This window comes from Bacteroidota bacterium, assembly GCA_018692315.1.
In the GTDB taxonomy this organism is placed as follows: domain Bacteria; phylum Bacteroidota; class Bacteroidia; order Bacteroidales; family JABHKC01; genus JABHKC01.
Genome location: JABHKC010000048.1, coordinates 1 through 57,671 on the forward strand (window position 1 = coordinate 1; position 57,671 = coordinate 57,671).

The following is a 57,671-nucleotide window of genomic DNA, read 5'->3' on the forward strand; positions in this document are numbered from 1 at the left end:
ATCCTACAAAGATAAAAAGAATATACCAACAAAAAAGTCGATTCGAGGACTACGGAGACTTTTTTAAACGCATATGTGGTATGTTAAGCTATTATGATTGCAAAAAGTTAAAATAGAGTTAATATTTATGACTTTTAGAGGCTAAAGAATCGTATTGCTTGGTTTCCAGAAATGTATTCATGTTTTCAATGAATTCTGGAATTTGAGATTTAAAAATATCTACCATTTCTACAATTATATCTTTACTACCATCCGACATACTTTCCAAATATGTAAGATCAACGTAATTATATTTAGCCATTTTTAATAAAATTTAATTATTGAAACGAAAATCGTATTAAATATTTAAGTTTATATACTCTAATTAAATGCAATATTATAAAAATATTTTTATAATATTAATTATTAATAGAAATATAAATTGTTAAAAGAAAATCTTATTTGTTTTTCAAATAGGATTTTATTTTAATCTAAAGAATGAATGACCAAACCACTACGAAGTTTTGGTTCGAACCATGTAGTTTTTGGTGGCATAATGTTTCCTGTATCTGCAATATCAATAAGTTGCTTCATCGAAACCGGATACAAAGCAAATGCTACTGCCATTTCTCCACAATCAACTCTTTCTTTCAATTCTCCCAAACCTCTTATTCCTCCAACAAAATCTATTCTTTTAGATGTTCGTAGATTTTTAATATCTAAAATGTTATCTAAAACTAATTTTGATAATATAGTAACATCTAAAACTCCGATAGGATCATTATCGTCATAGGTGCCGACTTTCGCTGTAAGCGAATACCATTTTCCGTTCAGATACATGCTGAAATTATGAAGTTCATTTGGTTTATATATTTCCGAACCTTTTTCCTTAATATCAAAAACTGAATTGAGTTTTTCAAATAATTCGTTTTCCGTTAAACCATTCAAATCTTTTACAACTCGATTATAATCAATTATTGACAGTTGATTGTCGGGAAAATGAACAGCTAAAAAATAATTATATTCTTCTTCGCCGGTATGATTCGGATTGTTAAGTTTCTTCTCATTTCCAACTAAAGCGGCGGCGGCAGTTCTGTGGTGTCCATCAGCCACATATGTTGAAGGAACTTTTGTAAATAAATCGGTAATTCTCTTTATTATGTTTTTGTCATCTATCGCCCAAAAATGATGTCCAAAACCATCATCGGCAGTGAAATCGTAATCTGTTATATTGTTTTGCGTAAATTTTTCAACAATCTCATCAATTTCTGCAACAGCGGGATAGGTAAAGAAAACGGGCTCAATATTCGCATTATTTATACGAACATGTTTCATTCGGTCTTCTTCCTTATCGTTTCTTGTAAGCTCGTGTTTTTTTATTACATTGTTCAAATAATCTTCAACTGCTGCACAGCCTACAATTCCGTATTGTGTTCTTCCATCCATTGTTTGAGCATAGATATACAAACAATCTTTTTTGTCCTGAACTAAAAATCCTTTCTCTTGAAACTTCGTGAAATTTTCAAAGGCTTTGTTATAGACCGGTTCTGAATGCACATCAATTTTAGACTCAAAGTCAATTTCAGGTTTGATAATATGTAGTAAAGAATGCTCGTTTCCTTTTGCTTCAATTCGTGCTTCTTCTGAGTTTAATACATCGTATGGTCGTGATGCTACTAATTTTGCTAATTCTTTGGGAGGTCGTATTCCTTTAAATGCTTTTAGTATTGCCATTTTATTTAATTTTATTAACTGGTTTTAGTTTAATAGTTTCTAAAGGCTTAGTTAACTTTGAAAGTGGTATCACCGTTTGCGAAGAAATTGATTATTTGATTTGCAGCCGCTAATCCAGCATTTATATTGGCTTCGGCAGTTTGAGCTCCCATTTTTTTTGGTGTGAAGAAAAATTGGTTAGGAAATTTTTCTGCAATCTCGTCTTTACAATCTGGTGCTATATCTGATATGTAACTAAAATCAGTTCTTTCGGCAAGCAACTTCATTAGAGATTCTTCACAAACTACTTCTTTTCTTGCTGTATTAACAATAAAGGCATTTTTTGGCATCATCGACATTAAATCATAGTTTATAGATTTTTTTGTCTTTTCATTTGCCGGAATATTTAATGATACATAATTGCAAGTTTTGTAAAGCTCTTCTACTGAATTTAATGGAATAACATCGTCTTTACTAATATCTTCGTCGCTGATGAATGGATCAAAAGCATAAACTTTCATTCCAAATCCTTTAGCTATTTTTCCTATCAACCGACCGACATTTCCATAGGCATGTATTCCTAATGTTTTATCTTTTAGTTCTGTTCCTGATTTACCATTAAAGCCATTTCTTGCATTAAAGACCATCATTCCGAGAGCAAGTTCAGCAACTGCATTAGAGTTTTGCCCAGGTGTATTCATTGCAACAATATTTTTTTCCGTTGCTGCCTGAAGGTCAATATTGTCGTATCCTGCACCTGCACGAATAATTATTTTTAAGTTTTTCCCAGCTTCGATTACTTCTCTTGTAGCTTTGTCACTTCTAATTATCAAAGCATCGGCATCTTCCACTGCTTTTACAAAATCATCTTGTTTTTCGTATTTTTCGAGAAGTTGAATTTCGTAATCAGATACTTTTTCAAAAACTGATTTTATGCTTGAAACTGCTGCCGCAGCAAATGGTTTAATGGTTGCAATTAAAACTTTTTTCATGTTAATTGATTTTAAAATTAAATTTTCTCTTCGTATTCTCTCATTACATCAACAAGGGCTTGAACGCTGTCAATCGGTAAGGCATTGTAGGTAGAAGCTCTAAATCCACCAACTGATCTATGGCCTTTTATTCCTATCATTCCCATGCTTGTTGCATAATTGAAAAATTCTTTTTCCAAATCTTTGTATTCATCGTTCATCACAAAGCAAATATTCATAATAGAACGGTCTTCTTCGTCTGCAACTGCAGCTTTAAAAAGAGGATTTCTATCTATTTCGTCGTATAACAAATTTGCTTTTTTGAGGTTGTTTGCATGAACAGCTTCAAGTCCGCCTTGTGCTTTCAACCATTTCAATGTTTGAAGAGCAGCAAAAATTGGGACACATGGTGGTGTGTTGAACATAGATTCTTTATCGATATGTGTTCGATAATCTAACATGGTTGGAATTGTTCTATCAACTTTACCCAAGGCAGATTCTTTAACAATAACGAAAGTTACACCAGAAGGAGCAAGATTTTTTTGTGCACCACCATAGATTAATGTGTATTTTGAAACATCCATTGGACGACTAAAAATATCTGAGGACATGTCTGCAATTAATGGAATATTGATGTCCATGTCGTATTTAATCTCCGTTCCGTAAATTGTGTTATTGGTCGTGATATGGAAATAATCTGCATCGGCAGGTATTTCATAATTTTTAGGAATATAGTTGTATGTTGCTTCTTTCGATGATGCAACTTCTACCATTTCGCCAAAGTTTTTTGCTTCTTTCTGAGCTTTCGCTGCCCATGAACCTGTATTTAGATACGCAGCTTTTTTGTTCATTAAATTAAAAGGTATCATCGCAAATTGTGTGCTTGCACCTCCTCCGAGAAATATGACCTTATATCCTTCCGGAATATTTAATAGTTCTTTGAATAATGCTACTGCTTCGTCAACTACCGCTACAAATTCTTTACTGCGGTGTGAAATTTCCATGATGGACAAACCTGTTCCTGCAAAATTTTGCAAAGCTTTGGCTGTTTCATCTATCGTAAACTGTGGCAAAATTGATGGACCAGCGTAAAAATTATGTTTTTTCATAGGATAATTTATTAAATATTAAAAAATTCAAAATTTTCTGCAATATGCAAATTATTTCTTTTATTATAAATGATTTATTAAATGTTTTAACTTTTTTCAAACGGTCATTGAGAAATTATTTTGTACCAAATTACTGAATGTTCTCGCTAAGCGGCAAACCGTATTCTTCAATCATTTTTATATTTAGTTCTTCAAGCGAATCAAGAATTGGATGGTATATTTCTGGAATGACAGGTATATGTACTCCAGTAGCTTTTATTTTTCCTTCGAGCAACATTTTCACTGCTACTGCTGCTGGGAGTGCAACGGTTCTTGCTACAGAAGTATCTGTTTGCAATGTGCCAAAATCGATTAACCGAGATTTTATAACTTCTTTTTTATTGTTTTCATAACTTGCTACAAATGTGTGCTGCATTACTACCATATCTCTCTCTTCTTTGCCAATCATCATTTTATCTATCATCAAATCGGAAGTGATCTCAAAAGCAGAGTTTTCTTCGCATCCTATCAGTTTATCTTCAAATAATCCTAACCACTCTATTGCAATTATTGGATTTGAGTTTATTGAAACTTCTAAGTAATCGGCTACTTTTTGTTTTAAGTTTTGGGAGTTGTCGGTTCCAATCATTTTGGCCATGAATTCAGCATATGTTTTACCATTTAAATTTATTTTATCGTTGTTGAGTAAATTCAAAGCTTTTATTGCATCAATAACTTCGCACCATTTTTGATATCTGAAAGTTCCGCGATAGATTGTTTTTGTTTCTGGAATTCCGTACAAATCTATATATGATAGTGAGTCTCTGTTGGGATATACTTCTAATTCGCCTATTTCAGGGAAGTCAATTTTGATTGGATTTTTGAAAAGGTTTTCAGTATCAACATAAACTTCTTTACCTTTTAACAAATACTTCCCATCATTGTTTCCGGCCATTACTACTCCTTTTGGAGCCCAAGTAAACTTATAATTAAATGGGTTTTTTTCTACTTCTGGAGCTACTAAGGCTCCACAAATTGAGTAGAATTCTTCTATTTGCCCTCCTTTTTCATGAACATTTTCAATTATCCGCATGGCAGACATATGGTCGATTCCCGGATCTACACCTAATTCATTAAGAATTATTACACCGGCTTTTTTTGCTTCGTCGTGAAGTTCTTTCATTTCTTTTTTCACATACGAAGTGGTAACCATATTTTTTTTGTGTTCTATACAAAGTTTAGCCACCATAAGATGAAATCCATAGGGTAGCAAACTTACGGTAATATCATTATCTGCAACTAATTTGCTGAGCGTGGATTCATCGTCTGCTGTCCAGGCTATTGAGGTTCCGTTTTTATGACCTGCTATTAATTTCTCTGCATCGGTTTTGAATTGGGTGGCAACTGTTACTTTTATATCAGAGTTTAATAAATACTGAATGATTGGATTTGCAACCATTCCTGCACCCAAAATGAGGACTTTTTTCATATTGATTTCAACTATTAATTTTTGAACAATTTAAATGGCAAAATTAAAATTATTTCAAATGAAAAAATAAAATATTTGAAATAATTTATTGTGTAAAAAAAATAATAACTTGTTTACTTAGTGGTAATTATGAAACAAACAAAAAGCCTAAAAATAAAAAAAGCTACCTTAAATAAATAGGTAGCTTCAAATTCTTCTTAAAATGATTAGTACTCATCTTCGTTGAAGAAGAAATCATCTTTGCTAGGATAGTCGGGCCAGATATCTTCAATGCTGTCGTAAACATCTCCTTCGTCCTCAATTTCCTGCAAATTTTCTATTACCTCAAGAGGCGCACCGCTTCTAATACCAAAATCAATTAATTCGTCTTTGGTTGCAGGCCATGGTGCATCTTCTAATTTTGAAGCTAATTCAAGTGTCCAATACATAGCTACAATATTTTTTGGTTAATAATTCCTTTTTTAAAAGGCGGCAAATATAAAAATTATAAATTACAAAACAATCTATTGAAAAAAAAAATATAAATTTACTTATATTGCTGAAATACAGTATGATAAAATAATTATTTCTCCCATGTAATTTCTTCAAGCTTAAAATATTTGCTTAATTTTCGAGATAAAACAAATAAAAAGTCTGATAATCGATTAATATACATTGGTATTTGATCTTCAACAGATTCGTTTTGCATAAGTTCTACGATTTTTCTTTCGGCTCTACGACAAATGCTTCTGGCTACATGGCAAATCCCAACAACTGAGTTTCCTCCTGGTAAAATAAACTTTGTCATTGTTGGCAAATTTTTTTCAAAAAGGTCTATTTGTTTTTCTAAATAATCAATATCTTTTTCAGAAACTTTTGGAAGATTTTCCGAAACATCAGGATTGTCGCTTGCAAGATTCGAACCTATTGTAAATAAAATATTCTGTATTTTTTTTAGGTCTTCCTTTATCGAAAATTCAATAGATTGTGAGCCGAGCAAGCCTATATATGAATTTAATTCATCGATTGTTCCATAAGCTTCAAATCTGATATGATTTTTCGGAAGTCTTTTTCCTCCTATCAAAGAAGATGATCCATGGTCTCCTGTTTTTGTATAAATTTTCACCTTATATATAATGTATGTTTTTTTTATTTTTAGTTGATTATTTTTAATTTATAATCTAAAATTGAATGATGAGTGTTGACAATTGGTTGAAATATATTATAAATTATTATTTATGCCAATTAACTACTAAATTAGTCTTTAGTAGTTAACTCTGTTAATTTATCAGAAGCAATCTGTCCATCAATAAGTCTAATGATTCTTTTGGCATATTGAGCAATATCTTCTTCATGAGTAACAATAATTATTGTATTTCCTTTTTCATGAATTTCTTTAAAAAGTTTCATCATTTCTATCGATGTTTTTGAATCTAAATTTCCTGTAGGTTCGTCTGCAAGAATTATTGATGGATGATTGACGAGTGCTCTTGCCATTGCAACTCGCTGGCGCTGACCTCCGGAAAGTTCATTTGGTTTATGTAAAACTCTGTCAGAAAGTCCTACACTTTCTAAAACTTCATTTGCTCTTTCAATTCTTTGTTGTTTCGATTTTCCTGCATAAATAAGAGGTAGCATAACATTTTCTAAAGAATTGTATCGTGGCAAAAGATTAAATGTCTGAAAGACAAATCCAATTTCATTATTTCTTATTTCTGCAAGATTGTCGTCATTCAAATGACTTACATCTGTTCCATTCAGAACATAGTTACCATTTGTTGGAGTATCGAGGCAACCTATAATATTCATCATTGTTGATTTTCCTGAACCAGATGGTCCCATGATAGCAACATATTCACCTTTTTTTATTTCAATAGAAACACCTCTCAGTGCTTTTACTACTTCTGTTCCTACCTTATAATACTTCTTTATTTCCTTAAATGTGATTACAGATTTATTGTCCATTTTCTTGAATTTTTCAGCTAAACTATTACAGTATTTTCTAATCAACAAAAATATTATTATTTTATTGTAATGATTTAATCATTGCAAAAAAGTTTAGTATTTTAAGAAATTTCTACAAATTGAACGGACTTTTAAAAATACCTCAAGAAATGTGAAAATGTCGGGATGACTGTATTAAACTCATTTTCAATACTATTATTGATAATTTATTAATATGCAATATTTATATGACAAATGATTTTTCATATTTAATATTAAAATTTTACGATTTAAATCTTTCAGTTTTGAATAGAATTTTTCACTTTTTTGCCTTCGAAACTTTGTGTTTTAAGAAGATATTACAAATTTGTAAAAAAAAAGATATTAACAATATGTTTTATACGTCTAAATATCAGGTATATAATTAAGACTTATCATTAATGAAATTTTATTTATATTATTCTTGTTTTTAAAAAATATAATCTATCTTTGCAAGCCAAATTTGGAAAAAAGTTTTTAATTAATATTGTATTATGCCTACTATTCAACAATTAGTTAGAAAAGGAAGGAAAGAGATTATCGTAAAAAATAAGTCAAGAGCTTTAGATGCTTGTCCTCAACGAAGAGGTGTTTGTCTGAGAGTTTATACAACCACACCCAAAAAACCTAATTCTGCAATGCGAAAAGTTGCTAGAGTAAGATTAACAAATGGAAATGAAGTGAATGCTTATATTCCAGGTGAAGGTCATAATCTTCAGGAACACTCAATAGTATTAATCAGAGGTGGAAGAGTAAAAGACCTTCCTGGAGTTCGGTACCATATAATAAGAGGTGCACTTGATACTACCGGAGTTGAAGGAAGAACTCAAAGGCGTTCGAAGTACGGAACAAAAAGACCAAAGGTTAAAAAATAAGAATCATTGAAATTATTATAATATGAGAAAGTCAAAACCAAAAAAGGCACGAAGGCTACCAGATCCTAAATTCAATGATCTTCTAGTAGCAAGATTTGTGAATGATTTAATGGTAGATGGAAAGAAAAGTATTTCATTGAAAATATTCTATGATGCTCTTGATATTGTAGATAAAAAGATGGAAAAAAACGAGATGTCGCCTATAGATATTTGGAAGAAATCTTTAGAAAACATTACTCCGGCTGTTGAAGTAAAAAGCCGACGAGTTGGTGGTGCAACGTTTCAAGTTCCAATGGAAATCAGACCAGATAGAAAAGTTTCTATAAGCATCAAAAACATGATTATGTATGCCAGAAAAAGGAGCGGAAGATCAATGGGTGAAAAATTGGCTAACGAAATCATTTCTGCATACAACGAAGAGGGTGGTGCTTTTAAGAAGAAAGAAGATACACACAGAATGGCAGAAGCAAACAAAGCTTTCGCACATTTCAGGTTTTAATCTGTTTCTATTTTAAAATGAATATTGACCTGAAACATAATAGAAACATTGGCATTGCTGCTCACATTGATGCTGGTAAAACAACAACTACCGAAAGGATTTTGTTTTATACCGGTTTGACTCATCGAATTGGTGAGGTAGATGACGGAGCTGCAACAATGGATTGGATGATTCAGGAACAAGAAAGAGGAATTACGATTACCTCAGCTGCAATTACAACATATTGGCACTATCTTAAACAAAAACACAAAATTAACATCATTGATACTCCCGGACATGTCGATTTTACTGTTGAAGTTGAAAGATCTTTGAGAGTCTTGGACGGAGCTATTGCTATTTTTTGTGCAGTAGGTGGTGTCGAACCACAGTCTGAAACAATTTGGCGACAAGCAAATAAGTATAATGTACCAAGAATTGCATTTGTTAATAAAATGGATCGCTCAGGTGCCGATTTTATTGGTGTTGTCAGTCAAATAGAAAAAAAATTATCTGCAAAAGCAATTCCACTGCAAATACCGATTGGAGCTGAAGAAGATTTCATTGGTGTAATTGATTTAATTGAAAACAAAGCAATAGTTTGGGATAGTGAAGATACTTCAGGTCTCAAATTTGAATATGAAGAAATACCAGAAGAATATAAAGCCGAAGCTTTAGAATGGAGAACAAAACTGGTAGAAGGTGTTGCAGAACATAGAGACTATTTGCTCGAAAAATATCTTGATAATCCCAATTCAATCACCAAAGAAGAAATGATTGAAGTAATTAGGGAAGCAACTGTAGATTTAACAATTGTACCGGTTTTATGTGGTTCTGCTGCAAAAAATATTGGTATCCAACCTTTAATTGATAGCATAGTTTGTTTTTTGCCAAATCCTTTAGATAGAGGTGCAACAATTGGAATAAATCCCAGAACAAATTCTGAAGTTTTCCTAAAACCTGAAGAAGAAGAACAACTATCAGGTTTAGTTTTTAAAATTGCCACAGACCCATACTTTGGAAAATTAGCATTCCTTCGAGTTTATTCAGGAAATTTAAATGCAGGAAGTGTTATTTATAATACCAGAACAAAAAGACGTGAGAGAGTTTCTCGAATATTTCAAATGCACGCAAACAAACAAAATTCTATTAATAAGATAAGTGCTGGAGATATTGGAGCAATTGTTGGATTAAAGAATATACGAACCGGAGACACGCTAAGCAACGATAAATTCCCGCTACTATTAGAATCAATTACTTTTCCTCAACCAGTTCTTGGAGTTGCAATTGAAGCAAAAACACAAGACGATGTAGAAAAACTTTCGATGGCTCTCAGCAAACTATCTGAAGAAGATCCAACTTTTCAAGTGAGTACAGATCCTGATTCTGGCCAGACAATAATTAGCGGCATGGGCGAGCTTCATCTCGAAATTATAATTGACAGAATGCAACGCGAATATAATATCGAATGTAGTCAAGGGATTCCACAAGTTGCATATAGAGAGGCAATTACCTCTAATCATAAATTACGAAAAGTATATAAAAAGCAATCAGGCGGAAAAGGTAAATTTGCCGATTTTACATTTGAAATGTCTCCATGTAAAAATGGAGAAATAGGCTTAGAGTTTATTGATAAAACCAAAGGGAACATAATTCCAAAAGACTTTGTGTCAGCAATTGAAAAAGGCTTTAAAGAATCAATGTCGAACGGACCAATAGGAGGATTTCCTATAAATAGCGTAAAGATTGAATTAATTGATGGTGCATATCACGATGTAGATTCAGATGCCCTCTCTTTCGAAATTGCTGCCAAAATTTCATTTAAAGAAGCATTTGCAAGAGCAAATCCTGTGTTGTTAGAACCCATAATGAGTGCAGAAGTTAGTACACCGGAGATTTGTCTCGGAGATATTATTGCTGATTTTAATAAACGTCGAGGAAAAATCGAAGGAATGGAAGATAAAAAGGACTTTAAAACTATAAAAGCTAAAGTTCCTTTGTCAAAGACTTTTGGATATGTAACTGATCTAAGAACATTAACCTCAGGGCGAGGAAACTCAAGCATGGAATTTTCGCATTTCGAAAAAGTACCCGATGCTATTGAGAAAGATTTGATAAATAAGATAAAAGGAATATATAATTACGAATAATTAATTAATATAAAATGAGTCAGAAGATTAGAATAAAATTAAAATCTTACGATCATAACTTGGTAGATAAATCTGCTGAGAAGATTGTTAAAACTGTAAAAACAACGGGTGCGGTCATTAGCGGCCCAATTCCATTGCCAACTCACAAAAGAATTTTTACTGTTTTGCGCTCACCGTTTGTAAACAAAAAATCAAGAGAACAATTTCAATTATCTTCATATAAGAGATTATTAGATATTTACAGTTCTACTGCAAAAACTATTGATGCTCTTATGAAATTGGAATTACCAAGCGGAGTTGAAGTAGAAATAAAAGTATAATAATAATTGGCAACAATTAAAAAAGTATCAATTAAAATTAAATAATAAAAAATGCCAGGATTAATAGGAAAAAAAATCGGAATGACTTCGATTTTCAGTGCCGAGGGTAAAAATATACCATGCACTGTTATAGAGGCTGGTCCTTGTTTTGTTACACAAATCAAGACTAAAGCCAAAGATGGTTACGATGCAGTCCAGATAGCATTTGGTGAAAAAAAACCGAAACATAGCAATAAAGCTATGATTGGTCATTTCAATAAAGCAAATACAGGACCTAAGAGTAAACTTCACGAATTTAGAGGAGTTTTTGATCATCTTAAATTGGGTGATGTTTTGAAATTAGAAGAAGTTTTGAAACATGACCGCTGGATAGATGTTACAGGAATTTCTAAAGGAAAAGGATTTCAGGGAGTTGTAAAAAGATATAATTTTAAAGGAGTAGGAGATGCTACGCACGGACAACACAATCGCTTAAGAGCACCAGGTTCTTTGGGTGCTTCTTCATATCCTTCAAGAGTTTTCAAAGGCATGAGAATGGGTGGTAGAATGGGTGGAGATCAAGTGATGATGATTAATCTTAGCATCGTTGAAAAAATGCCTGAGAAAAATTTGTTAGTTGTAAAAGGCTCTGTCCCAGGTCCAAATGGTTCATTTTTAATTATCAATAAGTAATGGAAACAGCAATATATAACATAGCAGGCGAAGATACCGGAAAAAAGATAGAGTTAAACGAATCTATTTTTGGTATTGAACCAAACGACCATGCCATTTATTTGGATGTGAAACAATACATGGCAAATAATCGTCAAGGTACACATAAATCGAAAGAACGAGCTGAAATAATTGGTAGTACCAGAAAAATAAAGCGACAAAAAGGAACAGGAACAGCCAGAGCTGGTAGTATCAAGTCGCCCCTTTTTCGTGGAGGTGGACGAGCATTCGGTCCTCGACCAAGAAATTATTATTTCAAACTGAATAAAAAAGTTAAACAGCTTGCAAGAAAATCTGCATTAAGCTATAAAGCTAAAAACGAGGGACTTATCATATTGGAAAACTTTAGTTTTGAGAAACCATCAACTAAAGAATTTGTAAATTTTGAAACAAATTTAAAAATAAATGACAAAAAATGTCTTTTAGTGTTATCCGAACAAAATAAAAACATATATTTGTCCTCCAGAAATTTAAAGGGCTCAAAAGTCGTAATGATTTCTGAACTAACAACATATGATATATTGGATGCTTCAGTTTTATTAGTTGTTGATAGTGCAATTGACGTTTTGGAGAGTTTTTTTAAGAAATAAGAAAGAAAATGGATATTATTATAAAGCCAGTAATTAGCGAAAAGATGACCACTTTGGGTGAAAAACTCAACAGATATGGTTTCATAGTTGATAAAAAAGCCAATAAAATTCAAATTAAAAAGGCTGTTGAAGATATGTATGGTGTGTCAGTAGAAGCTGTCAATACCATGATATACGGTGGAAAACCAAAATCAAGATTTACCAAAACCGGTGTAATCTCCGGAAAAACAAAAGCATACAAAAAAGCCATTGTAACTTTACTTGAAGGCGATAACATTGATTTTTATAGTAGTATTTAAGTGAAAAAATTGATTGATGCATAATTTAGCAAAAATCTTAAAATATTAAAAATGGGTTTACGAAAACTAAAACCAACAACACCAGGTCAAAGACATAAAATTGTAGGGACTTTTGATGAAATCACAGCATCGAAACCCGAAAAGTCTCTTATTGCGCCAATAAAAAAGAGCGGTGGAAGAAACAATGAAGGTAAAATGACTATGAGATATCTTGGTGGAGGCCATAAAAAAAGATATCGACTAATCGACTTTCTTAGAGAAAAAGAAGGAATAGCCAAAGTGAAAACAATAGAATATGATCCTAACAGAACAGCTAGAATTGCTTTAGTCGTTTATGGCGATGGAGAAAAAAGATATATTGTTGCTCCCAATGGATTACAAATTGACCAAGAAATAGTTTCCGGGAAAGGAGTTGCTCCTGAGGTTGGAAATTGCCTATTATTATCAGAAATTCCACTCGGAACAATTATTCACAACATTGAGCTTTATCCCAGTCAAGGTGCTGTTATTGCTCGTAGTGCTGGATCATATGCACAATTAATTTCTCGTGAAGGAAAATATGCTTTAATAAAAATGCCTTCCGGCGAAATTCGTAAAATTCTTATCACTTGTAAAGCCACAATTGGAGCTGTTTCTAATGCCGATCATCAATTAGAAAGGTCTGGAAAAGCTGGTAGATCTAGATGGTTAGGTAGAAGACCACGTGTGAGAGGAGTTGTAATGAATCCTGTAGATCACCCAATGGGTGGTGGAGAAGGTAGAGCATCAGGAGGATTGCCACGTTCAAGAAATGGTATCCCTGCAAAAGGTTTCAAAACTCGTGAAAAAAAGAAAGCTTCGAACAAATATATAATTGAGCGAAGAAAGAAATAGTATAAGTTGAAAAGATTAAATACTGACAAAAAATAATTAATATGAGCCGTTCATTAAAAAAAGGTCCATTCATTGATTTCAAATTAGAAAGAAAAATTGTTGCTCTAAATGAGACAAGCAAAAAAACTGTTGTTAAAACATGGGCAAGAAGTTCAATGATTTCTCCAGACTTTGTAGGGCATACTATAGCCGTTCATAATGGCAATAAATTTATTCCTGTTTATGTAACAGAAAATATGGTAGGACACAAATTAGGTGAATTTTCGCCTACAAGAACATATAGAGGACATACCAGTAAGAAAAAATAATAATTCGATAAAAGAAAACTGTAAAAATGGGTGCAAGAAAAAGACTCTCAGCAGAAATGCGTAACGAAGAAAAGGAAAAGTTGTTTTTCGCAAGTTTGCGAAATTGCCCTACTTCACCTCGTAAGATGCGATTAGTTGCCGATATGATTAGAGGACTTGAAGTAAATAAAGCTTTAGATATATTAAAATTTAGCTCTAAAGAAGCCTCAAAAAAAGTTGAAAAACTTTTATTATCAGCAATTTCAAACTGGCAAACAAAAAACGAAACAGAAAAAATTGAAGATCACGATTTATTTGTAAGTGAAGTATTTGTTGATTCAGCTCGAATGTTGAAAAGAATTCAACCAGCTCCACAAGGACGTGCTCATAGGATTAGAAAAAGATCTAACCATGTAACAATTTTTATAGATAGTAAAGTAACTAATGAAATTGAAAATTAAAAGAAATTAAATGGGACAAAAAGTTAATCCGATAAGTAATAGACTTGGAATCATCAAGGGATGGGATTCTAATTGGTTTGGCGGAAAAAACTATGCCGATAAATTATTCGAAGACGACAAAATTCGAAAATATTTAATGGCTCGTTTAGCAAAAGCAAGTATCTCAAGGATTATTATTGAACGAACATTAAAATTAGTTACTGTTACAGTCAATACGGCACGACCTGGAATTATTATTGGTAAAGGCGGACAAGAAGTAGATAAGCTGAAGGAAGAGTTAAAAAAAATTACCAAGAAGGAAGTACAAATAAATATATATGAAATAAAAAGACCTGAATTTGATGCAATAATTGTTGCGAATAATATTGCAAGACAAATTGAAGGAAAAATTGCATATAGAAGAGCAATAAAAATGGCAATTGCATCAACTATGCGAATTGGAGCAGAAGGAATAAAAGTTTTAATCTCAGGGCGATTGAATGGAGCAGAGATGGCACGTTCCGAGATGTATAAAGAAGGAAGAACTCCCCTACATACACTTCGAGCCGATATTGATTATGCTTTAGCAGAAGCACACACAAAAGTTGGATTAGTAGGAGTGAAAGTATGGATTTGCAAAGGTGAAATTTTTGGCAAACGAGATCTGTCGCCAAACATTGGCGTAACCGAACAAAAGAAAAAAGCACCTTCTTTTAAGAAAAGAAGATAAGCTTAAGGTATGCAATAATTACGATTTTAAATGTAATTTTTAGAAAGAAATGTTACAACCAAGAAAAACAAAGTTTAGAAAGCAGCAAAAAGGCAGAATGAAAGGAAACGCCAATCGGGGCAATCAATTAGCTTTCGGCTCATTCGGAATCAAAGCATTAGAGCAAACATGGATAACCGGAAGACAAATCGAAGCTGCTCGACAAGCTGTTACACGTCATATGAAACGTGAAGGACAAATTTGGATTAGAATTTTTCCGGATAAACCAATAACAAAAAAACCTGCTGAGGTTAGAATGGGAAAAGGTAAAGGAGCACCAGAACTTTTTGTTGCAAGAGTATCTCCCGGACGGATATTGTTTGAAGCAGAAGGAGTCCCTTTTGACATTGCAAAAGAAGCACTTCGACTGGCTGCACAAAAACTGCCCATAACAACCAAGTTTGTAGTAAGAAACGATTACGTAGAAAATTCAATATAATAAGCAATGAAAAATTCTGAAATTAGAGAATTAACAACAAAAGAGGTAATTGAACGAATAGATGAAGAAAAAAGCATCCTATCTCGTCAGAAATTGAACCACGCTGTTTCACCTTTAGATAATCCGATGAAAATAAAGGAAACAAGGAAAAACATTGCCAAACTGAAAACCGAATTACAAAAAAGAACTTTATCCGAAACTAACAAGTAAATTTAATTAAAATGGAAAAGAGAAATTTGAGAAAAGAATTTGTTGGTGTTGTTGTTAGCAACAAAATGGATAAATCTATTGTAATTGCAGTAAATAGAAAAATGAAACATCCCATCTATGGGAAGTACATAAAAAAGACAACAAAATTAGTTGCTCACGACGAAAAAAATGATTGCAATATTGGAGACACTGTGAAAATTATGGAAACACGTCCGTTGAGTAAAAATAAATGTTGGAGATTAGTAGAAATTGTTGAAAGAGTTAAATAATTATGATACAACAAGAAAGTCGATTATCGGTAGCCGACAATAGCGGTGCGAAAGAGGTTCTTTGCATAAATGTTCTTGGAGGAACCGGCAAAAAGTATGCTTCAATCGGAGATAAAATTGTAGTAACTGTAAAAGGTGCTATGCCCGGTGGCGAAGTGAAAAAGGGAATGGTTACAAGAGCTGTCGTTGTTAGAACCAAAAAAGAAGTAAGAAGACCAGATGGTTCGTACATTAGATTTGATGATAATGCTTGCGTATTGCTAAATCAGGCTGACGAAATTAGAGGAACTCGTATATTCGGCCCCGTAGCTCGCGAACTTAGAGACAAACAATATATGAAAATTATTTCATTAGCTCCTGAGGTATTATAATCTGAAAATATTTTGAAAATGCGAAAGAAACTACACATAAAAAAAGGAGATACTGTTATAGTTATTAGTGGTGAAGCTAAAGGACAAAAAGGAAAAGTACTTGAAGTAATAGCTAAAACCAATAAAGCTATTGTAGAACAAGTAAATTTGGTTTCGAGACATACAAAACCAAATGCAGAAAGTCCTAATGGTGGAATAATTAAAAAAGAAGCACCAATACATGTTTCAAATATTCTACTTGTTGATCCATCAACAGGCGAACCAACAAGAATTGGAAGAAGAATTAGTCCAAAAACAAATAAATTAGTTCGATACGCCAAAAAATCAGGAGAGGAGATAAAATAATGAAATATATACCAAACCTAAAGAAAAAGTATGACGAAGAAATAATTCCTTCATTGAAAAAGGAATTTGGTTATACATCAGTTATGCAAGTACCTAAATTAGAAAAAATTGTTCTTAATCAAGGTATTGGTAAAGCTGTCGCAGACAAAAAACTGTTAGATAATGCTACAAAAGAATTATCAGAAATATCAGGACAAAAAGCCGTTCAAACGGTTTCGAAAAGAGATATTTCAAATTTCAAACTAAGACGAAAAATGCCAATCGGAGCAAAAGTTACTCTTAGAAAAGAAAAAATGTATGAATTTCTTGACAGACTTATTTCTGCCTCCCTTCCACGAATTCGCGATTTTAGAGGTATAAATTTTAAATTCGACGGAAAAGGAAACTATTCATTAGGAATAAAAGAGCAAATAATCTTTCCTGAAATTGAAATTGACAAAATAAACAACATATTAGGTTTAGATATTACGTTTGTAACCACTGCAAGTACCGACGAAGAAGCCTACGCATTGTTAAAAGAATTTGGATTACCATTCAAAAATATTAAAAAGTAATAGAAATGGCAAAAGAATCAATGAAAGCACGCGAAGTAAAGCGTAAAAAATTAGTTGAAAAATATGCTGCAAAAAGAGCAAAATTGAAAGCTGAAGGAGATTATATTGGTTTAAGTAAACTTCCAAAAAACTCTTCTGCAATCAGAATGCACAACCGCTGCACACTTACCGGACGACCAAAAGGATATATGCGACAATTTGGATTGAGCCGTATTACTTTTAGAGAAATGGCTTCAGCCGGACTAATCCCGGGAATAAAAAAAGCTAGTTGGTAATATTCAATTTTTTAAGAAAACATAAATAAAACTTAATATAAAATGACCGACCCTATTTCAGATTTTCTGACTCGAATCAGAAATGCCATGATGGCAAAGCACAAGGTTGTCGATATTCCTTCAGCAAATATTAAAAAGGAAATTACAAAAATTTTGTACGAGAAAGGATATATTAGTAGCTATAAATTTGAGGACAATGAAGTTCAGGGAACTATAAAAATTGCTCTTAAATACGATCAAAAAACAAAAACTCCTGCTATAAAAAAACTTACAAGAATTAGTAAACCAGGTTTGAGAAAATATGTTGGAGTTGATTCAATTCCGAGAGTACTAAACGGACTTGGGATTGCTATTTTATCTACTTCGCACGGAGTCATTTCAGACAAAGAGGCAAAAGCCAAAAAAGTTGGTGGCGAAGTATTATGTTATGTATATTAATAATAGAAGAATATAGAAATGTCAAGAATAGGGAAATTACCAATAAATATACCCGAAAAGGTTGTTGTTAAAATTGATAAGAACAATCTTGTTACAATAAAGGGACCTATCGGAGAACTTTCTCAGGAAGTAAATCCGAAAATGAAGATAGAAATTGAAGACAATATCTTAACAATTATCAGACCTTCAGACGAAAAAGAAGATAAGGCATTACATGGTTTGTATCGTGCTCTTATTAATAATATGATTATTGGAGTCTCAAAAGGTTACGAATTGAAACAAGAAATAGTTGGAGTTGGATACAGAGCCGAATTTAAAAATGGAATTTTAGATTTAACGCTTGGATACTCACATCATATTTATTTCCAATTGCCAAAAGAGATTCAATGTGAAGCAACCACCGAAAGACGAAGCAATACGATCATCACCTTAAAAAGTCATGATAAGCAATTAATTGGTCATGTTGCTGCGAAAATCAGGTCGTTCAGAAAACCCGAACCATACAAAGGAAAAGGAATTAAGTTTGTTGGAGAAGAATTAAGAAAGAAAGCTGGTAAGGCTGCTAAAGTTTAATATTAGATTGAAAAATAAAGATGGCTTTAAATAAATTAGAAAGTAGAAAGAGAATAAAAATGAGAATCAGAAAAGTAGTTTCTGGTACTCAGGAAAAACCACGGATGTCTGTATTCAGAAGCAATAAGCAAATTTCTGTTCAAATTATTAATGATATCGATGGCAAAACAGTATTATCGGCATCATCATTGAATAAAACAATTGCAACACAAGAAGGAGTCAATAAAATTGCACAAGCTTCACTTGTCGGAAAACTTATTGCTGAAAAAGCTATAAACGCTGGAATTGCGACAGTAGTTTTTGACAGAAATGGCTATTTGTATCATGGGAGAGTAAAGAAATTGGCAGAAGCAGCAAGAAAAGCCGGACTTAAAATATAATTATCATGGAAGAAAAGAGAATAAGAACTAGTGATATAGATTTAATCGACAGATTAGTACACATTAATAGAGTTACAAAAGTTACTAAAGGTGGTAGGACTTTTAGCTTTGCAGCAGTGGTTGTTGTTGGAAACGAAAACGGAATTGTTGGCTGGGGAAAAGGAAAAGCAAGCGAGGTAACAACAGCAATTGCAAAAGGAGTTGAATCTGCCAAGAAAAATCTTGTTACAATACCTGTATTGAAAGGAACAATTCCTCACGAGCAGTATTCAAGTTTTGGAGGAGCTAAAGTTTTTATTAAACCTGCTTCAAACGGAACCGGAGTAAAAGCTGGTGGTGCAATGCGCGCAGTATTAGAGAGTGTTGGTATAAAAGACGTTTTGGCAAAATCTAAGGGCTCTTCAAATCCTCATAATTTGGTGAAAGCTACCTTAAAAGCACTTTTAGAACTTAGAGATGCACATACGGTAGCACAAACAAGGGGTATTACCTTAGATCAAGTATTTAATGGTTAATATTTTATAACAATTTTATTTTTGATACAGACAAACAATTATTAGAATGGCAAAATTAAAAATAACACAAAAAAAGAGTAGGATTGGTAGTACTCTCAGGCAGAAAAGAACACTCGATGCTCTTGGCTTAAGAAAAACCAATTCTGTTGTTGAAAAAGAGATAACTCCTCAAATTGAAGGAATGGTCAACAAAGTGAGACATCTTGTTGAAATTGAAGAAATTTAAAAATAATTAATTGTTATATAGAAATGGATTTAAGCAATCTAAAACCAGCAAAAGGTTCAGTTAAAAAAGGCAAACGAATTGGTAGAGGTCAAGGTTCAGGACGAGGCGGAACCTCAACTAGAGGACACAAAGGAGCCAAATCAAGATCAGGTTATTCCAAAAAAATTGGTTTTGAAGGTGGACAAATGCCATTGCAAAGACGAGTACCAAAATTTGGATTCAAAAATATAAATAGAAAAGAATTTAAAGGTATTAATATTGAAGCAATTCAAAAATTAGTTGATAAAGATGGCATTACTGTTTTTACAGATAAAGTTTTAGTTGATGCCGGTTTAGCCTCGAAAAATGATTTGATTAAGATATTAGGTGATGGCGAACTAAAGTCGAAAATAGAAATTAGTGCACATGCATTCTCAAAATCCGCACTTGCAGCTATTGAAAAATTAGAAGGAACAGCAATAAAACTTTAGATGAATGAAAGATTTTATAGAAACTATAAAAAACATTTTTAAGATTGAAGATCTTAGGGCTAGAATAATTACTACCTTAGGATTTATTCTTATCTACAGATTGGGTTCGTTTATTGTGATACCTGGAGTTGATCCATCTAAATTAGCAAGCCTACAAAATCAAACTGCCGACGGACTACTTGGACTATTAAATATGTTTTCTGGTGGAGCGTTTGGAAATGCTTCTATTTTTGCATTAGGAATTATGCCTTATATTTCTGCTTCCATTGTGATTCAGTTGTTAGGAATGGCAGTTCCATATTTTCAACGATTGCAGCGCGAAGGCGAAAGCGGAAGAAAGAAAATTAATCAAATAACAAGATATTTGACCGTTCTTATAACTGGTTTTCAAGCACCTACTTATATTGCAAACCTCAAGAGTCAATTACCTCCTGAAGCATTTACAATTTCAAGTACCTTTTTCTGGGTTACAGCAATTGTGATTCTTATAGCAGGTACTATGTTCATTATGTGGCTAGGCGAGAAAATTACTGATAAAGGGATTGGAAATGGAATTTCACTTATCATTATGATTGGTATTATTGCAAGATTACCATTTGCAATATTTGCAGAATTTGGTTCAAGACTCGAACAATCTGGCGGTGGATTAATTATGTTCCTTCTGGAAATAATTATTTTATTCTTCATTTTTATGGCAACAATTCTGCTCGTTCAGGGGACAAGAAGGATTCCTGTTCAGTATGCAAAAAGAATTGTTGGAAACAAGCAATATGGCGGTGTTCGTCAATACATTCCTTTGAAAGTTAATGCTGCTGGAGTTATGCCTATTATTTTTGCACAAGCAATAATGTTTGTTCCAATGGCAATTGCCGGTTATGGAGGAGAATCAATGTCAGGATTTGCTGCTGCTTTTTCCGATTATACTGGATTCTGGTATAATTTCACTTTTGCATTAATGATTATTGCATTTACATATTTTTATACTGCAATTACCATTAATCCAACCCAAATGGCTGAAGACATGAAGCGAAACGGAGGATTCATTCCTGGAGTAAAACCAGGTCGAAAAACCGTTGAATTTCTTGATACTATTATGTCAAGAATAACATTGCCAGGTTCAGTATTTTTAGCAATTATTGCCATTTTACCTCCAATTGCTATGATTGCAGGAGTAAACAATCAGTTTGCTCAATTTTTTGGAGGAACATCATTATTGATTTTAATAGGAGTTGTACTTGATACATTACAACAAATTGAAAGTCATTTGTTAATGCGTCATTACGATGGATTAATGAAATCTGGTAGGATTAAGGGAAGAGGCGGAAGAGCATCTGCAATGTAGTCCTTTTTTTAAGCGTTCTTTGATGATATATTTGAAAACCGATGATGAAATTGAATTACTTAGAATTAGTAATTTATTAGTTTCTGAAACTCATGCTCAAATTGCTCCTCTGATTAAACCTGGAGTTAAAACAATCGAATTAGATCGAATTGCTGAAGAGTATATTCGAGACAATAATGGAATTCCTGGATTTCTTAATTATAAGGGTTTCCCTAACACTTTGTGCACTTCGGTGAACGAGCAGGTTGTTCACGGAATTCCTTCTGATTATGAATTAAAAGATGGAGATATAATTTCGATAGATTGTGGAGTAATAAAAAATGGTTTTTATGGAGATTCGGCTTATACATTTGCTGTTGGTGAGATTAAAGAGGAAGTGAAGAAGCTTTTGGAAATTACTAAAGAATCACTATTAAAAGCCATAGAAGTTTCTGTTTCAGGTAATAGAATGGGTGATATTGGATTTGCAATACAAAACTATGTTCAAAGCTTTGGTTATAGCGTAGTACGCGAACTTACCGGACACGGAATTGGAAAAAATCTGCATGAAGACCCTGTTGTACCAAATTATGGTAAACGTGGGAGAGGATCGAAACTTAAGAATGGAATGGTGATTGCTATTGAACCTATGATAAACTTAGGAAAAAAAGAAGTGAAACAAGAAAAAGATGGATGGACTATTCGAACTGCGGATATGCAACCATCGGCACACTACGAACATTCAATTGCAATTAGAAATGGAAAAGCAGATATATTATCAAATTTTGCGTTAATTGAAGATGTTTTAAAAAATAAATAAATATAAATTGTATGGCAAAACAGCCCTCAATAGAACAAGATGGTACTATTATTGAAACTTTATCGAACGCAAGGTTTCGTGTCGAACTCGAAAATGGATATGTAATTTTGGCACATATCTCTGGAAAAATGAGAATGCATTACATAAAAATCCTTAAAGGAGATAAGGTTAAGATTGAAATGTCGCCATATGATTTAACTAAAGGACGAATTATTTTCAGGTATAAAAATTAGAATTAACAAAATATAATTATGAAAGTTAGAGCATCTGTAAAAAAGCGTAGTGCTGATTGTAAGATAGTAAAAAGAAAAGGAAGACTTTATGTAATTAACAAAAAGAATCCTCGCTTTAAACAAAGACAAGGATAATTTTTAGAAATATTACATTTGAAATTGAATAGAATTTAAACTTAAAATAAAAAAGTAAATTATGGCTAGAATAGTTGGAGTTGATATTCCGAACAATAAAAGAGGTGAAGTTGGATTGACCTATATATTTGGAATTGGACGAAGTTCTGCTAAATCTATTTTACAGAAAGCTGAAATTGATATAAACGTCAGAGTAAAAGATTGGGATGATAATCAATTAAATACTATCAGATCAATTATTAATGATGATTATAAAATTGAAGGAGAGCTTAGGTCAGAAAATCAATTAAATATTAAACGATTGATGGACATAGCAAGCTATCGTGGCATTAGGCACAGAACCGGAATGCCGGTACGTGGACAGAAAACAAAAAATAATGCACGTACCCGAAAAGGAAAAAGAAAAACTGTAGCAAATAAGAAAAAAGCAACTAAAGGTTAATAAATAGTAATTATGGCAAAGAAAAGAACTGTATCTGCTAAGAAAAGAGTTGTTAAAATTGAGCCTGTTGGTCAAGCTCACATTAAAGCCTCCTTTAACAACATTATCATTTCTCTGACAAATAATCAAGGACAAGTAATATCTTGGGCTTCAGCAGGAAAGATGGGTTTTCGCGGATCAAAGAAAAATACTCCTTATGCTGCTCAAATAGCCGCCGCTAATTGTGCTAAAACAGCTTACGATCTAGGATTAAGAAAAGTAAAAGTTTATGTAAAAGGACCTGGGGCAGGCAGAGAATCAGCAATGCGATCGATTCATAGTACCGGTATTGAAGTTACTGAAATTGTTGATGTTACTCCATTACCTCACAATGGCTGTCGTCCACCAAACAGACGAAGAGTATAATTAAACAATTCGTTTTAAGTATTTTAAATATTAATTTATAATTGAAAAATAAAGATGGCAAAATATATTGGACCAAAAACTAAAATAGCAAGAATATTTGGAGAACCAATTTTTGGACCCGACAAGGCATTAGAAAAGAAAAACTACCCTCCAGGACAGCACGGTAACAATAAACGTAGAAAAAAACCTTCAGTCTATGGAATTCAGCTTAAAGAAAAACAAAAAGCTAAACGGACTTATGGAGTACTTGAAAAGCAATTTTTAAACTTATTTAAAAAAGCATCTGGAATAAAAGGAATTACAGGTGAAATTTTGCTTCAATTGCTTGAATCTCGTTTAGATAATGTGGTTTATAGAATGGGATTAGCCCCTACTCGAAGCGGAGCACGACAACTGGTTGGACACAGACATATAATTGTTAACAACGAAGTTTGCAATATTCCTTCACGACAAGTTAAACCTGGCGATATAATTGGAATTCGTGAAAAATCTAAATCTATGGAATCAATTCAAGATTCTTTGTCCTCAGCAAGTCATTCAGCTTATTCTTGGATAGAATGGGATAATGAATTGTCGGCCGGAAAATTTATGAATACTCCAGAAAGACAAGAAATACCTGAAAATATAAAAGAACAACTTATTGTTGAATTGTATTCTAAATAAGCTTAAAATATTTTTAGATAATAAAATAGCATTTGTTTTAATAAAAGAAAAAATCAAATATGTCAATATTAGCTTTCCAAAAACCAGATAAAGTTATAATGCTTGATTCAGACGATAAAATCGGCAAGTTTGAATTCAGGCCACTTGAACAAGGATATGGGATCACAATTGGTAATGCTCTCAGAAGAATTTTAATCTCATCTTTAGAAGGATACGCAATTACATCAATTAGAATCGATGGGATTGATCACGAATTTTCTGCTATGGCTGGAATCAGAGAAGATGTTACCGATATAGTATTAAATTTAAAACAAATTCGATTCAAGCAAGAGGTTGAAGATGTTGAAGAAGAAAAGGTTACGATAAACATTACTGGTCAGGACACATTTAAAGGTGGCGACATAGAAAAATTTATAAGCGGCTTTAAAGTACTAAATCCTGAACATGTAATTTGCAATCTTACAAATCCGGATGTGCGATTTCAAATGGAAATGACCATTAAAAAAGGAAGGGGATATGTTACATCTGACGAAAACAAACCTCTTGAACCAGTTATTGGATTAATTCCAGTAGATTCTATTTTTACTCCGATAAAAAATGTAAATTATCACATTGAAGATTATAGGGTTGAACAAAAAACCGACTTCGAAAAACTTGTAATTAATATTGAAACGGATGGCTCAGTAATGCCAAAAGATGCACTTAAAGAAGCGGCAACCATTTTAATCAAACATTTCATGTTGTTTTCAGATGAGAAAATTACAGAAGATGTTGAAGAAAAAGAAGAAACCGAAGAATTTGACGAGGAAATACTTCATATGCGACAGCTTTTAAAAACAAAACTTGTTGATCTTGATTTGTCCGTGAGAGCATTGAATTGTCTTAAAGCTGCCGATGTAGAAACTTTATCCGAATTAGTTGCATTTAATAGAAACGATTTGTTGAAATTTAGAAATTTCGGAAAAAAATCACTAACAGAACTTAACGAAATGTTAGTTACAATGAATTTGGATTTCGGAATGGATATTACAAAATATAAATTAGATCAAGAGTAAAATTTCTCTTTTGACTCAAAATAAAAAATTACAGAAAGCAAAATATAATAAGAAATGAGACACCGAAAAAATTTTAATCATCTAAGTAGAAAAGCGCCCCACAGAAAAGCCATGTTAATGAATATGGCAAATTCGCTTATCAAACATAAAAGAATTTCTACAACAGTTGCAAAAGCTAAAGCTCTTAGAATGTTCGTAGAGCCATTGCTTACAAAATCGAAAGACGATTCAACTCATTCACGTAGAGTTGTGTTTAGTTATTTACAAGACAAAGAGGCTGTTTCTGAATTGTATAGAGAAATTTCTGTAAAAATTGCTGAAAGAAATGGGGGATATACGAGAATTCTAAAAACTGGAAATAGATTAGGCGATAATGCCGAAATGTGCATAATAGAATTGGTTGACTATAATGAAAACATGCTTGCCGAAAAAGATGCTGCACCTAAAAAAGCAACCAGAAGAAGAAAGAAAAGCAAAAAAACTGATGACACTGCTACTTCTGTAGAAACTGCAAAAACTGAAGTTGTAGAAGAGGAGACTAAAGAAACTGCAGAAACTGAGGAAGTAAAAGTAGAAGGAACTGAGGAATCAAAAGTTGAAGAGAAAAAAGAAGAAGATAAAGAAAAACCAAAAGAAGAAAGTAATTAATATTGAAATAGAAATATTATTATATTAAAGGGGGGATAAAAAATATTTTTATCCCCCTTTTTCAGTAAAAAAATGTAAAAATAAAAAAGACAGAAATGGGAAAAATAGCAAATATTTATGCAAGACAGGTTTTGGATTCTAGAGGAAATCCAACAATCGAAGTTGAAGTAATAACAGAGAATGGATTTGGTGGTAGAGCAATAGTTCCATCAGGAGCTTCTACAGGAGTTCACGAAGCCGTTGAACTGAGAGATTTCGACAAACAAAAATATCTTGGAAAAGGAGTTTTAAAAGCTGTAAATAATGTAAATTCAGTTTTAAACGACGAACTAAAAGGAATGTTCGTAACAGAGCAAAACGACATTGATGCTCGAATGATTGAAATTGATGGAACTGAAAACAAAGCCAAACTCGGTGCAAATGCCATACTTGGCGTATCTCTCGCTGTAGCTAAAGCTGGAGCACAATTCACAAATCAAGAATTGTTCAGATATATTGGAGGAGTAAATGCAAATACTCTTCCAATTCCTATGATGAACATATTAAATGGAGGTTCTCATGCCGACAATAAAATTGATATACAAGAATTTATGATTATGCCAACAGGTGCAAAATCATTCAGTGAAGCTCTAAGGATGGGTGTTGAAGTTTTTCATAGTTTAAAATCTGTTTTGAAATCGGAGAATCATTCAACTAATGTTGGCGATGAAGGCGGTTTTGCACCAAATTTAAATTCCAATGAAGAAGCTATTGAAGTTGTAATTAAAGCAATTGAAAAAGCTGGTTATATTCCTGGCAAAGAAATTTATATTGCTCTGGATGCAGCAGCTTCTGAGTTTTACGACAAGAAGAAAAAACTATACCACTTTGATTCTACTATGGAAGACAAAACATCTTTCGAAATGGTTGAATATTGGAAAAAGTGGACAAATGATTATCCAATTTTATCTATCGAAGACGGACTTGACGAAGACGATTGGGACGGTTGGAGACTTTTGACAAAAGAAATTGGTCATAAAGCACAAATTGTTGGAGATGATTTATTTGTTACTAACGTAAAACGTCTTGAAAGAGGAATTCTTGAAAATACTGCAAATTCAATCCTTATAAAAGTAAATCAAATTGGAACTCTTACAGAAACTATAAATGCTGTGAGAATGGCAGATATAAATTCATATACTTCAATTATGAGTCACCGCTCTGGCGAAACTGAAGACACTACAATTGCCGACTTAGCTGTTGCATTAAACACAGGATTAATAAAAACTGGTTCTGCATCACGCTCCGATAGGATTGCAAAATATAACCAATTACTCAGAATTGAGGAAACGCTTGGAAGTTCAGCCAAATATCTTGGTTCGAAATTTAAATTTATTTAATAAATTCATAGTAAATTAAAACCTACTATAAGCTTTTGGTTTATAGTAGGTTTTAGTTCAATTTAGATTTTGTTTATTGCAAAATTGCAATTTCTGGTCAATGCGTTTTTGAAATCAGACGGAGCTATTCAAAAAAAATAATGGTGCTATTTCACTGAAAAAAGAATTATACTCAAAAATTGAAATAATGCTAAGTTAGCATTATTTTATTTTATATACGACCTTTCATTTTCAAGTATATATACCATTTTATTTAATTGAGAAATAGTAAAAACACATCTGCATGAATCATGCGATGACATAATGTTTTCGAACGAATGCCTGTATTTCTGACCAATAGGATCGAATTCTATAAACTTTGGATTGCAATACTCTTGTTCAACATGCTTGTCAGCTTTAGTATCGCACAAAAGATCGCCCGCTTGTTGGCAGTTTGACCCATCGACCAATTCAAGCCCAAAGAAAGTTTCAAATGTATGATACAAACCCAGAAAATGTCCCATCTGGTGTGTTAAACCATTGCCGCTAAATGATTTACTGCTAACAACTATAATATCATCACCACCTGGGAAAAAGCTATGTCCTTCAATTGAATAATTCGCTCCAGACAGTGGAATTGAATCAACAACAAAAACATTTATTACTCCTGCCTTATAATAAAGTGTTCTCAACTCTGGAATCTCTTTATCGAGAGCAAGAATATTGTATTTATAGTTCTCAATAGAATCTATCTCACAATATTTAAAACTAATTCCGGATCGTTTGAAAGCATCGTTTAGCTTAACCAGAGTGTTTTCAATTATTAGAAAATCCGGCTCATATTCATAATTTTCATTAGCTATCAAATGTAAGTGTATGCTTAAATTTCGATGACAAGGATTCATTCCATGTGCAGAAAAATCCTGTGTTAAGCTGGTTTCAAATTGATATTGCACCTGATTTGGGACAACAAAGCAATTTTGTGCTTTCAAGTTTAAACTTAATAAACAAAAAAATAATAAAAATAGGTGGGTTAATTTCAATTTCATAAAAAATTTCTTAAATTTGAAACATAATATATTTATTAAAATGAATATTCAAAATTAATAAAATGTTTTCAAAACATCTAAACATTGTGATTATATTATTGTTGATTGTTTTTAATAATGCAAAATCACAAATAGCAATCACTCCTACCTCTGGATGTTCGCCTCTAACAGGTGTTTTGTTTAATTCTTCCGGATCCGGATTGTCGAACATATTATGGGATTTTGGTGATGGAGCCAGTTCAATTGACACAATTGCTTATCACACATATTCCAATCCTGGAGTATATAATGTAATTATTACAGGACAAAACAATAACGGCAATCAATTTTCAGACACTACAATTATTGAAGTTTTTGAGAATCCTATTGCCAATTTTCAACTTGAAAGTATTAATTTGGCTTGTACACCGTATTCGGCTGCATTCTCCGATAGTTCATACGCAATTGGTGCAGCCAGCATAGTTAGTTCAAACTGGACTTTCGGAGATGGAGCAACTTTACAGAGCAATAACCAGGCAAACGTTTTACACACGTATGTAACAACAGGTTTTTTTGATGTTTCGCTTGAGGTAGTTGATGACAATGGATGTTCTGACTTTATGCTGCTTGATAGTTTATTGACAATATCAAGTCCGCCAAATCCATCAATTTTTTCAAATATTCAAACTGTTACTGACTGCGATATTCCAATACTTGTTACTTTTTTTGGTTTTGCAAACACAAATTCGATTATATCTGATACAATATTCTATTCCTGGGATTTTGATAATGGAATAACAAGTGATTCTACAATTAATATGATTGAGTTTTATGAAGGAAACTACGATGTTTCGCTTGCAGTAACCGACAATTGGGGATGTACAGATACTCAAAGTTATCAATTAGACATAGTTGTTCCCGAAGCAAGTTTTATCATTTCCAATTCAAATGATTTTTATATATGCGATTGTGCGTTTTTTATAAATACAAGTAATTTTTCAACTGTGTACTGGGATTATGGAGACGGAACAGGTGATGTTAGCGGTTTTCATTGCTTTTCAGGACCAGGAAATTATGATGTAACACTTACGGTGGAAGAAGGAAACTGCTTTGATGATACCACTATTACTGTAATTCTGGAAGAAATAGTTGCAAATTTTGAGTATAATCCTGATTATAGCTGTTCAAGTCCTTTAGGAGTCCAGTTTACTGATTTGTCTATTAATGCAACATCATGGATGTATTATTTTGGTGACGGCAATGTTAGCCCATTTCAAAATCCGTTTCACTATTTCTATGATACAGATACAGGATTGTATGATATGCCTCAATTAGACATCTTTCACCCGTACCTTCTTGCCACTGACCAGCATGGATGTAATAATCAATTTTTTCATCCTGATCCTATTATTATTGACCTTCCGGTTGCCTGGTTTATGCCAAATGTAAACTATGGATGTGTTCCTGTAACTGTAGATTTCAGCGATTCATCATATGGAGCTGGCAACATTGCAAACTGGTTTTGGGATTTTGGTGATGGCACAACACTTAATTCAACAAGCGATAATGTATCACATACTTATTCTCAGGTCGGCATATATGAGGTTTATTTAACAATAACAAACGTTTCTGGATGTACAGATATTTCTTACCCAATAGAGATTGAAGTTTTAGATACGAGTGATATTATTTGCAACTTAAACACTCCAGTCATAGATTTATTTGTTTGTGCATGTTTCCCCGAATGTGGAAATTATCCACAAAGCTATTATTCTGCATATGAGCAAATGTTCGACCTTTTTACCGGTTGTGGATCTTTGGCACCTAATGTCTATTCTTTTGCTCAGGATACAGGATTTATTCCCATAGAGTTTTATGAATATTATGATAGCATACTATATCAACACCAGATTGCTTACCCACGAATATTTCTTGAGCCACCACTTGGACATATTTCATATGATTATGATTGTGCTCAACCATACCAGTTTCATTTTCATGCAAATGCAATTGGTGCAGATTCAATAGTTTGGGATTTCGGCGATTTTACAGTAATTGATACCGGAAATGTATCTGATTATTTTCATAATTATAATGATAGGGGAGACTATATTGTTAAGTTGGAAATTCATAATTTTAGCACAGGATGTTTCATTCAGGATAGTCTGACTGTTTATGTCAGGGAAATCTATGCAGATTTTGTTGTTCAAGATGATGGATGTTCAGGAATTCCGGTATTATTTAATGCAAATGACTCAGAAGATTTACATACTGCTTGTTTTACCGGCTACGAATGGGATTTTGGTTATGGAGTAGTAGAAAAGACACCTTTTCCTACAATTTCCCACACTTACCATTCATGGAATTATGGACTGAATATCATAAAACTTACAGTTCAGGATATCAATGGTTGTTTTGACTATCATTTTGACACAATTGACATACATTTTATAAGTGCAAACTTAGAGTTTGATCCGCAATATTTGTGTTCTCCGGGTTATATAAGTGTTAACGATCTGAGTTATGCTGATTCTACAATTGTATCTTGGACATTCAACGTAAGCTCAGGTTTTAATATGAATTATGTGCCTGACTCTCTATATTTTAACTTTTTATATGATACTACGGTAAATGTTTACCTTTTAATTGAAGATACTTTTGGTTGCTATGATACTTTTTGGGATTTGATTCATATCTCAGCCATTGATTTCGAAATTAGTTCAAGTCAGCAGGATATTTGCCCATCAGGAATTTCATTAATTGAAATATCTCAACCATACCCGGGCGTAACCTGGTATTTTGAAGACAGTATCAGTTATCCAAACAATGATACAATGGTTATCCACACATTCGATGATCCTGGATTTTATGATGTAACAGTTGTGGTTGAGAAAAATGACGGATGTAAGGATTCTATAGTGTACCCCAACTTTATTCAAGTTCATGAAAATCCTATTGCACAAATTTTTTCTGATCCTTCCGAAGATACACTTTGTCTCCCTGTGCAGATAACTTTCATCGATTCTTCAATTGTTGATGTATTTGGGTCAAGAGCATGGAATTTCTATAATTCAGCTTCCACTGCTCCAAGTCAAAGTGTGTTTATGCCCTATGAATTTCCGGGAACATATCAGGTTAGCCTGATAGAAACAAGTCAATTTGGCTGTAGCGACACGGTTACAAAAACTTTTGATGTAGAAGGTCCTTTAGCCGAATTTAGTTTAAATCCATCAATAATTTGTCAGGGACATTCTATACAGGTTCAAATGTACGACACGAGCAATATCGTTAGCTGGTCATGGGATTTCGGCGATGGAAATATTGACAGTTCGCAAAGTACTTTTGTTGAGTATTATTACAATCCAAACTTCTATCCAAGCAGTAGTCAAACAATTATTTCATTGATTTATAGTTCGGAAAACTGTGAAGCAACTAAAACAGATTATATTGATTTTTACCCACAAATAGCTGCCGATTTTAGCTTCATTGGCAACAATGATTCCATAATTTGCCTTGGTTCAGCAATAACACTTAACAATACCTCAGTTAATGCAAACAACTGGAACTGGGATATTGGTGATGGTACTACAATTACAAACAATGCTCCTCAAGTTACACATGTTTATCAGGATACAGGATATTATGAAATTAGTCTGATTGCTTCAAATGCAAATTTGTGCTTTGACACAATCAGGCGAAATATTTATGTAACAGACATTAATGCCGATATAGCTGTTAGTCCGCTTTTAATTTGTGATAGCGGAATGGTTCAATTTGTTAATAATTCATTTTCTTACACAGGAATTGAAACTACTTTGTTCAACTTTGGAGATGGTTTTCAGGCAGATAGTTTTACAGTCAATCATTTTTATAACAGTGTTCCAGCAGGTAACCAATACGAAATTGTTTTTACTATAAGCGATTTGGCCGGCTGTTCATCAACAGCAAATCTGGCTGTTCAATTTTCCAGTGCTGATGCAATTTTCTCAGTATCTGATCTTGACATTTGCATAGGTGAACAGATAGATTTTTGGGCAACAAATAATTATCCGATTTATAATTGGGATTTTGGAAATGGCATAAGTTCTACTTCTCAAAATCCTACACTTATATACAGTGCAACCGGAAATTATACAGTTAATCTTGCAGTTGAAGATACATGGGGCTGCATTGATACTTTTCATTATCCTATTGAAATTGCCGTTCACGATATGCCAACAGCTTCCTTTTCATACAGTCCCAATCAAACTGTAAGTTGTATTCCTGCCGAATACATTTTTGAAAATACCAGTTCCTGTCAGGATATGTACACATTAAGCTGGACAATTCCTCCAATGATGTATAGTGCAAATATTGTTGAGTTAACTTGGACAGAAGTTGGCACCTATACTGTTAATCTTCTTGTCAGTACAGCTTTTGGATGTTCTGATTCTTTCAGTAATACATTTACAGTTGAAGGTCCGTCAGCCGATCTTATTTTATCGGCTGATGCAATTTGTATTAATACACCTCTGGGTTTGCAATTGCAAAATCCTGTGGATATTTCGAACTGGGTTTGGGATTTTGGTGATGGGACATTAGACCCAAGCTCAACATCATTTAGCCTAAACCATACATATGGGGGAAATTTTCAGGTAGATAGTATTTTTTATATTTCAGTTATTATCAATTCGCCAAATTGCTCCTATACACTTTTGGATTCTGTTTTGGTGGCTAATCCAATAGCAGATTTTACAACAAATCCTATTGCCTGCCTGGGAACTCAATCGTTTTTTACGAACTTGTCAACTGGTTCAGACGAATGGATTTGGAATTTTGGTGATGGTAGCCCTAATTATACAGGATCGGATGCTTATCATACCTATCAAAGTACAGGGCAGATGACAGTAACTCTATACGCTTATTACAATTCTGTTCAAGGATGTTTTGATTTTGAAACTTTCGATATTAATATAATCTACCCTGAATTAGAAATTTCCTTTGCAAATGATACTTTCTGCCTCGGAAATAGCGAGAATTTCACACTTTCAGTAAATCAAGATGTTGAATCATGGTCAATATTGTTTTACCCAAATTCAACACCACTCAATGGTTCTGGAAATCTATCCGACAATTTTACATTTCCTACCAACGAAAATATAGGTGCCTCAGTTACCCTTAGTGTTACATATTCGGGAGAAGATGGAAATTGCCCCTCGATATTTGAACTTCCGTTAAATTTCTTCGATGTAGAAGCCTTTTTCATTTGCACCAACGAGCCAGATTTAACTATTTGTAAAGGAGATACTTTCTACTTTCAGGAAAATTCAACAAATGCCGATGAGTTTAACTGGGATTTTGGCGATGGAGCCAATGCAAATGGAGAAAATATTTTCCATCCATATGAAACTCCGGGAGAGTATTTTGTTACATTAAACATAGAAAATGCCAGTTGGGGCTGTCAGGATTCATATACTGAAAAAATGATAGTACGTGACGATGCAGTAGTCCTAACTCCTGAGATATGGATATGCGAAGGCGATTTGGCAGAACTTTCAGCAAGTGCTGAAGGAGGCATTACATATTATTTTTGGTCGCCCGATACATTATTTGAGAATCCAGAATCTCCCACCCAGCTGATAATTCTATACAATACTCAAACATTCGAAGTAAGTATTATTGATGGATTTGGTTGCCCTGGCTTTGGCGATTTGAAAGTTAATGTAATAATCACTCCATCTGCAATTTACTGGGATACAAGCGTAATTATTGGCCAAACTGTTCAGTTGGATGCTTGGTTAGGAAACGGATTTGTTTATGAATGGGTTTACGATGAAACACTTGATGCTACCGATATTTACGACCCTATTGTCTTAACTATTGTAGATAATACATATACGGTTTTGGTAACTGACCCAATTAATGATTGTTTTAAAATCACCAATACATACCATATTGATATTTTGCCTGAAACAAGCCTTGATTTACCAACTGTTTTTACTCCAAATAATGACGAAATCAACGATGTTTTTTTTCCACAAGGATGGGGAATCAAAGAAGTTGTGGAAATGAAAGTTTACAACAGATGGGGTGAATTAGTGTATGAATCTTATGATGACAATGCATCTTGGGACGGTACCTACAAAGGTAAAGATCAACCAAACGACACTTATATTTATATTGTAAAAGTTAAATCCTGGCTTGATCAAACATTCGAAAAACGTGGTTACATTAACTTAATCAGATAAAGTTTGATAATGAGAATTGCTATAAATACGATAATAATAGTCCTGATCTGGTCAAGTATTTTTATTAAAAATGCTAATTCTCAGGATATTCACTTTTCGCAATATGATTTTTCTCCGCTAATTCTGAATCCTGCAAACACTGGCAATTTTTATGGTAACTGGCGTTTTAGCAATCTTTTTCGTTCGCAATGGAAGAAATTTGCTGATCCCGGATATCAAACTTTTGGAGTAAGTTTTGATAAAAAATTTGAAAACCTCTTTAAAAACCTGAGTCTCGGCGGTGTTCTGATTTATGATAAATCAGGTTCGATAGATTTAACTGTTACAAAGTTCTTGCTTTCAGCTTCATACAAAAAAGTAGTTGGAAGAAATATTTTCAGAACCGGTATCCAGGGAGGATTGGTTTTTAAGCAATTTACAAATGCTACTTACAGCACACAATTCGATGTTACTACCGGCTCAATCAATCCTTCACTTCCATCTTTAGAAACAGGAATGGATAATAATATAGCTTATCCGGATATGAACGCTGGCATTCTTTGGAAAAGAAAAATTGGTAGATTTGAACCGGAGATAGGAGTGTCTTTTTTTCATATTAATCTTCCAAAAGAAAGATTTACAGATTTGGGAGGAAGGCTCAAAATTAGGTCAATGTACAGCCTTGAAACGAGGATTATTGTAGGAGATTATTTCTCATTGGTTCCAAATATTTATTACCAAAAAACTACGAAGGCTGAAAACATGCTTGCCGGCTGCCGCTTCAGGTTCGATCTAAAAAACAATGCAAGTAAGTTTCATTATATTCTAATGGGTAGTTCGGTCAGAAGTGGATTTGGCAGGCAAACTGATGCTGCAATTGTTTCACTCGCTATAGCAAAAGGCGACTACCTTATAGGTGCAAGTTTTGATATCAATATTTCTGAATTAAAAGCTTATACTCAATCGGTAGGAGGATTTGAGATTGGACTTATTTATACAGGTTTGTCTCATGATATTAATAAAAATTCTCTTCCTTGTTCACGCGAATAAATACAAATTATGGCTTCTTTTTATTATAGAATTACCACCATCATAGTTGTTCTTACATTGCTTTTTTCACAATATTCTTTGTCAAAAGAAAAACCACGCAAATTAAAACGCAAAGCTCGAAGGGCATACATAAAACAAGATTATTATAAAGCAAAAGAGCTTTATGAAAAATATATTGAGCTGAAGCCCGAGAAATATGACAAAATCTATATTCTGGCTGAACTACAAAGACTTACTCGCGATTACAAAAAAGCAAGGGAAAATTATGCAAAACTGGCTGCCAAAAAAAATATTGATTATCCGCTTGCTTCTTATTTTGCTGCCATTTCGTTTCAAATGACAGCTGAATATGCTATAGCTGACAGCTTTTATAATGTGTTTCTCAATAGCAGATCTAAGAATATTTATGACCGAAAATATAGGAAGCTTTCTGAAATAGGGCTGCAATCATGTGCTATTAGTGATTCATTAATAAATTCTCCTGTTGAAGTGGCAATAATTCATCTCGACACCAGTATTAATAAAGCTTATTCCGAATTTTCACCCATTCCGGTCAACGAAAATACTTTTTGGTTTGCAAGCCTTCAATCTGATACATTATTACCTTCTGGCACAGCGAAAAGAAAACAATTCTACAAAGCTGAGAAAATCAGTAACTTATGGAAAAATGCAGGATTGTTAGAAGAAAAATTTAATGATTTGTCATTTTCAAACGGAAACGGATGTTTCTCACCTTATGGCGACAGGTTTTATTTAGCCCGATGCGAAAAAAATCTAAATGACATCAAAATATGCAATATTTATGTGTCTGAATATGAAAAAAATGAATGGCAGAAACCAAAGATATTGCCTGCTCATGTCAATCATCTTGATTTCAATTCTACACAACCCACAATTGGAAGATATTCAAAACATAAAGACAAAGAGATTTTGTATTTTGTGAGCAACAGGCCGGGTGGGAGAGGAGGCTTTGATATTTGGTACACTATCTTTAATAAAAGGAAAAAGACTTATACCGAAGCGAGAAATCTTGGAAGTGATATAAATAGCATAGGAGATGAATTAGCCCCTTTTTATGACATTCGCACCGGTGCTATGTATTTCAGTTCAGATGGATATCCGGGTCTCGGAGGTTTAGATATTTATAAATCATATGGGGAGAAAAAAAACTGGACTAAGCCTGCACAAATTGGCTATCCTTTAAATTCAAGTTACGACGACTTGTATTTTACTACAATGAACAAAGAATATGGATTTTTTGTATCGAACAGAGATGGTGGAGTTTCCTTTCGGAATCAAAACTGCTGCGATGATATTTATTCATTCAGATATACTGCATTCATTCATTTTGCAATTAAAGGGAGTGTTTATGAATTAATTGATGATACAACAAAAAGAAGTCTTGAAAACACCTTGATTTCTATTTATATGATTGATCGTGAAACAGAGGAAGAAATACTAATTTTGGAAAATGAATGTGATGAAAACGGTGATTATCTAATTGATGTAGATGTTGGATATAAATATAAAATTATTGCTTCTAAAGAAGATTATTTTTCAAAAAGTAAAAAAATCAATACAGAAAATATCGATTATAGCGATACATTAATAAATGATTTGATACTTCAAAAAATTCCGAAAAAACCAATCAAGCTTGAAAACATTTATTTTGATTTCGACAGTGCTGAATTACTTGCAAAAGCAAAGTCCTCCATAGATACAACCCTACTGGTTATAATGAATGACAATCCTGAGATGAATATCAAAATTGAAGCACATACCGATTCAAAAGGAAACGATGCGTTTAATATGGATCTCTCAAAAAGGCGTGCAAAATCTATAACAGACTACCTCCTGAAAAAAGGAATTAACAAAAATCGCTTGATTTCTGAAGGTTTTGGAGAAACTCAACCGATAGCTCCAAACAAAAATCCCGATGGTAGCGACAAGCCTGAAGGAAGACAATTGAATCGAAGAATTGAATTTAGGGTGATAAATTAAATTACAAAACATATGCAATACCAAACTCAAACTCTCCCAAACGGAATAAGGTTAATTCATAAACAAACACAGTCGCCAATCGCACATTGTGGAATAATTGTAAACACAGGCTCAAGAGACGAAGATGAGAATGAGCATGGCATGGCTCACCTTACAGAACATGCAATTTTTAAAGGGACAGCCAAACGAAAAAGTTTTCAAATAATTGGACGAGTTGAAGATGTTGGCGGAGAAATCAACGCTTATACTTCTAAGGAGGAAACATTTATTTATTCAAGTTTTCTGAATCAGTATTTCAACCGAACTGTCGAACTACTGAGCGATATTTTTTTTAACTCTATTTTTCCTGATAAGGAGATTCAAAAAGAAATTGATGTAATTATTGATGAGATAAATTCCTACAAAGATTCCCCTTCCGAGTTAATTTACGACGAGTTCGAAGAAATGATTTTCAAAAACAATTCAATTGGCAGGCAAATACTCGGTGAGCCAAAAAAACTCAAGAATTTCAGTAAAACAGAAATACTTAATTTCATCAAGAAAAAATATAATACAGACGAAATTGTTTTTTGTTCAAATGGAAATTTCCCATTCACAAAAGTGAAAAAATGCTTTGAGAAATACTTTTATGACATTCCTCAAAATTTGAGAAATTTTTCAAGAAATTCTTACGGGAATTATTTGCCTGAGAAAAGAATTGAAATAAAAGATACATACCAAACCCACAATATTATTGGAACAACAGCTTATTCGCTGAAAGATAAAAATAGAGTTGCTTTAGTTTTGTTAAATAATATTATTGGCGGTCAGAATATGAATTCGCGACTCAATGTTGCTTTGCGCGAAAAAACAGGCTATTCTTATAATGTAGAATCAAATTATCTTCCATATACCGATACAGGCGTTTTTCATGTGTATTTTAGTTGCGATGAGTTGAATTTGCAAAAAAGTAACGATTTGGTTTTAAGAGAATTTGCTAAGTTGAAAACTAAAAAATTAGGAATAATTCAATTAGCAAAGGCAAAGCGACAATTAATTGGGCAAATTGCAATTTCGTACGAGAGCAATGTAAGTTTGCTTCTTTCAATGGGAAAAAACTTTTTGCATTTCAATAAAGTTGAAAGTTTGGAAAATATATTCAAAAAAATTGAAGCTGTAAGTTCCGAACTATTAATCGAAATCTCTAACGAAATTTTAGACTCACAAAAGCTTTCATTTTTATGCTATAAATAAATAAGGGGACTTCTTAAAATAGCAAATTTCAAGGCGTAAGAAATTTCAAAACCGTAGTTTACTATTGTAAATGAGGATTTTGAAATTTTGAAAAAACGAAGAAATTTGCATTTTTAGAAGTTCCCATAATTATTTTTTATTGCTGAATCTTACGAATTAATTTCACAAAATAAAACAAAGCCATGCTCGAACAATTTGAAATAAAATTGCCATCATTCAAAAGAGGTTATCATTTGATAACAAACATATTAGAAGAAAATATCCCTGCACTTCCCGAGAAGGGGATAATCAATATTTTTATAAAACATACATCGGCAGGAATTACGATAAACGAAAATGCCGATCCATCGGTTAGAGATGATTTCGAATCATTTATGAATTGGCTAATTCCTGAAAATCATAAAACTTATACACATGTTTTCGAAGGAGCTGACGATATGCCGGCACATCTGAAAGCTTCACTAATTGGGCAAACTTTAACAATTCCAATTTCGAATCATCAACTTAATCTTGGCACATGGCAGGGAATTTACCTATGTGAATTTAGAAACTACGGTGGACGGCGAAAACTACAAATTACGATTGTTGGGGAATAGCAAGAGGACAGTTCGAGAGCCTCACTGTCCTAACATGCCTACCGCAAGTTTGTAACTTGTGGTCATCATAGTAAAAAGTCCCTGCGGGTTTTCAAAACCCGCAGGGTGGGGTGAACGAAATCGCGACATTTTATTTTTTTTCTTCGTTCACATATTTTAAGCTCCAAAGGAGCGAAATCAATAGCAAAGAGTGAAGCCCTTTGTGAAAAAACAAATAATTATTCAAGCCCCAAAGGGGTGTAATCGTCTGATAAACATTATATTTCGCCCCGTTGGGGCTTGATTATTGTTGCTATATTATTCGTAGGGCTTACACCCTACGCTTTTATATTTCGCTCCTTTGGAGCTTTACTTTTTAAGTTCAAATATTTTTTTGAACGTATATTTTTTTGAAAATATTCTGATTTCTTTCACCCCACCCGCAGGGACTGGTGCCAGCTTCTAATTAGCCGGATAAACCAAAGTAGCTACATCCTCCATTTTTATTGGATAACCTTCGCCGGGATACATATTTCCAATATTGTTAATGCTGTACATTGGCCAATAAACTAAACCAAGATCATTTTTTACCATTATGATAATATTTGAAATGCCGGTTAGCATGCTATCAATATCTCCGCTTGACTGACGCAGATAAGCCATAATATTCCAGCCGGCTTGTAAATTTATAGATGTAACTTCCGGCACAACTGCAACTCCGGTAACTTCAAGAATATTAAAAGCATCCATTTTTACGATATAGCCTTCGCCAATTGTTAAATCTCCAATATTATTAATTCCGTAAATTGGCCAATAAACCAGACCTGCCTCATCTTTCATAATTATAAGATTGGTATCAATATCAATAAAAACAGAATCAAGATTTGGGATATCAATATCAATAAAAGTAGAAATAATAGACCAGCCCTGAACAAGGTCGATAGATTGACTGGCCGGTTCAGGATAATTTTGAGAAATTTTTGCGAGAAAAATATCTGTCCATGCAAAATGACCATAAACTGTATCATTATCAATGGATAATTCTCCAGCATAATCGCCACAAAGGTATATATCATTATCGTAGATACTAATATCTCTTGGACGATTATATTCACCTGCAATATTTTTTACCCACAGTACATCACCTGATGAACTATACTTTGCGACAAATGAGTTTTGATAAGCAGAATACGGAAGGGTAAAGGTATCTAATTGAATTAAGCTAGTTAACCAATTGCTATAACCTCCTAAAAGATAAATATCATTATTATTATCAATAGCAAGGTACCCGCAATAGCATTCACTTCCATATCCAAAGTTAGTCCAAATAATATTACCTACAGTATCTAATTTTGCAGCGAAAAAGTGCCGTGCATTTAGACCTGTATTAGAAGTCCAGACAGTATCATTATCTATCATAAATAATGTACTACTCTGATTCCATCCAATAATAACTAAATTATTTTCTGTATCCATTTTCATATCAGTTATAAAACCTTCAATAGATTTGCCCCAAACACCATTTCCATTTGAATCTATTTTTACAAGAAAAGTGCCTCCTCCGAGAGTTGGTGTTAAAGAAATATTTGCAAATGTGAATGAAGAATAAAATATTCCTGATATATATACGTATCCATAATTATCAATTAATATTTTTTTTGGTTCGCTACTAATTGAGGACATTTCACCACTAATTAACCAGTCCTGATTGCCAATAGAATCATATTTTGCTAAGAATATATCTCCAATACCATTTGGATTATTAACAATGCTTGAACCAAAAGAAATAGATGGGCTTTCAAATTCTCCAATAACATATAAATTATTATTGTTATCATATTCAAAATCGACTGCCCAATCATTTCCAGTGCCACCAAAAACTTTTACCCACAATGGATTGTCATTAATGTCATATTTCCAAATTGCAGCATCTTGTTGCCCAAATCCAACAATTCCACTTGTATTTCCAAACTGATTTGGTGAAAGGAGCCACCAGAAATTGGCAGACATAATGCCATCTCTATATTTAAATTTTTGGTTATAAGTATTAAAATCCACAACAATAGAATTGATTGCACTTCCGTCATCATTAACAACAACCATACTTTGATTAGTGATTTGTATTGTATCTATCATAAAAGATTGAAATACACCACCAAACAACATATAACAATTACCACTACTATCATTATCAATTACATAAGGATATTCTTCCCAATTTGAACCGGCAGAAAGTATCCATTCGCATTCTACTTCTTGTGTAAAAGACTGAAGGCTTATAATTAATGTAAGTACTATTAAAATAAAGATTTTCATAATTAATTTTTTTAAACAAAATTAGTATTCTTTTAGCTATTTTCAAATTATTAATATGTAAGTCATCGGATGACTTATACAATCTCATAAATAGTCATCCGATGACATACAGATTTTAGGTAATACTTCGCTACAAGAATTATACTTAATAAAATTGTAAGGAAATATTACAAAAAAATTCAATTACAATATCACGATTTTTTTTGTAGTATTATAACTTTTTGATGAAAGTTTAATTAGATATGTGCCTGGTGAAAGAGAACCAAGCTGATAGTTATAGGAATGATATCCTTTTGTCAATTCCTTTGAAATAATATTATCTATCTTTGATCCAAACATATCAAATAAATTAACTTTTATAGATTCTTTTTTTAGAAGGTAGAAATTTATTTTAAAATTGTCTTTGCAAGGATTTGGAGAAATCGGATAAAAAACTACAGATTCCGGAACAATTTCTTGCATTTTTCCTGCAATACTTATTCCATCATTTTCATATTTTTCGCTACCTTCAATCCATTCGGGAACTTTAAATTCTCGTTCTATACCGGAAAATGAATTATAAACTTTTATAGCGAATTTTTCATTTTCATTAAGCCCTTCCTTTATATTTGAACTTTTATCATCTCCATGAACTAAAAATATAATATTCTTGCTTTCGAAAACTGCTGCCCCACATAGATTGCCCTGAGAATCGAAAACACCGATTTCATCACCATGATCAGGTATATAATCCCATGAATCTATAGGTATGCCTAAGCCCATTGTATTATATGTTTTGAAATAGTCCTGATAATATGAAATTTCAGGTTTTTCCATTGGCAAATTATAAGTTTTCGTTACAGTATTTGGATAAATTAATGTAACTGGATTTGATGGATTAGAAACGAGTTTACAATAATAGCCTTCGCCTGGTTTCATTTCACCAATTTGATTTACCCAACCTGGAAAATAAATGAAACCAACATCATCTTTAACATACATAACATCAGTAGCAACATTAGCGATCATTGTTTCAATCATCTCATCAGTATAACGTAAATAGCCAAATAAACTTTCCTGATCCTCTAATAGTATTGGATAATTATATGGAACTTTTGCACCGATAATTCTAAGATCGTGTGTTAGTTCATTCATATGAATTTTAAATCCTTCGCCAGGTATTATATCATTTATTTCATTTATTACATCTGGTATATATTGTTTTATATCCTGATTTCCATTTTGAAGACCATTCTTATATCGCTGAATTTCATCAACATAAGGTTCAATCTCTTTTAAAACGAATTCAATTTCAGGACATAAGGGATGTATATATGTCGAAATATAATCCCAGGTTTTTCCAAGTTCAATTTTTTGTTGATTAGAAACAAGTTCGAAAAGTTGTGAATTGCCACTTGCTGTGAACGTTACGAAATCATAACTAAGGTTTGTGCCCCAAGCAGAATATTCAATGTTTTCATTTTTGTCATGAATTACCCATGTTATCCTCTCGTTTGGTTCAAATCCATCATCGGCTCCAGTACTTGATTCACCATATGCTATTACAGTGGTACCGCTTGTTGTACTCCATTCGGCATATCCGCCACAAGCCATATCATATTCGCTGGTCATATAAAAAACTCCAATTATATCCCCATCCTCAAGTGGCACTTGTTGATTTGTCGCTAAATCAACTTTTCTCATACCTGTGGTACTAGGTATTACAATTGTATGAGTTGATCCTGAAGTTTGATGTTGCCATTGTAATATGCTTGTTTCGAATGCCCCTTTATCTAAACCATAACAAGTTGGTCTGCTTTTGTAGTTTTGATCAAATTCGATTGGATAATCAAAAGCATTATCAATACAAGGAGAATACATAGACAAATTATAATCCGAATTTAACGCATCAATAAATTTAACATCAGAGATATCGTCAGTACCGTAATTATCACTATTAGTCCATGTCGATAGTCCATTAATAATATTAATATCAGTATTTGAAGAGTTATGAACAATAATATTATTGAATATTTTTTTTATAGATGGCCATGAATTTTGAATATATATTCCATCTTCCTCCGAATCAATAATTGTATTATTATATATACTATATCCATTACCAGCACTATAACTATAAACAGGATTTTCTGAATACCAATTAATATATATTCCATGACCATCATCAGTATTAGGCACATTCCCAGCATCTTTTATTACATTGTTAAAGATATTAATATCATATGAGCTTTTTGAACCAATACCTTCTCCGGTTCCGTTTTCAATCCAGTTGTTATAAACTGAAGCTTGAAAAGTTCCTCCACCGATAAAAATACCTGCATTATTCATACCGTCTTTTAGTCCATAGTTTTTTATTACATTATCATGGATCACTATTCCAAGACTATCATTTGATATTTTTATTCCTGTTGCACCAGTGTTTTCGGTAATATTACCATAAACTTGTATGTTTTTCAATTCAGCCCAAAATATTTTATAGCTTGTTTGTCCACAAGTTAAAGTAGAATATTGATAAGGATAGGAATGTCCAATATACATGCCTTCTTTTCCCACATCATGAATATAATTGTTTCTTAAAATAACATTTTCAATAAAATATCCTTCAGTAAAAATATTAGTTGATAAATCTATATAATTTCCCCATCTTTCAAAAATATTTTGTGGAGCACATCCCCCTCCACCTACATGATAATAAGGAAGTGGATCATTAATATATATCCCTGCTGTATTATTACTAGATACTAATATGTCATTAGGATCACCATAGATTTCAATATTTTCAATTATAAAGTCATGGCACTTACCATCAAATGATATTCCATCTGTATAAGCTCCATTTTTTTTTGTATAAAGTTTTATTCCATATGGATCAGAAGTATTGGTACTACTTGTTAATACAAAGTTCGTGCAATTTCTAAAAACAATGCAAAAACCATTTCCTCCTCCTGATGTTGTTGTTCCATTTATTACAACAGGAATATTACTCTTGTTAACAATATATGTATAACCATCACTATTATTAGGAGCTCCGGTAATATCTTTAAAATAAATGTTATTTCTTTCGCCATTGACATCTCCTTGAATATAGATTGTATCTCTTGCTGTTTGGTTATATGATTCATCAAACGAGGGATCAGTTGCATCAATAGGATATGTGCTATACTGTGCCATAATACTATTAACTATTATTAATAATAAACTAAGAATTAAATACTTTTTCATTTTGCTAAATTTTAAATTAATACTATTCTAATTGTGTTTTTTCATTGTGTTTTGATATTGCAAATAAGATTTTTTTCATATCAAGTTTATCCTCAAAAAAGTTTATTAAACATCGGAAAAAAATCTATCAAAAAATTGCTTTCCTTTTTTGAGGTAAATTCAGTCGAATTTGTTTTTCCCCAATTCAAAAATGTTAATACTCTTTGGGAAATAGTATTCGGTCTTATTTTGAAAAAATAAAAGAAGCCTGCAAGACTTACCGATAAAGAAGTGAGGTGAGGGCACCGGCAAGTTTGCAAGCTTCTAAGGAAATTTAATTAATTCAAGTGTTATTTTTAATTGAATCTCCTGTATTTGTAAACCATATAATGTTATCAAGTATCTCAAACATATTTCAAATGTTCGAATTAAGCTAACAATTTCAAATTTCATTATTATTTTCACTTCTTTTAGTTTTATTCCGATTTTTATCTGAATTTCAAAAAACTAAACCCTCTCATATAGTAATAACAAAAAGCCCAAAAATCTTTCATGTTTTTTGGTAATTATTTGCAAAAAAATCTTGTAAGCGTTTGAGTGTTAGGGAGGAAAAAAATTAAAAATTTTTATGCAAGTTGAATTTTTGCAGTTTTTTTAAGGGATTTCTGCTTTCGCAGGAATTTTTGATGGGAGCAATTGTTTTTCCAATATCCAATATCAAACACGGAATATTCAGCATTTTCTTATTAACAAAAGTTTTGTTAAAAAACAAAACCCTCAATATGGCGATACTATTTCTCGAATCCTTAATTCTAACTGGATTTTCAGAATTTCTCTGTAAATTATCAAACTTTTTCAGCAAGCTTACTTTTAGCTACAGAAAAACCAAAAAAAACCTAAACCGAAAAATTATAATATTTTTGTCGCAAAATTTATAAAAAGAAATGTATGCTTAGAACAAATACTTGCGGAGAATTAAACATCAACAATATAGATTCAAATGTTACACTTTGCGGATGGGTGCAAAAATCAAGAGACCTTGGAGGTATGACTTTCATTGATGTCCGCGACAGATATGGAATCACACAATTGGTTTTCGATATGGAATCGAAACCGGAATTATGCAAACAAGCCAGACAAGTTGGAAGGGAATTTGTAATTTCTGCCACTGGAAAGGTTCGTGAAAGATCGAATAAAAATTTGAAAATCAGTACCGGGGAAATTGAAATTGATGTTGATAAGCTTACAATTTTAAACAAATCGGAAATTCCACCATTTACAATAGATGATAAAACTGATGGTGGCGATGAACTTAGAATGAAATATCGATATTTAGACCTTCGCAGAAATGTAGTAAGAAATAATATAAAACTTCGACACAAAATGGCATTCGAGGTGAGAAATTATCTTAACAGCCTGGATTTTATTGAGGTTGAAACTCCTGTTTTGATAAAATCGACACCTGAAGGTGCCAGAGATTTTATAGTTCCTTCACGAATGAATAAAAATGAGTTTTATGCTTTGCCTCAATCACCGCAGGTATTTAAGCAACTGCTGATGGTGGCAGGATTCGACAAATATTTTCAAGTTGTTAAATGCTTTCGAGACGAAGATCTTAGAGCTGACCGCCAACCTGAATTTACCCAAATAGACTGTGAAATGTCATTCGTAGAGCAAGAAGATGTTTTAAATACATTCGAAGGACTTGCCAAACATTTGTTCAAATCAATTATGAATATTGAAATTCCTGAAACATTTGCGAGAATTTCTTTTTCAGATGCTATGAAATATTATGGTTCGGATAAACCCGATTTAAGATTTGAAATGAAAATTTCGGAAATTTCTGAGGCAGCCAAAGGAAATAATTTTGAGTTGTTCGAAAGTGCAGAATACATAGGTGGAATTTGTGCAGAAAATTGTGGTACGTATTCAAGAAAACAATTAGATAAGCTCACAAAATTTGTTCAGAAACCACAAATTGGAGCAAAAGGTTTGATTTACATAAAGTGCAATGCTGATGGAAGTTTTAAGTCCTCAGTCGATAAATTCTATAGTCAAGACGATTTGCAAAATCTTGCAAAATTATTCTATGCAAAAGCTGGCGATTTAATTCTAATTCTGGCAGGAGAAAAAAATCATACTCTGAAAGCATTGTGTGAACTACGTCTCGAAATGGGAGAAAGATTAGAATTGCGAGATAGAAACAAATTTGTGCCACTTTGGGTAACAGATTTTCCATTGCTCGAATGGGACGAGGAAACTCAAAGATTCCATGCAATGCACCATCCTTTTACTTCTCCAAAAAACGAAGATATTGAAAATTTGGAAAGAGAGCCCGAAAAAGTGAGAGCAAACGCCTACGATTTAGTAATAAATGGAGTTGAAATCGGTGGTGGATCTATAAGAATTTTCGACAAGGAACTTCAGCAAAAAATGTTTAAACTACTTGGCTTCACAGATGAAGAGGCAGAGTCTCAATTCGGATTTCTGATGAATGCTTTTAGATATGGAGCACCTCCACACGGTGGAATTGCATTTGGTTTCGACCGATGGGCAGCTCTTTTTGGTGGATCCGATTCGATACGCGATTTTATTGCATTCCCGAAAAACAATTCAGGTAGAGATGTTATGATTGATTCGCCTTCGAAAATATCAATTGACCAACTAAAAGAATTATCTTTGAAAATAGATAGCCAAGAAAAAATATAATTAGTTGAAAATCAAATTATTTACAAATTGAATTTTTATCTTGTGCTTTTTACTAGTGTCAAGTTAAGTGTAGAGTATGATGTAAATGTTGCAGTTAATTTTTGAATTTTGTAATATGATAAAAAGTAAGCATAGCCATAGCTACGTGAATCTTTTTATCATGAAACAAAAACGAAAAGAAACAAGACATGGTACGTCATAATATACTTGTCTTGACACTAGTGTTCAGATTAACTTCAATAATAAAAAATCTATGTTTATTAAAATGTATAAATTTGTTAGTTTGATTTTTGTTGGATGTAAGAAAAAAAGTATTGTACAAAATATAAAGTATTGATAAAAATAGAGAATATGTTTACAGAAAAAAACTTACAACAATTTGGAGACAAGGGTATAAACGAAAAAAATATTTGTCAACAAATTGAAAATTTTAAAAATGGGTTTCCATATCTGAATCTTGTAAAACCAGCTACATACAAATCCGGAATTGTAAAATTGGACGAAAAACAGTTGCAAAAATGCATCAAATTGTATGACAAAGAGTTAAAAATTAAGCAAGCAATAAAATTTGTTCCTGCTTCGGGTGCAGCAAGCCGAATGTTCAAAGCACTATTTGAACTGATCAGTTCTCGAAAGAAATCTGAAGAAGACTATATGAAACAAATGACAGAAAGAGGTTTTCATTCGGTGGGAACTTTTTTTGAAAACATTCAAACCTTCGCTTTTTATAACGATTTACGAGAGGTTTTTTTACAAAACAATGGCAATATTGATGTTTGCTATCAGAAAAAAAATTACATTAAAATTGTAGAAACTCTTTTGAATGAAGACGGATTGAATTACGGAAAACTGCCAAAAGGATTATTGAGATTTCATAAATATTCCGGATATGCAAGAACTTCTTTTACCGAACACTTGGTTGAAGCTGCGCACTTTTGCAAAAATGCTGACGAAACAGTAAAGGTTCATTTCACTATATCGCCTGAACACAAACAGTTGTTCATTAATAAGTTCGACGAAATAAAAGAGCAGTACGAAGACGAATTGAAAGTACAGTTTGAAATTTCATTCTCGTTCCAAAAATCTTCGACAGATACAATTGCTGTAGATCTTGAAAACAAACCTTTTGTTGAAGACGATGAGAAAATATTGTTTCGTCCAGGAGGGCATGGTGCATTAATTGAGAACTTAAATGACATTGATGCCGACATTATTTTTATTAAAAATATTGACAATATTGCACCAGATAGGATTAGAGACGAAACATACATTTATAAAAAAGCTCTTGCCGGTGTTTTGCTCGCAGCTCAAAAAAAAGTATTTGAATATCTTGAACTTTTGGAAAATGAAAATGCAATTGATCTAAAAACAATAAATAAAATAGCTGCCTTCTTGCAAAAAGAATTGTTTATTACTCTAAATGAAGATTTTGACGATCTTGAAAATGCCAAAAAAATCAAATATCTGAAAAGTAAATTAAATAGACCATTCAGAGTTTGCGGAATGGTTAAAAATGAAGGAGAACCCGGAGGAGGACCTTTTTACACAAAATGTGTTGATGGTAGCACTTCTTTACAGATAGTAGAAAGTTCGCAAATAGATAAATCCGATGAAAACCAAAATGAAATATTGTTAAGCTCAACTCATTTCAATCCTGTTGATCTGGTTTGCTCAATAATAGATTACAAAGGACAAAAATTTGATTTATCGAAATTTGTCGATGGGAATACAGGATTTATTTCGCAAAAATCGAAAGATGGTAGAGACCTAAAAGCTCAGGAATTGCCGGGTTTGTGGAACGGTGCAATGGCAAATTGGAATACAATTTTTGTTGAAGTCCCAATTAGTACTTTTAATCCTGTTAAAGTGATAAACGATTTGCTTCGTGAAGAACACCAAGCTTAATAGTTAAAAGTTCAAAGTATATAGATTTCTATTTAAATATCGGATATAAACTTCAAATTTTATTATTAAAAAACAAAAAATGAAAAGTATAAAATCAATCTTAATTTTAATATGTATTATGACATCAAATAGTCTATTCTCACAAGAAAATGAAAACAAGTTCGCAGATTACATTGAAACTGAATCCGGGCTTAAATTTATAATTACTCAACGGGCAAGGGGAGTCCAGGCGAAAGCTGGCGATAAAGTTGCAGTTCATTACAAAGGTACTTTGCTTGATGGAACTAAATTCGACAGCTCTTACGATAAAGACCAGCCATTTGTATTTGAATTAGGAGCCGGGCAAGTTATCAAAGGCTGGGACGAAGGCATTGCACTTTTGCATCAAGGCGATAAAGCTACATTTGTAATTCCGTCAGAATTGGCATATGGCGAACGAGATATGGGAACAATTCCTCCAAATTCCACTTTAATATTTGAGGTAGAATTAATTAAAGTTGAGCAAGGAGTTAGTATTGAAGCTTTTAATGTTGCCGGAAAAGATACTCAAATTACCCAATCTGGTTTGAAATATATTGTTGTTGAACAAGGAAATGGAGATTTCATCAAAAAAAATGAAACAGCAAAGATTCATTACACAGGCTATCTGAGCGATGGTACAATTTTCGATTCATCGGTAAAAAAGGGTAAGGAATTAGAATTTCCGGTAAGTACAGGGAGCATAATTAAAGGACTTGACGAGGGCGTGCTTTTCATGAAAAAGGGCGGAAAGTGTCGTTTAATAATTCCAGCTTCTTTGGGTTTTGGAGATCAAGCTATGGGAAGTATTCCAGCAAATTCAACTTTAATTTTCGATGTAGAATTAATTGATATCATACCTGAAAAAAAGGTTGAAGCTTTTGATATTGAAGGAAAAAAGATTCACAAGACAAACTCCGGTTTAGAATATATAATTGTAAAAGAAGGAGCCGGAAAACAAGCTGAAGCAGGCTTAAATGTCGAGGTTCATTATACAGGATATTTAGAAAATGGCGAAATTTTTGACTCTTCGGTAAAAAGAGGAAAACCAATTGACTTTCCTCTCGGAACAGGGCGAGTAATTAAAGGTTGGGACGAAGGAATTGCAATGATGAAAGTTGGTGGTAAACGCCGCTTGATAATTCCATCTGAACTTGGATACGGAAGCAGAGCCCAAGGAAGTATTCCTGCAAATGCCACTCTTATTTTTGATGTTGAATTAGTTAATGTTAAATAAGTTCCTTTTTTTTGTAAAAATGGAATACATTATTAATATTGTATGCAAAGATTGAAAGTAAATTCGTAAAATATGATAAAGAAAAGCCTTTTGATAGCTTTATTATTTGCATGGACATTATTATTGGTAGTAAGTCTATTATGGAATTTAAAAACTATTAACAATTCAACTTTAACGAATGTAAAAGGACAAACTAAGGCATTTTTCGATCAGATTCAAATTTCGAGAAGATGGAATGCCAAACATGGTGGTGTCTATGTTCCGATTACGGATTCTATTTTGCCAAACAAATATTTAGACATCAAAAATAGAGATATAATAATTGATAGCTTGGGTATTTCTCTTACGAAAATAAATCCGGCTTATATGACAAGGCAAGTTTCGGAGTTGGCTAAAAAGTATAATGCTACACGATTCCATATTACAAGTTTAGACCCAATTCGTCCTCAAAATAAACCCGACTATTGGGAAGCTAACATGTTAAATTCTTTTGAAAATGGAGTAATAGATACTATTGAGCTAATTAATTGGCATAACGAACAGTACTACAGGTATATGGCTCCATTAGAAATTAGAGAAGCCTGCCTAAAATGCCACGCCGACCAAGGCTATGAATTAGGCGATATTCGGGGAGGGATAAGTGTTTCTGTGAAGGCTGAAAAGTATCTGGCAAGTTCTAATGCATTAAAACAAAACATTTGGGTTTTTCATGGACTTATATTAATAATTGGTTTGTCGGTAATTTATTTTATTAGTAGATATATAAATAAGAATTACCTGAAGTTGATAAAAAAGGCCGTACAGCTTGAAAATTACGAAGAAGAACTCTCAGTTCAAAACGAAGAACTTTTGTCTCATCAAGATCAAATAATTAAACAAAAGGATATTGCTGAAAAAGCAAAAGAAAAAGCCGAGTTAGCCTCGCAGTATAAGTCAATTTTTTTAGCAAATATGAGCCACGAAATACGTACTCCCTTAAATGGAATTATTGGTTTCACAAATATTTTGCTCGAACAAGGAGATTTGAACGAGGTGCAAAAAGATCAGATAGATACGATAAAAAATAGTGGAGACAATCTCATTGCCATCGTAAACGATATAATTGATTATTCGAAAATTGAAGCAAACCAATTAGAATTGGAAGAAGCTCATTTAAATTTGTTCAACCTGATAAATGAGACTTTGAAAATGCTAAGCTTTAAGGCAAAGCGTAAAGGTATTGAATTGCATAGTAATATTCATCCGGATATTCCCTCATGGATAATTGGCGATTCTGTCAGAATTAAGCAAGTTTTGATAAATTATTTAAACAATGCAATAAAATTTACGCATCAGGGCTTTGTAGAATTAGATGTCGTTCCTGCAGAAATTAAAGGAAAGAATATAAAAATAAAGTTTTCTGTGATTGATACAGGTATTGGTATTTCTTTGTCAAACCAGTCGAAAATATTTACAGATTATGCTCAAGCAGAAAAATCGACAGCCCGAAAATACGGAGGAAGTGGCTTAGGTCTGGCAATATCTAAAAGGCTTGCTAAATTAATGAATGGCGAGGTTGGATTCGAAAGTGTCGAAAATTCAGGTTCTACCTTTTGGTTTACAGGGAGATATAAAATTGGGAAATCTCCCGGTTATGTCAATTTAAATACAAAGCCAATTAAAGCCAAAAGAAATATTAAGGCATTGCTGGCAGAAGATAATTTGATTAATCAGAAAGTTGCAACAATTTTCTTGAAAAAATATGTTAAGGAAATTGAAGTTGCTGCAAATGGTGCTGAAGCTGTAGAATTTGTAAAAAACGAACATTTCGATTTGATTTTTATGGATATTCAAATGCCTGTTATGGACGGCTATGAAGCTACAAAAAAAATACGTGAAATCGAAGATAGTGAAAATAGAACCAAATCAGTAATAATTGCAATGACAGCAAATGCCTTAAAAGGCGATAGAGAAAAATGTATTGCTATTGGCATGAACGATCATTTGTCAAAACCATTCAAACCAGAAGATTTGGCAAAAATAATTGAGGATTTTGTCTAAGTAACTGTAAATAAATAAGTGCTCTTTTTGATATTTGCAAACGATTTTTAATCAAGCTGTAAAGAAATATAAAATAATCAATAATAAATTAACAATTTCTAATTTCCTTTTGCATTTGTTGTGAATCATTGAAAACTACTCACTTCTAACAACTTTCCTAATACCTTTTATTTTTCTTAGTTTTTGTAGAATAATGTGCAAATGTGTTGTGCTTTTCACTACAATATTTATAGTCCCAATAAATTCATCTTTACTCGAATTTAGGTTTATTCCTCTCATATTTAATTTTAAATCAGACGAAATAAGTTTGGTTATTTCTTCCAACATACCTACTCTGTCGTCTCCCGAAATGCGGATTGCTGTTTTGAACGAAGCATTGGATTCGTCTGTTTTCCATTTAATTGTTTTAATACGAAACTTGTTGTTCAAAACTAAATTTTTGGCATTCGGACAGTTTTTCCTATGTATAGAAATTCCTGTTCCTATAGTTACATATCCGAAAACATTATCGCCAAATATTGGATTACAACATTTGGCAAATCGGTAGTTTATGTTGTCAACCGAACCGTCAATCAGAAAATAGTCCTTCTCTTTTTCTGGCTTAGAATTAATATCTTCAGCCGCGACAGCAGTTTCAGGAATGATAGTTTCAGACTCGTTTGAGCTTAAAAGAACATTTTTAATGTCCTGAATTTCAATAGTATCTCTTGCTATGGCTGAATAAAAATCTATAGCGTTTTGAATTTTCAAACTTTTTAGCAAAAAACTAACTGTTTCATCATCAAATTTTAATTTCCAATTTTTCAGTTTCCGCTTCAAAATTTCTTTGCCATTATCTGCCTCCTTATTTTTTTCTTCCTTTAAAATTTTCTTGATTTTAGATTTTGCTTTTGTTGTTTTTACAAATTTTAGCCAATCTTCACGAGCCCTCTGATTTTTTGAAGTAATAATAAAAACCTGATCTCCGTTTTTTAAAACATATTTCAATGGGACAAGTTTATTGTTTATTTTGGCACTTTGGCATGTCATACCAATTTTTGTGTGTATATCGAATGCAAAATCGAGGATAGTAGAACCTTTCGGGAATTTTTTCAAATCACCATTCGGCGTAAAAACAAAAATTTCGTTGCTGTAAAGGTCAGCCTTGAAACTATCAATTTTATCCTCCTTGTCAAGTTCTTGGCTAACAAGCATTTCTCGGGTTTTCTGAATCCAGTTTTCTACGGTGTTTGATTTTTGTTCGCTTTTATATTTCCAGTGCGCAGCCATTCCCATCTCTGCAATTTCGTCCATTTGTTTTGTGCGAATTTGAATTTCAACCCATTTGCCCTCCTTGCTCATCACAGTTGTATGCAAAGATTCATAACCATTGTTTTTTGGAAACGAAATCCAATCCCTCAGTCTGTTGGTGTTGGGAATATATAAATCGGATACTATAGAATAAACTTTCCAACAGTCAGATTTTTCTTTGCTCTCAATTATTATTCTTATGGCAAAAAGGTCATAAACTTCCTCAAATTCAACATTTTGTTTTTGAATTTTCCGATAGATAGAACTTATTGATTTTGTTCGCCACGAAATTTTAAAATCATAGTTTTGAGATTTTAGTTTTTCATTTATAGGTTTAAGAAAATAATTAATAAATGATTCCCTGCTTCTCTCAGTTTCAATAATTTTATCTTGAATAGAATGAAACATTTGGGGATTTTTTATTTTCATTACAGAATCTTCCAGTTCGAGCTTTATATTGTAAAGCCCGGCCCTGTGAGCAAAAGGAGCATAAAGGTATTCTGTTTCTGAAACGATTTTATCTTTTTCTTCTTTAGTAGATTCAACAAATGTTCTGATTATATGCAAATGTTGGGCAAGTTTTATTAAAATAACTCTGATATCATTTGAAACAGCTTTTAGAAGTGCATTGATATAGTCCGATTTTAAGCTTTTTTCATTAACATTCAAATCCGAAATTTTTTCGATTTCGACAATAGTTTTTGCTATTTTTTCACCGAATTCATTTTTGAGTTCATCAATTGTTATGATTTTACTTTTGTAAGGATTAAGCAAAAATATACAAACAATAGAAAATGCTTGCAAACCGATTTCTTCCATTGCAATTCTCGCAGTAATTAATATTTCAGAAATTTCAACTTCATTATTGGATTTTTTCGCGTATGCTTGAAGTTTGGCAAAAGCTAAGTCAAGCATTTTTGCCTCTTCTGTTTTTATTGTTGGTTTTAAAAGTTCAAGCAGGAATTTATATTCTGTATTTATTTTTAGCATTATTTTCTATTCAATTTTTACGAAAAGGAAAAGTACAATTATATTGAAACAAAAGCAACTTTTGCAATTTATTACTCAAGTTTCGCACATTAAATATAGCTATAAATTCAATATTTCGTAGTTTGAACACAAATCAAGGCATGAAACTAAAGCCTTTTCTATCAGTATTTTAATGAAAAAAATCTGAATCAGTAAATATTTCGGTTTGCCACAAGTTTTAAACTTGCAGCAGTTTGGCAAAAAGTCCTGAAAGGACGAAATGTAAAAGCATAGGGTGAAAACCCTACGAAAAAAAACACAGAAGAAACAAAATCCTGTAGGGATGAGATCAGAATCTATCGTTTGTAATTTCTATACCATTTAATAATTTCAGCCTTTCAGGATTCACAAAATGATGATGGCATTTCATTCTCAGGGTTTACACCCAGAGCTATAACATTCCGTCCTTTCAGGACTTTCGTTTAATATTTGACAATATCACAAGGTTTTACAAAAAAATTTCTTAATTTCAACAAATGAAAAATGCCAATTTTTCTAAAAAGTTAATATTCTTAATCCAACTTTTTAAATCGTATTGTAGTCTGTGAAATGAAAGAATTTTGTATGGACAAAAATATCATATAAATTTACGAACTATTTTTTAATAAAATTTTTATAGAATGAATTCATTTTTTACTGAATATTTTAAGTTGTTTTTGAAGAACAATAAGTTTTTTATCCTATTATTTTCAATGATTTTTATTTTTCAAACTCAAGCCCAACAATGGAATGAGATAATTAAGGCAGTTGCCACAGATAGAGATTCTGTCGATTGGTTTGGAATTTCGGGAAGCATTTCGGGCAATTATGCCATAATTGGAGCAATGGGCGAAGACGATGATGTTGCTGGTCGTGCCAATTACAGCAATTCGGGTTCTGCATATATTTTTGAAAAAAATGAATATGGTCATTGGATTCAAAAACAGAAATTAAAAGCTTCCGACAGAGATATTGAAGACTATTTTGGCTGGTCTGTAGCAATTTCAGGGAACTATGCGGTTGTTGGTGCTGTGTTTGAAGACGAGGATGTTTTTGGTGCTGATTCATTGAGCAGTGCAGGCTCTGCATATATTTTCGAAAGAGATAACATGGGAGTTTGGGCAGAAGTACAAAAAATTGTTGCTGCCGATCGTGAAATACAAGACTTCTTTGGATATTCGGTTGATATTTCAGGGAGTACTTTAATTGTAGGTGCTGTTTATGAAGATGAAAATCAAAACTTAACTGCTTCGGCGAGCAATGCTGGCTCTGCCTATATTTTCGAAAGAAATGGTATAGGAAATTGGGTGCAAGTACAAAAAATTGTGCAATCAGACCGAATGAACGATGATAGATTTGGTTTTACAGCTCATATCCATAATGATATATTGATTGTTGGGGCTATAGGTCAGGACTACGATACCAGTGGAAATAGCAGCAAACTGTTTGCAGGGGCTGCCTACATATTCGAAAAAGATGGATTGGGAGTATGGAATGAAACTCAAAAAATTGTTGCTTCTGATAGAGAACAATTTGATTATTTTGGGTATTCTGTCGATATCATTGAAAACTGGGCAATCGTTGGAGCGTATCATGAAAATGAAGATTCGCTTGGAGGAAATACATTAGATAATTCAGGATCGGCTTATGTATTTGAAAAAGACTCACTTGGAACTTGGTCTGAGAAACAAAAAGTTACTGCCGGCGAAAGAGCTGTCGATGATTTGTTTGGATATACTGTTGCAATTTCCGAAAATTTTATCGCTGTGGGAGCGAAAAACGAAGATGAAGATGCTTTTGAAACTAATACCCAAGATGATGCAGGTTCGGCTTATATCTTCAAAAAAAACAATCTCGGAGTTTGGAATTTCGATAAAAAGATTGTCGCATCGGATAGAGCGGCAAACGATGCTTTTGGAGCTTTTGTAGATATTTCTGAAAATGACATTTTAATTGGAGCATATCTTGAAGATGAGGATATTAGTGGAGTAGATTTTTTGTCAGCATCAGGTTCTGCATATATTTATAATACCTGTGCTACCATTGAATACGACACCGAATCTATTTGTGAAGGCGATAGCATTTTTCTTGAGGGAAATTATCAAACAGTTGCCGGAGAATATTACACAAATTTTATAAGTACTGGAGGTTGCGATAGTACAGTAATTGTAAATTTGAGTTTTAATCCTGTTTTTGAGTTTACTGAAAATGTTTCTATTTGCGATGGCGACAGTATATTGGTTGCCGGTGTATTTCAATCAACTGCTGGAACTTATCCTGTTTTATATAATACAATTCTTGGATGCGATAGTATAGTCAATACCGAATTGAATATTTATCCTGTTCCAATAATTGCGTACAATGTTTTCCCGGATTCTAATAATCTTGGAAATATTGATTTGTCGATAAGTGGTGGAAGCTCGCCATATTATTTCGAATGGAGTAATGGAGAAACAGTGGAGGATATTTCAGAACTTCAAAGCGGAGAATATTCTGTTACAGTTTATAATATTTATGGCTGTGCGAGCACCGAGTTAATTTCTGTTCCGCTATATGATTATATACAGGATTATACCATTTCAGAATTAAAAGTTCTTCCTAATCCCACAGAAGGTATTTTTACAATACAAAATATTTCAGGCTCAATGATTTTTATTTATAATCCTTTAGGTGAATTGCTCGAAACATATTTATCAGAAAAACCTGTGGTAAATTTCG

The 57,671-nt window shown here is 32.8% G+C and carries 56 protein-coding genes (1 of these 56 running past the window's edge); 44 read left to right on the forward strand and 12 right to left on the reverse strand.

Annotation, left to right across the window (positions count from 1 at the left end; genetic code table 11):
* Positions 1-118: 118 nt before the first annotated feature.
* The 8 genes from HN894_04200 to HN894_04235 all read right to left on the reverse strand — a co-directional run bounded on the left by HN894_04200 (position 119) and on the right by HN894_04235 (position 7,184).
* Positions 119-301 (reverse strand): hypothetical protein, encoded by a 183-nt coding sequence (locus tag HN894_04200; protein ID MBT7142518.1) that lies wholly within the window; start codon positions 299-301, stop codon positions 119-121.
* A gap of 164 nt (positions 302-465) precedes the next feature.
* Complete coding sequence (locus HN894_04205) at positions 466-1,713, reverse strand: DUF1015 domain-containing protein (protein MBT7142519.1); 1,248 nt, start codon at positions 1,711-1,713, stop codon at positions 466-468.
* Between the two features lie 47 nt (positions 1,714-1,760).
* Complete coding sequence (locus HN894_04210; protein ID MBT7142520.1) at positions 1,761-2,684, reverse strand: 3-phosphoglycerate dehydrogenase; 924 nt, start codon at positions 2,682-2,684, stop codon at positions 1,761-1,763.
* A 17-nt stretch (positions 2,685-2,701) separates the two neighbouring features.
* Entirely contained in the window at positions 2,702-3,772 is a 1,071-nt protein-coding gene (gene serC / locus HN894_04215; protein ID MBT7142521.1) for a 3-phosphoserine/phosphohydroxythreonine transaminase, read from the reverse strand.
* A gap of 130 nt (positions 3,773-3,902) precedes the next feature.
* Positions 3,903-5,240, reverse strand: coding sequence for a saccharopine dehydrogenase (locus HN894_04220; protein MBT7142522.1), 1,338 nt, complete (start codon positions 5,238-5,240; stop codon positions 3,903-3,905).
* A gap of 206 nt (positions 5,241-5,446) precedes the next feature.
* Complete coding sequence (locus HN894_04225; GenBank protein MBT7142523.1) at positions 5,447-5,668, reverse strand: DUF2795 domain-containing protein; 222 nt, start codon at positions 5,666-5,668, stop codon at positions 5,447-5,449.
* A 134-nt stretch (positions 5,669-5,802) separates the two neighbouring features.
* Positions 5,803-6,345 carry a cob(I)yrinic acid a,c-diamide adenosyltransferase gene (locus HN894_04230; protein ID MBT7142524.1) on the reverse strand — a complete coding sequence of 181 codons (543 nt, stop codon included), beginning with the start codon at positions 6,343-6,345 and terminating at the stop codon, positions 5,803-5,805.
* A 131-nt stretch (positions 6,346-6,476) separates the two neighbouring features.
* A complete protein-coding gene (locus HN894_04235) occupies positions 6,477-7,184 on the reverse strand; it encodes an ABC transporter ATP-binding protein (protein ID MBT7142525.1) in 708 nt (235 codons plus the stop codon).
* A gap of 512 nt (positions 7,185-7,696) precedes the next feature.
* Here HN894_04235 and HN894_04240 point away from each other — a divergent pair.
* From HN894_04240 to eno, 34 genes are all read left to right on the forward strand, one after another.
* The gene (locus HN894_04240; protein MBT7142526.1) at positions 7,697-8,077 is read left to right on the forward strand and encodes a 30S ribosomal protein S12; all 381 of its coding nucleotides are present in this window, start codon (positions 7,697-7,699) and stop codon (positions 8,075-8,077) included.
* A 22-nt stretch (positions 8,078-8,099) separates the two neighbouring features.
* Positions 8,100-8,576 carry a 30S ribosomal protein S7 gene (gene rpsG / locus HN894_04245; GenBank protein ID MBT7142527.1) on the forward strand — a complete coding sequence of 159 codons (477 nt, stop codon included), beginning with the start codon at positions 8,100-8,102 and terminating at the stop codon, positions 8,574-8,576.
* 17 nt (positions 8,577-8,593) lie between these two features.
* Complete coding sequence (fusA, locus tag HN894_04250; GenBank protein MBT7142528.1) at positions 8,594-10,702, forward strand: elongation factor G; 2,109 nt, start codon at positions 8,594-8,596, stop codon at positions 10,700-10,702.
* Positions 10,703-10,716: 14 nt separating this feature from the next.
* Complete coding sequence (rpsJ, locus tag HN894_04255) at positions 10,717-11,022, forward strand: 30S ribosomal protein S10 (protein ID MBT7142529.1); 306 nt, start codon at positions 10,717-10,719, stop codon at positions 11,020-11,022.
* Positions 11,023-11,073: 51 nt separating this feature from the next.
* Positions 11,074-11,694 (forward strand): 50S ribosomal protein L3, encoded by a 621-nt coding sequence (gene rplC, locus HN894_04260; protein ID MBT7142530.1) that lies wholly within the window; start codon positions 11,074-11,076, stop codon positions 11,692-11,694.
* A complete protein-coding gene (gene rplD, locus HN894_04265; protein MBT7142531.1) occupies positions 11,694-12,323 on the forward strand; it encodes a 50S ribosomal protein L4 in 630 nt (209 codons plus the stop codon). Before rplC ends, rplD begins: the two co-directional genes overlap by 1 nt.
* Before the next feature lie 8 nt (positions 12,324-12,331).
* Positions 12,332-12,622, forward strand: a complete 291-nt coding sequence (rplW, locus tag HN894_04270) for a 50S ribosomal protein L23 (protein ID MBT7142532.1) — start codon at positions 12,332-12,334, stop codon at positions 12,620-12,622.
* A 51-nt stretch (positions 12,623-12,673) separates the two neighbouring features.
* Positions 12,674-13,495: a 50S ribosomal protein L2 gene (rplB, locus tag HN894_04275; protein ID MBT7142533.1), complete on the forward strand. Its 822-nt coding sequence runs from the start codon at positions 12,674-12,676 to the stop codon at positions 13,493-13,495.
* 41 nt (positions 13,496-13,536) lie between these two features.
* Positions 13,537-13,803, forward strand: a complete 267-nt coding sequence (rpsS, locus tag HN894_04280; GenBank protein ID MBT7142534.1) for a 30S ribosomal protein S19 — start codon at positions 13,537-13,539, stop codon at positions 13,801-13,803.
* Positions 13,804-13,829: 26 nt separating this feature from the next.
* On the forward strand, positions 13,830-14,243 hold the full coding sequence (rplV, locus tag HN894_04285) for a 50S ribosomal protein L22 (GenBank protein MBT7142535.1): 414 nt from the start codon (positions 13,830-13,832) through the stop codon (positions 14,241-14,243).
* Positions 14,244-14,253: 10 nt separating this feature from the next.
* Positions 14,254-14,952: a 30S ribosomal protein S3 gene (gene rpsC, locus HN894_04290; GenBank protein ID MBT7142536.1), complete on the forward strand. Its 699-nt coding sequence runs from the start codon at positions 14,254-14,256 to the stop codon at positions 14,950-14,952.
* 49 nt (positions 14,953-15,001) lie between these two features.
* Entirely contained in the window at positions 15,002-15,430 is a 429-nt protein-coding gene (gene rplP, locus HN894_04295; GenBank protein ID MBT7142537.1) for a 50S ribosomal protein L16, read from the forward strand.
* Between the two features lie 6 nt (positions 15,431-15,436).
* Positions 15,437-15,640 carry a 50S ribosomal protein L29 gene (rpmC, locus tag HN894_04300; GenBank protein MBT7142538.1) on the forward strand — a complete coding sequence of 68 codons (204 nt, stop codon included), beginning with the start codon at positions 15,437-15,439 and terminating at the stop codon, positions 15,638-15,640.
* Positions 15,641-15,651: 11 nt separating this feature from the next.
* Positions 15,652-15,909 carry a 30S ribosomal protein S17 gene (gene rpsQ, locus HN894_04305; GenBank protein MBT7142539.1) on the forward strand — a complete coding sequence of 86 codons (258 nt, stop codon included), beginning with the start codon at positions 15,652-15,654 and terminating at the stop codon, positions 15,907-15,909.
* 2 nt (positions 15,910-15,911) lie between these two features.
* Positions 15,912-16,280, forward strand: a complete 369-nt coding sequence (gene rplN / locus HN894_04310) for a 50S ribosomal protein L14 (GenBank protein MBT7142540.1) — start codon at positions 15,912-15,914, stop codon at positions 16,278-16,280.
* A gap of 18 nt (positions 16,281-16,298) precedes the next feature.
* Complete coding sequence (gene rplX / locus HN894_04315; GenBank protein MBT7142541.1) at positions 16,299-16,625, forward strand: 50S ribosomal protein L24; 327 nt, start codon at positions 16,299-16,301, stop codon at positions 16,623-16,625.
* On the forward strand, positions 16,625-17,179 hold the full coding sequence (gene rplE, locus HN894_04320; protein MBT7142542.1) for a 50S ribosomal protein L5: 555 nt from the start codon (positions 16,625-16,627) through the stop codon (positions 17,177-17,179). The genes rplX and rplE overlap by 1 nt, the downstream gene beginning before the upstream one ends.
* A gap of 5 nt (positions 17,180-17,184) precedes the next feature.
* Entirely contained in the window at positions 17,185-17,454 is a 270-nt protein-coding gene (gene rpsN / locus HN894_04325; protein MBT7142543.1) for a 30S ribosomal protein S14, read from the forward strand.
* 42 nt (positions 17,455-17,496) lie between these two features.
* Positions 17,497-17,892 (forward strand): 30S ribosomal protein S8, encoded by a 396-nt coding sequence (gene rpsH / locus HN894_04330; protein MBT7142544.1) that lies wholly within the window; start codon positions 17,497-17,499, stop codon positions 17,890-17,892.
* A gap of 18 nt (positions 17,893-17,910) precedes the next feature.
* Positions 17,911-18,465 (forward strand): 50S ribosomal protein L6, encoded by a 555-nt coding sequence (gene rplF / locus HN894_04335; GenBank protein MBT7142545.1) that lies wholly within the window; start codon positions 17,911-17,913, stop codon positions 18,463-18,465.
* Between the two features lie 20 nt (positions 18,466-18,485).
* Complete coding sequence (locus HN894_04340) at positions 18,486-18,845, forward strand: 50S ribosomal protein L18 (GenBank protein MBT7142546.1); 360 nt, start codon at positions 18,486-18,488, stop codon at positions 18,843-18,845.
* A gap of 5 nt (positions 18,846-18,850) precedes the next feature.
* Complete coding sequence (gene rpsE / locus HN894_04345) at positions 18,851-19,360, forward strand: 30S ribosomal protein S5 (protein MBT7142547.1); 510 nt, start codon at positions 18,851-18,853, stop codon at positions 19,358-19,360.
* A 46-nt stretch (positions 19,361-19,406) separates the two neighbouring features.
* Entirely contained in the window at positions 19,407-19,586 is a 180-nt protein-coding gene (rpmD, locus tag HN894_04350; protein MBT7142548.1) for a 50S ribosomal protein L30, read from the forward strand.
* 23 nt (positions 19,587-19,609) lie between these two features.
* Entirely contained in the window at positions 19,610-20,056 is a 447-nt protein-coding gene (gene rplO / locus HN894_04355) for a 50S ribosomal protein L15 (GenBank protein MBT7142549.1), read from the forward strand.
* A 4-nt stretch (positions 20,057-20,060) separates the two neighbouring features.
* Positions 20,061-21,398 (forward strand): preprotein translocase subunit SecY, encoded by a 1,338-nt coding sequence (gene secY, locus HN894_04360; GenBank protein MBT7142550.1) that lies wholly within the window; start codon positions 20,061-20,063, stop codon positions 21,396-21,398.
* A gap of 22 nt (positions 21,399-21,420) precedes the next feature.
* A complete protein-coding gene (map, locus tag HN894_04365; GenBank protein ID MBT7142551.1) occupies positions 21,421-22,197 on the forward strand; it encodes a type I methionyl aminopeptidase in 777 nt (258 codons plus the stop codon).
* Positions 22,198-22,208: 11 nt separating this feature from the next.
* Positions 22,209-22,430 (forward strand): translation initiation factor IF-1, encoded by a 222-nt coding sequence (gene infA, locus HN894_04370; GenBank protein MBT7142552.1) that lies wholly within the window; start codon positions 22,209-22,211, stop codon positions 22,428-22,430.
* A gap of 18 nt (positions 22,431-22,448) precedes the next feature.
* A complete protein-coding gene (rpmJ, locus tag HN894_04375; protein ID MBT7142553.1) occupies positions 22,449-22,565 on the forward strand; it encodes a 50S ribosomal protein L36 in 117 nt (38 codons plus the stop codon).
* Between the two features lie 58 nt (positions 22,566-22,623).
* Entirely contained in the window at positions 22,624-23,007 is a 384-nt protein-coding gene (gene rpsM / locus HN894_04380; GenBank protein MBT7142554.1) for a 30S ribosomal protein S13, read from the forward strand.
* Between the two features lie 12 nt (positions 23,008-23,019).
* Entirely contained in the window at positions 23,020-23,412 is a 393-nt protein-coding gene (gene rpsK / locus HN894_04385; protein ID MBT7142555.1) for a 30S ribosomal protein S11, read from the forward strand.
* A 54-nt stretch (positions 23,413-23,466) separates the two neighbouring features.
* Entirely contained in the window at positions 23,467-24,075 is a 609-nt protein-coding gene (rpsD, locus tag HN894_04390; protein MBT7142556.1) for a 30S ribosomal protein S4, read from the forward strand.
* Positions 24,076-24,134: 59 nt separating this feature from the next.
* Complete coding sequence (locus HN894_04395; protein ID MBT7142557.1) at positions 24,135-25,130, forward strand: DNA-directed RNA polymerase subunit alpha; 996 nt, start codon at positions 24,135-24,137, stop codon at positions 25,128-25,130.
* A 54-nt stretch (positions 25,131-25,184) separates the two neighbouring features.
* Positions 25,185-25,778, forward strand: coding sequence for a 50S ribosomal protein L17 (gene rplQ, locus HN894_04400; GenBank protein ID MBT7142558.1), 594 nt, complete (start codon positions 25,185-25,187; stop codon positions 25,776-25,778).
* Positions 25,779-25,873: 95 nt separating this feature from the next.
* Positions 25,874-27,157 (forward strand): phosphopyruvate hydratase, encoded by a 1,284-nt coding sequence (gene eno, locus HN894_04405; protein ID MBT7142559.1) that lies wholly within the window; start codon positions 25,874-25,876, stop codon positions 27,155-27,157.
* Between the two features lie 206 nt (positions 27,158-27,363).
* On the opposite strand, the gene HN894_04410 is transcribed toward eno, so the two are convergent.
* Positions 27,364-28,128 (reverse strand): hypothetical protein, encoded by a 765-nt coding sequence (locus tag HN894_04410; GenBank protein MBT7142560.1) that lies wholly within the window; start codon positions 28,126-28,128, stop codon positions 27,364-27,366.
* Positions 28,129-28,247: 119 nt separating this feature from the next.
* Here HN894_04410 and HN894_04415 point away from each other — a divergent pair, with 119 nt between their 5' ends.
* From HN894_04415 to HN894_04435, 5 genes are all read left to right on the forward strand, one after another.
* Positions 28,248-34,391 (forward strand): PKD domain-containing protein, encoded by a 6,144-nt coding sequence (locus tag HN894_04415; GenBank protein MBT7142561.1) that lies wholly within the window; start codon positions 28,248-28,250, stop codon positions 34,389-34,391.
* A gap of 9 nt (positions 34,392-34,400) precedes the next feature.
* Positions 34,401-35,420, forward strand: a complete 1,020-nt coding sequence (locus HN894_04420) for a PorP/SprF family type IX secretion system membrane protein (GenBank protein ID MBT7142562.1) — start codon at positions 34,401-34,403, stop codon at positions 35,418-35,420.
* A gap of 9 nt (positions 35,421-35,429) precedes the next feature.
* Positions 35,430-37,421: an OmpA family protein gene (locus HN894_04425; GenBank protein ID MBT7142563.1), complete on the forward strand. Its 1,992-nt coding sequence runs from the start codon at positions 35,430-35,432 to the stop codon at positions 37,419-37,421.
* A gap of 12 nt (positions 37,422-37,433) precedes the next feature.
* Entirely contained in the window at positions 37,434-38,654 is a 1,221-nt protein-coding gene (locus tag HN894_04430) for an insulinase family protein (protein MBT7142564.1), read from the forward strand.
* A gap of 182 nt (positions 38,655-38,836) precedes the next feature.
* Positions 38,837-39,250, forward strand: a complete 414-nt coding sequence (locus tag HN894_04435) for a YjbQ family protein (GenBank protein MBT7142565.1) — start codon at positions 38,837-38,839, stop codon at positions 39,248-39,250.
* 441 nt (positions 39,251-39,691) lie between these two features.
* Here HN894_04435 and HN894_04440 read toward each other — a convergent pair whose 3' ends face one another.
* Complete coding sequence (locus tag HN894_04440; GenBank protein MBT7142566.1) at positions 39,692-41,545, reverse strand: hypothetical protein; 1,854 nt, start codon at positions 41,543-41,545, stop codon at positions 39,692-39,694.
* Between the two features lie 183 nt (positions 41,546-41,728).
* Positions 41,729-44,767 (reverse strand): T9SS type A sorting domain-containing protein, encoded by a 3,039-nt coding sequence (locus HN894_04445; GenBank protein MBT7142567.1) that lies wholly within the window; start codon positions 44,765-44,767, stop codon positions 41,729-41,731.
* Positions 44,768-45,694: 927 nt separating this feature from the next.
* Here HN894_04445 and aspS point away from each other — a divergent pair.
* From aspS to HN894_04465, 4 genes are all read left to right on the forward strand, one after another.
* Positions 45,695-47,455 (forward strand): aspartate--tRNA ligase, encoded by a 1,761-nt coding sequence (aspS, locus tag HN894_04450; protein ID MBT7142568.1) that lies wholly within the window; start codon positions 45,695-45,697, stop codon positions 47,453-47,455.
* Positions 47,456-47,806: 351 nt separating this feature from the next.
* Positions 47,807-49,360: a DUF4301 family protein gene (locus HN894_04455; protein ID MBT7142569.1), complete on the forward strand. Its 1,554-nt coding sequence runs from the start codon at positions 47,807-47,809 to the stop codon at positions 49,358-49,360.
* A gap of 442 nt (positions 49,361-49,802) precedes the next feature.
* Positions 49,803-50,615 carry an FKBP-type peptidyl-prolyl cis-trans isomerase gene (locus HN894_04460; GenBank protein ID MBT7142570.1) on the forward strand — a complete coding sequence of 271 codons (813 nt, stop codon included), beginning with the start codon at positions 49,803-49,805 and terminating at the stop codon, positions 50,613-50,615.
* Between the two features lie 72 nt (positions 50,616-50,687).
* Positions 50,688-52,655 (forward strand): DUF3365 domain-containing protein, encoded by a 1,968-nt coding sequence (locus HN894_04465; protein ID MBT7142571.1) that lies wholly within the window; start codon positions 50,688-50,690, stop codon positions 52,653-52,655.
* A gap of 135 nt (positions 52,656-52,790) precedes the next feature.
* Here HN894_04465 and HN894_04470 read toward each other — a convergent pair whose 3' ends face one another.
* Positions 52,791-54,935, reverse strand: a complete 2,145-nt coding sequence (locus HN894_04470; GenBank protein MBT7142572.1) for a bifunctional (p)ppGpp synthetase/guanosine-3',5'-bis(diphosphate) 3'-pyrophosphohydrolase — start codon at positions 54,933-54,935, stop codon at positions 52,791-52,793.
* A gap of 659 nt (positions 54,936-55,594) precedes the next feature.
* Between HN894_04470 and HN894_04475 the strand changes: the two genes are divergently transcribed.
* Positions 55,595-57,671: the 5' portion of a T9SS type A sorting domain-containing protein gene (locus HN894_04475; protein MBT7142573.1), read on the forward strand. It continues 89 nt past the right edge of the window; 2,077 of the gene's 2,166 nt are visible here — the first part of the coding sequence; the start codon lies at positions 55,595-55,597; its stop codon lies beyond the right edge, outside the window.

What these genes read in the sequence shown, in the direction of transcription:
- rplE (MBT7142542.1), top strand. Translation starts at nt 16,625, where the DNA reads ATGAAATATATACCAAACCTAAAGAAAAAGTATGACGAAGAAATAATT.
- serC (MBT7142521.1), bottom strand. Translation starts at nt 3,772, where the DNA reads ATGAAAAAACATAATTTTTACGCTGGTCCATCAATTTTGCCACAGTTT.
- infA (MBT7142552.1), top strand. Translation starts at nt 22,209, where the DNA reads ATGGCAAAACAGCCCTCAATAGAACAAGATGGTACTATTATTGAAACT.
- fusA (MBT7142528.1), top strand. Translation starts at nt 8,594, where the DNA reads ATGAATATTGACCTGAAACATAATAGAAACATTGGCATTGCTGCTCAC.
- HN894_04205 (MBT7142519.1), bottom strand. Translation starts at nt 1,713, where the DNA reads ATGGCAATACTAAAAGCATTTAAAGGAATACGACCTCCCAAAGAATTA.
- rpsD (MBT7142556.1), top strand. Translation starts at nt 23,467, where the DNA reads ATGGCAAAATATATTGGACCAAAAACTAAAATAGCAAGAATATTTGGA.
- rpsQ (MBT7142539.1), top strand. Translation starts at nt 15,652, where the DNA reads ATGGAAAAGAGAAATTTGAGAAAAGAATTTGTTGGTGTTGTTGTTAGC.
- HN894_04235 (MBT7142525.1), bottom strand. Translation starts at nt 7,184, where the DNA reads ATGGACAATAAATCTGTAATCACATTTAAGGAAATAAAGAAGTATTAT.
- rplV (MBT7142535.1), top strand. Translation starts at nt 13,830, where the DNA reads ATGGGTGCAAGAAAAAGACTCTCAGCAGAAATGCGTAACGAAGAAAAG.
- map (MBT7142551.1), top strand. Translation starts at nt 21,421, where the DNA reads ATGATATATTTGAAAACCGATGATGAAATTGAATTACTTAGAATTAGT.
- HN894_04240 (MBT7142526.1), top strand. Translation starts at nt 7,697, where the DNA reads ATGCCTACTATTCAACAATTAGTTAGAAAAGGAAGGAAAGAGATTATC.
- rpsC (MBT7142536.1), top strand. Translation starts at nt 14,254, where the DNA reads ATGGGACAAAAAGTTAATCCGATAAGTAATAGACTTGGAATCATCAAG.
- HN894_04200 (MBT7142518.1), bottom strand. Translation starts at nt 301, where the DNA reads ATGGCTAAATATAATTACGTTGATCTTACATATTTGGAAAGTATGTCG.
- rpmJ (MBT7142553.1), top strand. Translation starts at nt 22,449, where the DNA reads ATGAAAGTTAGAGCATCTGTAAAAAAGCGTAGTGCTGATTGTAAGATA.
- HN894_04470 (MBT7142572.1), bottom strand. Translation starts at nt 54,935, where the DNA reads ATGCTAAAAATAAATACAGAATATAAATTCCTGCTTGAACTTTTAAAA.
- HN894_04340 (MBT7142546.1), top strand. Translation starts at nt 18,486, where the DNA reads ATGGCTTTAAATAAATTAGAAAGTAGAAAGAGAATAAAAATGAGAATC.
- rpsK (MBT7142555.1), top strand. Translation starts at nt 23,020, where the DNA reads ATGGCAAAGAAAAGAACTGTATCTGCTAAGAAAAGAGTTGTTAAAATT.
- rplW (MBT7142532.1), top strand. Translation starts at nt 12,332, where the DNA reads ATGGATATTATTATAAAGCCAGTAATTAGCGAAAAGATGACCACTTTG.
- secY (MBT7142550.1), top strand. Translation starts at nt 20,061, where the DNA reads ATGAAAGATTTTATAGAAACTATAAAAAACATTTTTAAGATTGAAGAT.
- rplQ (MBT7142558.1), top strand. Translation starts at nt 25,185, where the DNA reads ATGAGACACCGAAAAAATTTTAATCATCTAAGTAGAAAAGCGCCCCAC.
- eno (MBT7142559.1), top strand. Translation starts at nt 25,874, where the DNA reads ATGGGAAAAATAGCAAATATTTATGCAAGACAGGTTTTGGATTCTAGA.
- HN894_04440 (MBT7142566.1), bottom strand. Translation starts at nt 41,545, where the DNA reads ATGAAAATCTTTATTTTAATAGTACTTACATTAATTATAAGCCTTCAG.
- HN894_04435 (MBT7142565.1), top strand. Translation starts at nt 38,837, where the DNA reads ATGCTCGAACAATTTGAAATAAAATTGCCATCATTCAAAAGAGGTTAT.
- rpmC (MBT7142538.1), top strand. Translation starts at nt 15,437, where the DNA reads ATGAAAAATTCTGAAATTAGAGAATTAACAACAAAAGAGGTAATTGAA.
- rplC (MBT7142530.1), top strand. Translation starts at nt 11,074, where the DNA reads ATGCCAGGATTAATAGGAAAAAAAATCGGAATGACTTCGATTTTCAGT.
- HN894_04425 (MBT7142563.1), top strand. Translation starts at nt 35,430, where the DNA reads ATGGCTTCTTTTTATTATAGAATTACCACCATCATAGTTGTTCTTACA.
- HN894_04210 (MBT7142520.1), bottom strand. Translation starts at nt 2,684, where the DNA reads ATGAAAAAAGTTTTAATTGCAACCATTAAACCATTTGCTGCGGCAGCA.
- HN894_04420 (MBT7142562.1), top strand. Translation starts at nt 34,401, where the DNA reads ATGAGAATTGCTATAAATACGATAATAATAGTCCTGATCTGGTCAAGT.
- rplB (MBT7142533.1), top strand. Translation starts at nt 12,674, where the DNA reads ATGGGTTTACGAAAACTAAAACCAACAACACCAGGTCAAAGACATAAA.
- HN894_04220 (MBT7142522.1), bottom strand. Translation starts at nt 5,240, where the DNA reads ATGAAAAAAGTCCTCATTTTGGGTGCAGGAATGGTTGCAAATCCAATC.
- rplX (MBT7142541.1), top strand. Translation starts at nt 16,299, where the DNA reads ATGCGAAAGAAACTACACATAAAAAAAGGAGATACTGTTATAGTTATT.
- rplP (MBT7142537.1), top strand. Translation starts at nt 15,002, where the DNA reads ATGTTACAACCAAGAAAAACAAAGTTTAGAAAGCAGCAAAAAGGCAGA.
- rplO (MBT7142549.1), top strand. Translation starts at nt 19,610, where the DNA reads ATGGATTTAAGCAATCTAAAACCAGCAAAAGGTTCAGTTAAAAAAGGC.
- HN894_04225 (MBT7142523.1), bottom strand. Translation starts at nt 5,668, where the DNA reads ATGTATTGGACACTTGAATTAGCTTCAAAATTAGAAGATGCACCATGG.
- rplF (MBT7142545.1), top strand. Translation starts at nt 17,911, where the DNA reads ATGTCAAGAATAGGGAAATTACCAATAAATATACCCGAAAAGGTTGTT.
- HN894_04415 (MBT7142561.1), top strand. Translation starts at nt 28,248, where the DNA reads ATGTTTTCAAAACATCTAAACATTGTGATTATATTATTGTTGATTGTT.
- rpsG (MBT7142527.1), top strand. Translation starts at nt 8,100, where the DNA reads ATGAGAAAGTCAAAACCAAAAAAGGCACGAAGGCTACCAGATCCTAAA.
- HN894_04445 (MBT7142567.1), bottom strand. Translation starts at nt 44,767, where the DNA reads ATGAAAAAGTATTTAATTCTTAGTTTATTATTAATAATAGTTAATAGT.
- HN894_04455 (MBT7142569.1), top strand. Translation starts at nt 47,807, where the DNA reads ATGTTTACAGAAAAAAACTTACAACAATTTGGAGACAAGGGTATAAAC.
- rplD (MBT7142531.1), top strand. Translation starts at nt 11,694, where the DNA reads ATGGAAACAGCAATATATAACATAGCAGGCGAAGATACCGGAAAAAAG.
- rpsH (MBT7142544.1), top strand. Translation starts at nt 17,497, where the DNA reads ATGACCGACCCTATTTCAGATTTTCTGACTCGAATCAGAAATGCCATG.
- rpsE (MBT7142547.1), top strand. Translation starts at nt 18,851, where the DNA reads ATGGAAGAAAAGAGAATAAGAACTAGTGATATAGATTTAATCGACAGA.
- HN894_04395 (MBT7142557.1), top strand. Translation starts at nt 24,135, where the DNA reads ATGTCAATATTAGCTTTCCAAAAACCAGATAAAGTTATAATGCTTGAT.
- HN894_04460 (MBT7142570.1), top strand. Translation starts at nt 49,803, where the DNA reads ATGGGAACAATTCCTCCAAATTCCACTTTAATATTTGAGGTAGAATTA.
- rpmD (MBT7142548.1), top strand. Translation starts at nt 19,407, where the DNA reads ATGGCAAAATTAAAAATAACACAAAAAAAGAGTAGGATTGGTAGTACT.
- rpsJ (MBT7142529.1), top strand. Translation starts at nt 10,717, where the DNA reads ATGAGTCAGAAGATTAGAATAAAATTAAAATCTTACGATCATAACTTG.
- rplN (MBT7142540.1), top strand. Translation starts at nt 15,912, where the DNA reads ATGATACAACAAGAAAGTCGATTATCGGTAGCCGACAATAGCGGTGCG.
- rpsS (MBT7142534.1), top strand. Translation starts at nt 13,537, where the DNA reads ATGAGCCGTTCATTAAAAAAAGGTCCATTCATTGATTTCAAATTAGAA.
- aspS (MBT7142568.1), top strand. Translation starts at nt 45,695, where the DNA reads ATGCTTAGAACAAATACTTGCGGAGAATTAAACATCAACAATATAGAT.
- rpsN (MBT7142543.1), top strand. Translation starts at nt 17,185, where the DNA reads ATGGCAAAAGAATCAATGAAAGCACGCGAAGTAAAGCGTAAAAAATTA.
- HN894_04465 (MBT7142571.1), top strand. Translation starts at nt 50,688, where the DNA reads ATGATAAAGAAAAGCCTTTTGATAGCTTTATTATTTGCATGGACATTA.
- HN894_04430 (MBT7142564.1), top strand. Translation starts at nt 37,434, where the DNA reads ATGCAATACCAAACTCAAACTCTCCCAAACGGAATAAGGTTAATTCAT.